Genomic DNA, 57,671 nt, shown 5'->3' on the forward strand with positions numbered 1-57,671 from the left:
TAAATCTGCTCATAAGCGTGACTTTCAGGGCGGGAAACTACGTCGTGAAAATAATGACGAGCAACAAAAGCAAGCTAAAAAAAGTAGTCGAAATACGCCTTATCAAAAACGCTCTACTACTTATGTGGGTAAATCAAATACTCACAAAGCAAATACTGCCACAGGAAACAAAACCCGCAGCAGTGGCACGTTAAGCTTAAAAAAGTAATTAAGCTTGTGTAAAAAAGCAAATAAAAACGCAGCCTTAGCTGCGTTTTTTGTTAGCCTACTGTTTAGGGTAATCAATCCTAAATACCACAGTGTATAAAACCGGCACTACAATTAGCGTCAGTATGGTGGCAAACCCTAAGCCAAACATAATGGTGACCGCCATCGACTGAAAAAATACATCGAATAGTAATGGGATCATGCCAAGTATTGTCGTGATAGCGGCCATGGCTACAGGGCGCACACGGCTTACGCCTGAGTCAAACACTGCTTGATATGGCGATTTACCTTCACTCAGTTCTAAGTTTATTTGATCAACCAGTACAATGCCGTTTTTAATTAGCATGCCGCTTAAGCTTAATAAGCCCAGTAGCGCCATAAAGCTAAACGGCGCATTCATCACTATTAAGCCTGCACTAACACCAATAATAGCCAGCGGTACAGTTGCCCAAATAACCAAAGGTTTTTTCACTGAGTTAAACAGTAATACTGTTACTGCAAACATTGCTAAATAGCCCAGTGGTAACGAGCCAAAAATAGCCTTTTTCGCTTTGCTTGATGATTCGAACTCGCCGCCCCATTGCATTTCATAGCCACGGGGTAAATCAATTGCTTCAACCTCAGCGCGAACCCGAGCAAATAATTTTGCAGGCGTTTCATCACCCAAAACATCATGATCTGCCATCACAGTAATGGTGCGTTTACGATCGCGACGCATAATTAAGCTGTCTTCCCACTCAACAATAAATTCATCAACCACTTGGGTAACCGGCACAAACACGCGTAAAACAGGGCTATAAATTTGTAAATCGTGAACACTGTCTACATTTAAACGCTCGCTTGCCGGTGAACGGGCAATAATAGGCAATAATTGCGTACCATCACGATATACACCTACTTGCTTACCCGACAGGCTCGTTAACAGAACTTGGTCAAGATCAAATTTGGTGATCCCTAAACGGCGCGCTTTTTGTTCATTAAATTGCGGACGAATCATTTTAGTGCGTGCACGCCAATCATCTCGAATGTTAAAGGCACCGTCGTCTTTAGCGATAATCTCTTTAGCCTGTGATGAAAGCTGTCTTAAAACAACCGGATCGGGGCCTGAGAACCGCGCTTCTATTTTGGCATCAGTTGAGGGGCCAATCTCCATTGGTTTTACTTTTAACTTTGCTGACAGTGGATGTTGCTTTGCGTAATCGCGCACTTTTTGCATGACTTTTGCGACGGCTTCACGATTGGTGACACGAATAATTAACTGTCCATAAGCAGGGTAGGATTTTTCAGGCGCGTAAGTCAGCATAAAACGCGGCGCACCTTGGCCAACCGTACTGGTGATTTCTGTGACCAGTTCATTCTTTTGTAAATAAGCTTCTAGCTGCTTAATGCCCTCAAGGGTTGCGCGAATATCAGCGCCTTGATCTTGCCAGTAATCGACATAAAACATCGGGGTATTCGAGGCTGGAAAAAATGATTGCTTCACAGCACCAAAACCCACTACAGCGCTGCATAAAAGAGCAACCATAAGGACTAAGGTTGTTTTTCTAAAGCGCATAGCTAAATTTAATATCGCTTTATAACCATTGAATATGATGCCTTGGTAAGGGTCTTCATGCTCTTGATTATGTTCGTGTTTAAATTCGGTTTCTTTAAACATCAAGTGGGCAAAAAACGGCGTGAGCGTAATTGCGGTGATCCAGCTCAAGAGCAAAGAAATAAACAGCACCCAAAATAAGCTACCAGCAAATTCACCACTGGCATCTGAGCTTAAACCAATCGGTGCGAAAGCGGTTATGGCAATAACTGTTGCGCCAAGTAGTGGCCACTTAGTTTGATCGACAATATTAACTGCCGCTTTAAGCTTTGTTTGTCCGCGCTTGAGGTTGATGAGAATACCTTCGGTCACAACAATGGCGTTATCGACCAGCATACCTAGTGCAATAATTAGCGCACCTAATGATATACGTTGTAAGTCAATCGCAAACAGCTTCATAAATATAAATGTGCCTAATACGGTCAGTAATAATATACCGCCGATTAAAACCCCACTTTTAAAGCCCATAAAAATAAGTAGTACTACAATAACTATTGCAATGGCCTCTATTAAACTAACAATAAAGCCATCTACCGACTGCTCTACTTCTTTAGGTTGGTTATACACTGAGCTAATATCAATACCATGCGGGCGTTGATACTCAAGAGATGCTAAGTGCTCATCTATGTGTTTACCCACATCAACAACATTGACCCCAGACATAAACGACACACCAATAAGCAGAGCCTGTTGTTGATTGTAATGAATCACATTGGTCGGTACTTCAGCATATTCACGGTAAACCTTTGCAACATCGCCTAGATAAATGAGTTCGCTGGCACCTGATTTTGAAATTAGTAAGGTTTCAAGTTCTTTTACATCTTTAAATTCACCAGTAGGGTGCAAGCGAATAGACTCATCACCCACGCGAATACGTCCAGCGTTAGATACGGTGTTTTGTGATTGCAGTAAATCATAAATATGACTAGGCGCAATACCGAGTTGGGCAAGCTTTTGCGTCGATACCTCAACCATTACTTGTGGCTGCTGTTGTCCCGCAATTGTAACTTTACTCACTCCTTTGACTAAAACAAGTTCTCGTTTTAAATAATCAACATAGTCTTTTAATTCATCATACGAGTAGCCATCGCCCGTGACGGCAAACATAACGCCGTAAACATCGGCAAAATCATCAATCACATTACTGGGGTAAACACCACTTGGCAGCGACGGGCTAAGGTCGTTAATTTTACGACGCATTTCATCCCATATTTGTCTAAGCTCTTGTTTACGATAGGTGCTTTTCATTTCTACGGTAATTTGTGATTTACCATTGGATGAAATAGAGGTGACATAATCAACATAAGGGAGCTGTTGAATGGCATTTTCAATCGGAAATGTGACTTCTTCTTCTACTTGCTGTGGAGAGGCGCCCGGGTATAAAGTGATCACCATGGCTTTTTTTAAAGTGAATTCAGGGTCTTCCAGCTGGCCTAAATCAAAATAAGACACACTGCCGCCAATTAACAGCAACAGCGTAAACATCCAGCTAATGACCTTTTTCTCAATAGATAGTTGCGCAAAGCCCATAATTATAAGCCTCGCTCTTTATTCCAAGGGCGAACAGACATGCCCTCTTGTAAAGAGTGAACACCAGCAGAGACAATTTGTTGGCCTTCTTTTACGCCGCTAAGAACTTCAATAGTGTCGTGATGCAATTGGCCCACTTGTACTGCTTGTTTATGCACAGTGCCAGTTTGCTGATTAAAAACCCACACATAGGCATTATCGCTTAGGCTTTTATTAGGATCTGAAAATACCGACTCAATAGGTAAAATAGTGTAGGGGGTTTGTGAGCGTGTAACTTTGCTCAAATCTATCATCACTTGTCCCGACATACCCGCAAGTAAGTTAAAATCTTCTGGCACCGGTAATGAAAACACCACTTTATAGGTGAGTGTTGCAGGATCGGCTTGGGTATCCCATTCTTTAAGCGTGAGTTTGTATTGCTTGTCGTGATAGCCATCAAATTCAACCATAGGTTGATATTGGGTATCTTTTTGAATACGTGCCACGATTTTTTCAGGAACCTGTATTGCTACATCCATAAAATCACGGGTTTCTAAGCGCAAAACATTTTGTTTTGCTTGAATACTTTCAAAGTTTTTTACAAACACTTTGGCTACTATGCCAGCAAAAGGAGCACGAAGTTCACTGTACTCTAAATTTGTTTCTGCAATTTTAAACGCTGACTCAGCGACTTGTTCATTGGCAACCGCTTGATCAAGCTCGGATTGACTGGTGATATTTTTATCAAATAGTTGTTTAATACGTTTTAGCTGCGACTTAGCCAGTTCATAGCGCGCTTTGCGCTCATTATATTGTAATTGAAAATCTTCAGGGTCTAATTTCGCCAATAGTTGCCCTTTTTTTACCTGCTCACCGGCTAATACAGGAAATTCAACCAACTCACCATTGACCCTAAAAGCCAGGTACGAGCCCTGGTTTGCAACGACTTCCGCAGGAAAACTGCGTATGTTTGTTTGCGAATCATGACCAATACTAAATAATTTAACAGGGCGAATCGGCTCTTCTTTAACTATTTTCTCTGGCTCCGAGCAGCCTATTAAACTTAGTAATGTCGCAGATAGTAAACATAAGCGAAACAGTGGCATGATATCTCCATGATAAAAAAAGGCTAAATAAGTCAGTGCAGCATACGCTGCAAACATATAAAATAAAATTCATTAAATTTTAGAAACTCAATAAGTTTTACTTATAATGTGCTGGGCTGACTATGAAACTTAATCAATTACAAATTTTAGATGCTATTGTGCAAAGTGCGAGCTTAAGTGGCGCTGCATTAAAGCTACATAAAACTCAGCCTGCATTGACACTGGCGATTAAAAACTTAGAAGCGAAATTAGGTTTTGATCTACTCGACCGTTCTAAATACCGATTACAACTTACCGAAAAAGGACGTATTTTTCATCGTGAAGCTAAACAGCTTTTAAACGCGAATGAGCAGCTTACACAGCTTGCAACCGAGCTGGCGCTGGGGAATGAAGCGCAATATAGAGTTTGCTATGAGCAAATTTGTCATGTGCAAAGTTATAACGAGATCATAAGTAATACTTTTAAGCATTTTTCTAGTACAGAATTTCGTTTAACCAGTGGTAAACGGTTTGTATCTTTAGAGCAAGTGAATACCGGCCAAGCCGAGCTTGGGATTGGCCCATGGTTTGATTTATTTCATGCCACCGGCGATTTAGAAAGCTTACCGATAGGCAAGCTAGATATAGGTATTGTTGGCGCAAAAGGGATTTTACCTAAGCAGCTTACCTACGATGAGTTACAACTTTACCCGTGTTTAGCGATGTTTGAAAGTGGCTTGAGCATAGACAGCGACAGGCTGTCTTATTCTAAAGGGGCTGCGGTGATGAAAATAGATGACATATCTACCCTAAAGTCGTTTTTATTGTCAGGTGCAGGATGGGCAATGATGAGCTTAGGCCACTGTAAAAAAGAAATTGCCGCGGGCTCATTACAGCAAATAATAGTAACAGACAGAGAGCATCAGTTTAGCGCGCAAATTCGTGCTTTTCGTCAACATGCTATGCACCATGGTCCTGTTGCCCGTAAAATTTGGCAGCAATTTGAATTACTCAGTCAGGAGTACTTAAACAATAATGGACGTTAATAAAGAAACGGTTATTTATACTATTATTGCGAGTATACCCTCAGGGTGTGTTGCCAGTTATGGCCAAGTAGCGGCGCTTGCAGGGTATCCTAATAATGCAAGGCTAGTTGGCCGATTATTAAAAGAGATGCCAAAAGATTCGACGATCCCTTGGCATAGAGTGGTTAACAGCCAAGGTAAAATAGCGTTTGCACAGGGCAGTGCGCTGTATCAAACGCAACGAGAAAAGCTACTTTCTGAGGGTGTTACTTTTAACAATCAACGAATCAATATGGCAAAACACCGCTGGCAATAAACTAATTATCCATTTTATGTAAGTCAGTTAAAGCCCAAATTTCATCTGCGGTCCATTCGTCTAGCCAAATAGGAATATCTTCGGCTTTCATTGGCTTAGCAATACCATAGCCCTGTGCTAAATAACAGCCAAGTAGCATTAGTGTTGCTGCATGTTCCGGGGTTTCTACGCCTTCAGCTATAACGCTTCGTTTAAACGATTTGGCCAGTGCAATAACGCCTTTTACAATTGCTAAATCGTTAGAGTCTTCAAGCATATCCCTAACAAAGCTTTGATCTATCTTTATTAGGCTTGCAGGTAAACGCCTCAAATAAGTGAGTGATGAGTAACCCGTACCAAAGTCATCTAATGAAAACTCAACGCCCAAAGCTTTACAATCTTGCATGGTTTTAGATACGTGGGCTACATCGTTAAGCGCACTGGTTTCCAGTACTTCTAGCTCTAGGTTTCTAGCATCGACCTGTGGATGTGCCAATAGTAATTCAGTTAGCCGCGCTGTAAATTCAGGCTGCTGTAATTGAACTGCGGCAACATTAACGCTCACTTTTATGTTTAAACTAGGTGTTAAAATTTGCCAGTGGTTAATTTGAGATAATGCAGCGTTAATAACCCATTCGCCAACGTCTATCATTAGCGCATTGTTTTCAATTACAGGTAAAAATTCAATAGGGCTAAGCAACCCGCGCTCTGGGTGTTGCAAGCGTATTAATGCCTCAACGCCAATCATACTACCCGTTCGCATATCTACTTTTGGTTGATAATAAAGTACAAACCAATCATTAGCTAAGGCTTCACGGATAAGTGTAATGCCGGTTTGCTGTGCTTTAACTGTATCTCCTTGACTTGTATCGAATAAATGATAACGATTTTTGCCCATTTGTTTGGCAATATACATGGCTTGATCGGCATGGCGCATCAGTTGTTCAGCATCTAAATTATCTTCTGGGTATATTGTTACCCCAATACTGGCAGAGACATTCAAAACAATATCGTTAACAGTGACAGGTTTTGCTGCTGCAGCCAGTAGCCTCTCAAGTACAGGTACGCAATCGGCAACTGATCCTAAATTAGTTAATACAGCAACGAATTCATCGCCACCAATACGGGCCAAGCTATCACCTTCACGAAGTGCATCTTTTAAACGGATTGAAAGTGCAATTAATAACTTATCGCCAATATCATGGCCATGAGAATCATTAACATGCTTAAATCCATCTAAATCAAGAAACACCACCGCCAGAGAATTGTTATGGCGACGGCATTGCAACATGGTTTGGCTGAGCCTATCGGCAAGCAATACGCGGTTTGGCAAGTTAGTTAATAAATCATAATGTGCAATACGGCTAAGTTGCTCTTGTTGGCGTTTAGCTTGGGTGATATCGGTAAATATTCCTAAGTAAAAAGTAACGTTGTTGTCGTCTTTTAAAACTGAAATATTAAGTAGCTCAGCATAAAGTTCACCGTCTTTTTTACAGTTCCACACTTCACCTTGCCAATGACCATATAGGCTGAGCTGTTTCCATATGTTTTTATAAAATGACTCTGTTTGTTTGCCCGAATTTAAAAATGATGGATTGCGGCCTATAACTTCATCGTGGCTATAACCGGTTATATGACAAAAGGCAGGATTGACATCAACAATAACTTTATCAGCATTTGTAATAATAATCCCTTCATGGGTATCTCTAAAAACCCGAGAGGATAAATGCAGTTTTTCTTCAATTAATTTACGTTCAGTAATATCAACCGAGACACCCAACATGGTAATTGCGCTGCCAGAGCTGTCTCTAACAAGAGTCCCTTTAGTATTAAACCAACGAACGTTACCCCGTTTAGTAATAATACGGTGATCAACATTATATTCTTTCGCCGCGTCAATACATTGATTTATATCGCTTACTATATTGGCGCGATCATCTGGGTGAATACTGGCTAGGTATTCATTTTTAGTCATTTCTAATTGTTTAACATTGCCAGTAATTAGTCTTATACCATGTTCAGAAAAGCGGATTATATTGGTTTTTATGTCCCATTCCCAAGTCGCAATTCCCCCCACTTTTTGGCTTAAAAGAAGTCGTCTTTCGGTATCAGTTAATGCTTTAATGTTATTTTGTAATGCATGAGTACGTTGCTCTACTTTTTTTTCTAATTTTAGGTGGCTCGCTCTTAATCGGGTTATCAGATAAGATGAAAGTGAAGTTAAGAAAGTAAACACAACCGCAATAGCAATACCAAGTAACAGCATACTATTGTCTTGCCAGCCCCTGATAGGGTAGGCTTTAAATACCCAAACGCCGTTTGGCACTTGTATGTTAAAGTCGACCGTGTTTTTTGTTATTTGGTTGTCTGAGGTAGCAATGATTTGCACATCATTTGTATCGGGCATGACTTTTGAAAGCTCATAACCAATGCCTGCCTGTGGCAGTTGAGCTAAATTAACGCTTTGAAGAATATCAGGAAAACGAATAAGCGCAGTGGCAAATCCCCAAAACTGGTTTCCCTGTGAGGTATCTAGATACACAGGCAGCCTAGCCGCTGCACCCATACCACCTTGAAATAATTCAAAAGGGCCTGCAAGGGTTAATTTACCTGTTTTTTTGGCTAAAAATGCCTCTTGCGTTCGCAGTGGGTTCTCTAAAACATTATTACCGATAGCACTTTCATTGCCCTTAAGTGGAACAACGTGTGTAAGAATACCGTTTTTATGAAGTTGTAAGGCGTCAAGACCAGGATAAAGACTTAACATTTCAGAAGCGAGTTCTTCAAAGCCTTTAGTCTCGCCATTTTGAGTACGAATTAATGCCGCAATAGGATAGGCTGCAGAAAGTGCTTGGTTAAGATTATTTCTAATATGGTTAACGTAGCTACCCGCCACCTTTCTGATAGAGTTTTGCTTTTGCTGATAAATGTATTGATCGAGTAGATAAATTGAATACACAGATGCAAGCGTTGAGATTAACAATGTGATCAACACCAGTCTTGCTTTTATAAACAAGCTCAGTATCTGTGGTCGAGTATTAGATGGTGACAATGTAAATAACACCTAGCGTTGTTTAAGCCGCGTCCATTTAGAACAATGGCGTTTTAAGTTCCTGAAACAGTATAGCAAACAGTCATCTAAAGCATTAGGGAGATTTAATTATACTTTAAAATAACCACCGTGATTTACTAAAGCTTGAGTAAAATAATAGGCTACATTGTGAGATTAGCTAGGAAGGCACTATGTGTATTTAGTTAATACACATAGTGAGTAATGGCAATATAATGACTTACACAACCGCCAATGACAAAAAGATGCCAAATAGCGTGGCTATATTGAGTGTTTTTAGCGCTGTAAAACAATGTACCCACGCTATAAAATAAACCGCCAGTAAGTAGCCAGTATAGTGCGTTGATAGGTAAGTTTGAGTAAAGTGGGTATATAATTGCCAGTGCAAACCAGCCCATTAATAAATAGGTAGCGAGTGACACTTTTTTATTGCCATTTTTAACAAGCAGTTTATAAGCAACACCGGCTAAAGCTACTGTCCAAATAAATACCAAGGTAGCCCAAGACCAAATCCCAGATAAAGAGAGTAATAAAAAAGGGGTATATGTGCCAGCAATAAGCATGTAAATAGCACAGTGGTCACATTTTTTATAAAACGCTCTTAATTTAGGACGAACACTGGCGTGATAAAGTGTAGAGGACAAAAATAAAATAAATAAGCTGCTGCCATAAACGACTGTGCTGGCGTAACCTTTTACAGAGTTAGCTTGTTTAAATAAATCCCAAATTACAAATGCAGCAAATAAAATACCTAAAGCATGGCTAACAACATTTAATAGCTCTTCTTTTTTAGAATAGGGCGCTTCAAAAGACATAACAGATCCTACCACTTACAATTTAACGTTTAGTGTACAAGTGTACGCTGAAATTATCAATTGAGAATTGATTGACATGGTGCTGCCAGTTTATGGATTACGGCATGTTAAAAAATACACTACTATTTGGTTATATTTTTTAAATTGTTAGTTAAATTAACTAACACATATTTTGCAAATCTTAACATTTTTATTTTATATCTTTATAAAACAAAGGTTTATTGATTTTTTTCTTTATGGCACAGCCCTTGATTGTATCTAGGTGTATTAACCAATAAACAAACAAGGAATAACATTATGAAAACTTCAATTAACATGACACTGGCTAGTTTACTTTTATTAGGTTCATCTCAAGTACATGCAACAGAGGTCGATTTAGATATTACAGATATGTTGACTAAAACGGTGACAACTTATGTATCACAAGCAACCCATGAACTTGAACAGTCAGTAAAAGAAGCCGTTTCTTTTGATGCCCAAGCTATTTTAGATGGTTTACTACAAACCAACCCAGTTGTTGATAATAGTGGCATTGATGAAAAGCAACTTGTAGTAAAAACACAACAAAAGCAATAAAAATAGGGAATAAGTGATGAACAGCGAGTTCGAATTGTTAGCCCTGATGTTGGCGCCAGTGGCAAGTGTACTGAGTGTATATTACATCGCTTACATGATAAAAAATGTGGGAACGAGGTTTAATTAGCGAATGCACTTACACGGTAAAACAATCGATGTAACTAAAGCTGATCGACTTCAATAGAGCGCACGTAAATAAAGGCAGAGTGTTTGAAAGAAGTAGACTTTATGAAACGTGCGATTTTCCCATTACCGATTTTTATATTACCTGAAGGCTATACGCGATTACGTATATTTGAGCCTCGTTATTTGACGATGGTTAAAAACGCATTAAAAACAAACAGCGGTTTTGTACTTTGCACCTTCGAACACGACACACCATTTAATATAAGCGCCCAAGGGTGTTTAATGGATATTATTGATTTCGACCAAGACGAAAGCGGTATGCTGTTGATTGATGTTTTTGCATCAAAAAGTGTGCAACTAGATAACGTGTACCAAGACGAACAGGAGTTACGCCATGGCGAGGTCTCTGCGTGCAATACACCTTATTGGTACAACAGCAGTAACCATGACATTGGTGAACATCAACTACTTCAAGTGGCACTAGAAGAAGTATTCTCTAATAACCCACAGCTACAGTCTCTTTACAAACATACCCAGTTTAATCAACTTACTTGGGTTGTTGCCAGATGGCTTGAGATTCTCCCTATTTCTATTGAGAAAAAACAACAACTTGCATTTGAAACTAATTTTGATAACTTGCTGAATTTCCTCCATACTGTGATTAATAACGAATTTGCCTAAAATAATTTTGATCCGCTTACATTCTTAGCTCGTAATGGTACTTACAAAAGCTATAACGGGACATTTTACTATGGTAAGTCAACAACAAACATTACGTTGTGAACCTAACACAGGTAAGTATACTGCCATGCCAGAAACGCCAAGTACGGAACTCAGGGAAGCATTAGTTAATGTAGCCCAATCTCGCGATAAAAAATCTTTCGCGTACTTGTTTGAATATTTTGCACCAAAGATCAAACGCTTTGGCATTAAGCAGTTTGGTGTAGAGGCCCAAGCAATGGAGTTGGTGCAAGAAACGCTCACTTCAGTGTGGCGAAAAGCGCATTTGTACAACAGCGACAAAGGCGCAGCCACTACGTGGGTTTACACGGTAATGCGTAATGCGTCCTTTGATATGCTTCGAAAAATGAAAAGCAACAAAGAAGAAAATATCAGTGAAGACATCTGGCCGTTATTGAATGAATCAGAAGATACACATCACGAATACAGTGACCACCTTGAAGATAAACAAATTAAGCGCTACCTAGATAAACTGCCACAAGCACAAAGAGAAGTGGTACGCGGTGTTTACTTTCAAGATATGTCGCAAGAGCAGCTTGCTCAACAATTAAACATTCCAGTAGGCACGGTAAAATCACGATTACGTTTAGCCTTGCAGAAATTACGTAATGAAATGGGAGATCAGCATGATTAAACATCACCCGAGTGAAACACTACTGACACAATACTGTGCAGCAACACTTCCCGCATCACTAAGCTTAGCCGTATCTATTCATGTAGATATGTGCCCAATATGCCAAGCTGAGGTTGAAAAACTCGAGGCAAGTAATGCAAAAGCAGTGTTTAGTGACAACATGAATGTTAATAACGATGAGCAAAGCGACGATATAGCGGACTCAGGGTTGCTTGAATTAATCACGTCAGACGATTCGATTGATGAAGTTTATGCCGTTGAACCTGTCACTATTGAAGTGAATGACTATAATTACAGCTTACCAAGAGCATTAACACGTATTTCTCATAGCAAATTTACACAAGTAGGTAAGCTTGCTCGTTCACGTATAGCGCTTGACGATGGGCATTTGCGCTCGAGTTTATTGCACATAGACGCAGGCGGTGAAATTCCTGAGCATACACATACAGGTTTTGAAGTTACGCTACTTCTTGATGGCGAATTTACAGATGAAGAAGGCAGTTATGTACCAGGTGATTTTATTTGGCAAGATGGCCGTCATCAACATACTCCTTTAACAAAAGAGGGATGTTTGTGCTTTACTGTAGTCAGTAGTGCGCTACATTTCAATAAAGGACTTAGCAAGTTGCTTAATCCAATTGGCAGCTTGATTTATTAAGAGAATCTATGCAAACAGATACAATAAAAATAGGTATTAGCGCCTGCTTAGCAGGCGAAAAGGTAAGATTTGACAGCGGCCACAAAAAATCTAACTTTTGTATGGAAGAGCTGGCAAAACATGTTGAATATAAAATGTATTGTCCTGAGGTTGCGGTTGGCTTACCTATACCGCGCCCGACAATTCGTCAAGTAAGAACTGCTGATACTATTAAAGTGTGTCGTCCAGATGGTACAGGTGATGTTGGCCCTCAGCTAACAGAATACGGCAAAAAAATAGCCACAGAGCAAGCTGGTCATTTAAGTGGGTTTGTTTTTTGTGCTAAAAGCCCGAGTTGCGGCATGGAGCGCGTTAAAATTTACAATGAAGCAGGAACCGGTAACACCTCTGAAGGGATTGGTTTTTTTGCAGAACAAATCATGAAACACAACCCATTACTGCCCTGTGAAGAAAACGGTCGCTTGAACGACGTTCATTTACGCGAAAATTTTGTTATGCGTGTTTATACATTATATAACTGGCAGCAGTTGGTGAAAGATCCCATTACAGTTCATCGGTTAACTCAGTTTCACGCGCAATACAAATACTTGTTGATGGCTCATAACTATCAAGCTTACCGTGACTTAGGCCACTTGCTTGGTACTTATTTAGGTGATGATATAAACGCATTAGCCGATGAGTATATTCTCGGTTTAATGACCGCGTTGAAACGTCCTGCGTCAAGAAAAAACAATTCAAATACTTTAATGCACTTGCAAGGTTACTTCAAAAGAGATTTATCGAAAATCGAAAAAGAAGAAATGCGAGATGCAATAGACGAATATCGCCAAGGGTTGGTACCGCTTTATGTACCACTAACCTTACTTAAGCATCATTTAAAGGTTCATCCTAATGAATATTTAAGCAAGCAAATATACTTTAACCCTTATCCTAATGAATTAAAGTTACGTTACGGTTTGTAATGAATACACTATTTTGGTTTAGGCGTGATTTGCGCCTTTTTTCAAACGAAGCGCTTATTGAAGCGTTAAATAATGGTGCTAAACACACCATTTTTTTTGTGTGCGAAAAACAATGGGCACAGCATAACACTGCCCCAATTCAAATTGATTTACTAAAACGCAGAGTCAGTTACATACGTGAAAAATTAGCTGAGTATGGCATTAATTTACACGTGATAGAGGCTCCTTATTTCACAGACTGCCAAACTAAGCTTCTCGATTTTTGTCAGCAGTATGAGATTAAACACATAATAGCCAATAAAGAATATGAGCTTAATGAGTTTAATAGAGATAAAGCGATTCAAGCGCAATGCGATCAACAGCAAATAACATTTACTTTATACGAAGGTGACATCATTGCACCTGTTGGCAGTGTACGCACTCAAAACAATGAAATGTATAAAGTGTTTACGCCTTTTAAGCGGGCGTGGTTAAAACAGTATCAAGATACTCACTTTAGCTTGGTGTCGTGGCCATTATCTTCAAACCCTATTGATATTGAATCGTGTGAATTACTCAGCAGTGATGACAGTTCAAAGAAATGGCCGGTTGATGACGACACCTTAGCGAGTGTGGTCGATAATTTTATCCATGATAAATTAGCAAGTTATGATGATGTACGCGATATACCTAGTGTAAAAGGAACATCGGGTTTAAGCCCATATTTAGCATTAGGGGTTGTTAGCAGTAAGCAGTTAATGGTCAACATACAACAGCAGTATCCAGATATTTTGACTACCTCAAAAAGTAAAACCTTTACGTGGGTGAACGAGCTGATTTGGCGTGAATTTTATAAACACCTCATTGCCGAATTTCCTAAATTATCGCGCGGTGCTAATTTCAACGAAAAGTACGATAGTGTTGTTTGGCGTGATAATGAGGCTGAGTTTAAGCTTTGGTGTGAAGGCCGCACTGGCTATCCACTTGTTGATGCTGCCATGCAACAGCTATTGCAAACTGGTTGGATGCACAACCGTTTGCGAATGGTAGTGGCAAGTTTCTTAACTAAACATCTTTTAATCGACTGGCGTAAGGGCGAGCAGTTTTTTATGCAGCACCTTATTGATGGTGATTTAGCCTCGAATAATGGCGGCTGGCAATGGGCGGCAAGTACAGGCTGTGATGCACAGCCTTATTTTAGAGTGTTTAACCCTATTACTCAAAGTGAACGCTTTGATCCAAGTGGTCAATTTATTCGTAAATATCTGCCTGAATTAGAAAAAGTCCCAGATAAACACATTCATTTTCCTCATACCTATTTAGCAGCAACGGGGCAAAGTGAACACTGTTACTGGCCGGCAATTGTTGATCATAAAGCAGCACGAGCTAGGGCTTTAGATGCATTTAAGGTGTGATATGGATAACCAATTATCAGTCGATAAATTTGTAGAAATATATCAAAAGCTTGATAAAAATAACCTTGAGTTATTAACCGAAATTTATGCAAAAAATATACAATTTATAGATCCGCTGCACGAAATTAATGGTCTAGAAGATTTAAGGCGTTATTTTTGTGGTTTATACAGTAATGTTAAGGATTGTCGATTTGACATAACCGATTCATTTACCAACGATAATAACGCATTTGTGTATTGGACAATGTATTACTCTCACCCAAAACTGAATGCCGGTAAAACCATCACAGTGCAAGGGCACAGCAAGTTGGTATTTGAAGGCGACAAGATTGTAAAACATCGAGATTACTTTAATGCTGGTGAGCTGTTATACAAGCATATCCCATTACTAGGTAATATCATTAATTTTATTGATAAAAGGGCTGGTTAACTATGATTACCCTTATTACAGGTGCAACGTCGGGTATTGGTGAACAACTTGCTATTAAGTATGCCGAGCAGGGTGAAACAGTGATTGCCTGCGGGCGTAATACGCAAAAACTTGCTGAACTAGGTAAACACAACAACATAGAAACCTGCCAATTTGACGCCACTAATTTACAAGATATAAAAGCTGCCACTCTCGGCTACCCACAATTTGACCGCGTAATTCTTAATGCTGGCAACTGCGAGTATGTTGACGATGCACGTAATTTTGATAGCGCCTTATTTGAGCGCGTTATTAACGTTAACTTGTTATCAATGGGTTACTGCTTAGAGGCGCTTTTACCAAAAATAGTCTCTGGCGGGCAATTAGTAATGGTTAGTTCAAGTGTTACTTATTTACCATTACCACGTTCAGAAGCCTACGGTGCATCAAAGGCAGGCGTTAGTTATTTAGCTAAGAGCCTAGCGATAGATTTAACCGATGTTGATGTGACATTAGTACACCCTGGTTTTGTAAAAACCCCTTTAACTGATAAAAATGATTTCCCTATGCCGATGGCTGTTACAGCCGAAAAAGCGGCTGACTATATAATAAAAGGCGTCGCTAAACGCCGCAAAGAAGTTCATTTCCCCTATCGTTTTACACTTATACTTAAAGCATTGCGAATATTGCCACTTTCGCTTTGGCTTAAAATTGCAAAAGGATTAACCCGTTGAAAAAAATAGCAATAATTGGGACTGGCGTATCAGGTTTAACCTGCGGGCATTTACTGCACAAGCATTACGATGTCACATTATTTGAAAAAAATGATTATATTGGTGGTCACACCGCAACTGTAGATGTAGAGCACAGCGGTATTAATTACGCGGTAGATACGGGGTTTATTGTATTTAATGATAGAACGTACCCTTATTTTGAAAAGTTGCTTGAACGCATTGGTGTAAAACGTAAACCGACACAAATGAGTTTTAGTGTGCATAACGAAGCAACCGGCTTTGAATACAATGGGCATACATTTAGTAGTTTATTTGCTCAGCGCAGAAATATAGTTAGACCTAAATTTTGGCGTTTATTGTATGACATCGTGCGTTTTAATAAGTTATGTAAGGCTTTGCACGCAAAAGGTCACTACACAGAGCAATCACTAGGTCAATTATTACAACAACATCGTTTTAATGATTTCTTTAAATACCACTACATTTTACCTATGGGTGCTGCCATTTGGTCTACTAGCATTAAAGAAATGGAAAATGTAGGGGTTGAGTTTTTTGTAAAGTTTTTCTTCAACCATGGTTTGCTAGACATTGCCAATAGACCTCAATGGTACGTTATTCCCGGTGGCTCGCGAGAATACATTAAGCCTTTAATTGCCGGTTTTGCCGACAATATAAAACTTAACAGTCACATTAAGTCTGTCACTAGAAACGCAGAAGGCGTAACAATTACCTTTGCAGATGATCAGCAAGCACAGTTTGATAAAGTCATTTTTGCCTGTCACTCTGATCAAGCTTTAGCTTTGCTTGGCGATCCTTGTGAGCAAGAAACCACTGTTTTGGGTGCTATCCCGTACACAGAAAATTCAGTAGTACTTCACACTGATGAATCATTATTACCGGATAGAAAAGCCGCATGGGCAAGTTGGAATTATTTGCTTAATAATAATACCGATAAAGCGGCGGTGGTTACGTATCAAATGAATATACTTCAAGGGATCAAATCAGATACACAGTTCTGCGTTACCTTGAACCACTTAGAAGGTATTAATCAGAGTAAAATTTTACGTGAATTTACCTATCATCATCCTGTATTTAACCAAGAGTCTATTGCCGCCCAACAGCAAAAACATACCGTTGATGGACAAAATAACACGTACTTTTGCGGAGCGTATTGGTACAACGGTTTTCATGAGGATGGTGTGCGCAGCGCCGTTGATGTGGCCAAGCAACTTGGAGTAGAGTTTGACTAATGCAGTGTATTTAGGCGATGTTAAACATCGCCGTTTTGCTGTTAAACACCACGCGTTTAATTACCCGCTTTATATGATGTGGGTTGACTTAAATAACATCGAAGCACTTAACGGGGTACATAAACAACTTGGTACCACAGGATTTAAGGCTTTAAAATTTAAACAGTCTGATTATTTGAAAGGATTGCCGAATACTGACAATAACCCCATTGTAGAGCGTGCTCACGCTCAGTTAGCTGCGCTAGGGGTTACAGAAAAGTTCAGTCATGTTTATATGTTAGGGCAGTTACGCTGCTTGGGTATTTACTTTAGCCCCGTTAATTTTTATTTTTTTGGCCATGATGATAATCAATTTAGCTACATGGTCGCTGAGGTGAGTAATACCCCATGGAATGAACGACATTACTACTTGGTTCCACTACAAAAAAAAGTGAACTTTAAGAAAGTTTTTTCCGTATCACCTTTCATGAACTTAGATATGAACTACCATTGGACTGTTCGACAAAAGCAAGACAATATACTGATACGTATAGAAAATAAGCGCGATGACGAATTACTTTTTGACGCATCACTAAGGTTACAGCGTCAAACACTCTGCACAGCACAAATGAGTAAATTGCTTAAGCGTTTTCCAGCAATGACATGGTCTATTTTCAAAGGTATTTACTATCAGGCATTTAAACTGTTTGTAAAAAAAGTCCCATTTTTAGGTCATTCAGGTAGATCATAATTTTTTATTAATTTATGTTGTTTAACAAGTAATAACAATAATATAGGTAAGTGTATGGAAAAGGTATCGAGCTTACGCGTTCAAGAACGCACAAGTTGGTTTACTAACTTATACAAGAAGTTAGTATTCAAAGCGTTCTCGTCTATTGAAACAGGCCAAATAGTGCTTGTAGACAATAATCAGCAGTCTGTATTTGGCGATACGTCATCAGAGCTTAAAGTAACGGTAACCGTTAATGATACTGCTATGTATAAAGCATTTGCGCTCTCGGGAAGTATTGGCGCGGGAGAATCTTACATATTAGGGCAGTGGCAGTGTGATAACTTAACTCGGTTGATAGAAATTTTTGCAATTAACCAAGACCAACTAGACGCATTTGAAAAGAAATTCGCTTTTTTTAGTAACATTGCTCATCGTATAAACCACATTAAAAATAAAAACTCTCACTCGGGCTCTAAAAAGAATATTGTTGCACACTACGACTTAGGCAATGACTTATACGAGTCTTTTTTAAGCAAAGAAATGCTTTATTCAAGTGCCGTATACCCAAGTAAAGACGCCACCCTTGAGCAAGCACAGCAATACAAACTACAGCGTATTTGTGAACAAGTCGAGTTACAACAAGGCGACACCGTCATTGAAATTGGTACAGGTTGGGGAGCATTTGCGATTTATGCGGCTACTCACTACGACTGCCATGTAACAACCACTACCATCTCTGATGAACAGCACGATTATGTTGCAAATAAAATTAAAGAGCTTGGGCTTGAAAACAAAATAACTTTACTCAAACAAGATTACCGTTTACTAACCGGTAAATACGATAAGCTAGTATCAATTGAGATGATAGAAGCGGTTGGTCATGAGTACTTGCCTAGTTTTTTCACTCAGTGCGGTCAGCTATTAAAAGACGACGGTGCTATGCTTATTCAAGCAATTACAATTAGCGACCAGCGTTACCAGCATTATTTAAAAAATTCTGACTTTATTCAGCAATATATTTTCCCTGGTGGGTGTTTGCCTTCGCTCAACGAAATGAGTGAGCAAATAAAAAATCATACCGATATGAATATCCACACAGTTAGCGATATTGGTGCTCACTACGCAAGAACCCTTGCTGATTGGCGAGATCGTTTCATTGCAAGTTGGCCAAACCTCGATAGTAATAAATTTGATGAGCGATTTTATCGTTTATGGCTATTTTACTTTGCTTATTGCGAGGGCGCATTTAGAACTCGCGCAACAAGTACCGTGCATTTAATGGCACGCAAACCCCGTTTTACGAGTAGTAATGATGAGATTGCACTCGCTTATTAATTTTGTACTGTTTCAAGTAGTGTGGTTTTTATGCCTACTGCTTGAACAGCATTCAATTGTCTATTCAACAGTAGTCATTGCATTAATGTTTTATTTGTCAGCGCAAAAAAAACAGGATGCTTTTTTGCTTCTAAAGTGCTTACCACTAGCCTTACTAAGTGAATTTATCGCGGTTAAGTTCGGTCTGATTGAATTTAAAGTAGCGCCATTTCCGCTTTGGTTAGTGTTTTTATGGGCTGCTTTATTGCTATGTATTAACACCTCAATGTCGTTTTTAACAACCCTCAAACCTTGGCAAGCGTTTATTGTATGTTTAGCGTTTGCACCAGGAAGTTACTGGGCGGGGGCGCGATTCGACGTGTTAGAACTCGGCTTGCCGCTATGGCAATTTTGGCCTTTATACGGTGCTTTATGGGCTGCAACGTTTAGCGTTATTTTATTTATTAACGGTAAAATTGGCGCGTTTATTAAGCAATAAAACAATTGTATTTACTGCTTGGAGCTGATTATGAAAACGCTTTTAAATTTAGTACTAATTTATGCCCTGTTTAACCATGCTGCTTATGCTGATACCCAGTTTAACAAAGTGGGCGAGGCACGTATGGAATACCTTTTTTGGGATGTTTATGATGCAACGCTTTTTACTCCCTCTGGATCTTATAGTCCCAAGCAAACGCCGGTTAAATTTACTTTAACTTACCTGCGCGACTTTGATGCTAAAGACATTGTAAAAGCCACTAAAGAGCAATGGCAACATTTAGGTAAATCACAATTATCAGCTCGCTATGCAGATAAATTATTAGCCATATGGCCAGACATTAAAAAGGGTGAATCGTTAACCTTACTGACCGATCAGCAAGGACACAGTATTTTCTTTCACAATGACAATGAAATAGGCCGCATAGAAGACACCACTTTTGCAGATGACTTCTTAGCTATTTGGCTAAGTGAGAACACCTCAGAACCATCGATTAGAAATCAACTTTTAGGGATTTAATATGATTAATCTAAAACGTATCAAAGTAACTTTGCTACTGGTAGTAAGCTTCTTTATTGCAAGTTGTTCAGCGCCGAGTGTAGAGCATTACAAAGGCTCAGAACCTAATTTCGATTTTAAGACTTTTTTTAGCGGCGATTTAAAAGCCTACGGTGTTGTACAAGACTTTAAAGGCGAATTAACCCGAAAGCTTGTTGTAGACTTGAGCGCTACGTGGGATGGCAACCAAGGCGTTATTGAGGAAGACTTCGTTTATGATGACGGCGAAACCCAAAAACGTATTTGGAAAATAACCTTAAACGACGACAACACGTTAACCGGTACTGCTTCTGATGTTTTAGGCACGGCCACAGGCAAAAGTGAAGGCAGTGTTTTTCATTGGAACTACAATGTAGAAATTCCTTACGATGGCAGCACTTTTGAAGTTAACTTTGATGATTGGATGTATTTAGTCACCAACACGCGCTTGATAAACCGCACATCTATTGTTAAGTTTGGCGTTGAGGTCGGGGAAGTGACCTTAGTAATAGAAAAAATATAGCGACTCATCACAGTGCATAGCTGCACTATATTTGTGCTTAAATTAAGTTTTTGTTAACCCAACTCGCTGTATTTTACAGTGAATTATTATAATTTTACTAATTTTTTAGTATTTTAGATAAAAAACGTAATTTGCTGTTGCTAACTCTTCGAAAATGCATAAAGATAGGATTTGCGAAGGCAAAATAATAACGAATAGGAATCTAATAATGAACAAAGCTCAACTAGTTGAAAAAATCTCTACTGACGCAGAAATCTCTAAAGCAGCCGCTACACGTGCACTTGATGCATTCACAGGCGCTGTAACTTCTTCACTAAAAGAAGGCAACTCTGTTGCATTAGTTGGTTTTGGTACTTTTTCAGTTAAAGAACGTGCTGCTCGCACAGGTCGTAACCCACAAACAGGTGCAGAAATCCAAATTTCAGCAGCGACTATTCCAAGCTTTAAACCAGGTAAAGGTCTTAAAGACCAAGTAAACCTATAAGGTTTAGGTTTATAAAAATAATAAAAGGGCTATTAAGCCCTTTTTTTTTTGCCGTAAATTTAACGCTTATTTAGCTTTAAGCGCCTTATCTCCGCGACCAATGCCGACCGCGCCAGAGCGAACCACTTCTATAATGTCTGTTTCATGACGTAAGGTATCTAAAAACGACTCTATTTTATCGGTGCTGCTTACCAACTGTAGGCTGTAACTTTGACGCCCCATACCTAAAATAGCGCCCTGAAATACATCTACAACCCGCGTTACAGCAGCTCGCGTAGCTTCATCTTGAGCAAATACTTTTACTAGTAACAGTTCGCGCTCTATGTGGCTCATTTCGGTTAAATCAATCACCTTAAGTACATCGACCAGTTTATTTACCTGTTTGGTGATTTGCTCAACAATTCTATCATCGCCTTTAGTGGTGACAGTAATACGCGAGAGTGACTCATCATCAGTGGTTCCAACAGTTAAACTATCAATATTGTAAGCTCGTTGAGAAAAAAGCCCCACTATACGTGATAACGCACCGGGTTCATTTTCTAATAATATAGATAATATACGACGCATTATGCCTTTACTCCTTTTCTTAACCACATCTCATCTATGCCACCGTGCTTAATTTGCATCGGGTAAACATGTTCTTTTTCGTCTACTAAAATATCTAAAAACACTAATCTATCGGTTATCGACATGGCTTTGTCTATTGCCGGCTGTAATTCATCCAGTGTATTGACTCGTATTCCTACATGGCCGTAACTTTCTACAAGTTTTACAAAGTCAGGAAGTGATTCCATATAGGAAGAGGAGTGTCTGCCGCCATAAATCATATCTTGCCATTGTCTAACCATACCTAGTGAACGGTTATTTAACGAGATCACTTTTACCGCTAAGTTGTATTGTAAACAGGTAGAAAGCTCTTGAATGTTCATTTGAATAGAGCCGTCGCCAGTCACACATAAAGACTCTTTATCCGGAAAGGCGAGCTTAACCCCCATAGCTGCTGGTAAGCCAAAGCCCATGGTGCCTAAGCCACCTGAGTTGATCCACTGACGAGGGTGCTTAAATGGATAATACTGCGCTGCAAACATTTGGTGTTGGCCCACATCTGAACTGACATAAGCATCACCATTAGTCGCTTTATAAATAGCCTCTATAACTGCTTGAGGTTTAATTTTATCGCCATCGGTATTGTAGTTTAAGCATTTTTGTTCGCGCCAACTGATCACCTGTCGCCACCAATCTTCTTGTGCACTGCGGTCTATTTTTATTGGGCTTTTATCTATAGCAGTTTGTAACTGTTCAAGTACCGTGGCTAAACAGCCAACAACCGGAATATGTGCTTTTATGGTTTTGGAAATTGAAGTCGGATCGACATCTACATGCACGATAGTGGCATTAGGGCAAAACTTTTGTACGTTATTGGTAACTCGATCATCGAATCGTGCGCCAAGGGCTAAAATAACATCAGCATTGGCCATGGCTTTATTTGCTTCTAATGTACCGTGCATACCCAACATACCAATAAAGTTAGGGTGAATGCCTGATATACCACCTAGTCCCATTAGGGTATTGGTAATAGGGGCATTAAGCGATTCGACTAAATGGGTTAGTTGTTCTGATGTATTTGAAAGCACAATTCCGCCACCAGAATAAATAACCAGCTTTTTCGCTTCTAAAATAGCAGTAACGGCCTTACGAATTTGTTTAGAGTGACCCTTGGTATTAGGGTTGTAGGTTCTGAGTTCTGTTGCCGCTGGAAAGTTGTAAGCAAAGGTTAGCTCAGGGTTAAGCATGTCTTTAGGAAGTTCAACGACAACTGGGCCTGGGCGACCTGAGCTGGCAATATAAAAGGCTTTAGCAAGAATATTGGGAATTTCACTAGCGCTTCTACAATTAAAGCTATGCTTTACAATCGGACGAGAGCAGCCAACAATATCCGTTTCTTGAAACGCGTCATCGCCAATTAAGTTGGTTGGCACTTGACCTGATAACACCACCATCGGAATAGAATCCATATACGCAGTTGCTATGCCTGTTACACAGTTTGTTGCCCCTGGTCCAGAAGTGGCAAGTACAACACCGACTTCACCGGTTGCTCTTGCGTAACCATCGGCCATGTGTGTGGCGGCCTGTTCGTGACGGACTAAAATATGTTCAATATCATCTTGCTGAAATAGCGCATCATATAAGTCTAATACTGAGCCACCGGGGTAACCGAATATATACTTAACGTTTAACTCTTTTAATGACTTAACAACCAATTCAGAGCCATTATATTCTTGTTTACTCATCCTCATTCCTCTGTTGACTGATTTATGCAAAAAAAAACCCCCGCGTAGTGCGAGGGTTTTAAAAAGCATATTTCACCTTTTAATACATCCCCGCTGGGCTTATCACTAAGACCAGTACGAGTAAGACTAAAAGACGAAATTGTGTGTTCATGATGTTTTGCTCTTTAAAATAAAATGCTGTTTAAATTACAATTTTTGTATGTGGTTATTTTTAAGGCTTTTGCGCGCTCATGTCAACCCAAAACTAACGTTTTTGGATTAAAAATTCATTTTTATATCTTTTTTAATCTTAAATTCTAATTGATGTAAAGTATTCTCACATTAAAAGCAGAAATTATGCATTTTTAATTTTAAGGAGTAGGGAGCTTAAATACACATTAATTACATTAAAGTGATACAAGCGGTTTTGAGCAGGCATAAAAAAAGCCAACAGATGTTGGCTTTATAATTCAATTATACTGTTACAGACGGTCGATTACCGACTGAGTGAAGTCAGTTGTACCATGGCTGCCGCCTAAATCGCGAGTAGTACGGTCGCCTGATTTAATTACATCAGCCACTGCGCTACGAATGCGCTCTGCCGTATCGCCCATATTTAAATGCTCTAGCATTTGAATAGACGCTAAAATAACTGACGTAGGGTTTGCTAGGTTTTTACCTGCAATATCAGGTGCGCTACCGTGAACAGCTTCAAAGATAGCCGCATCTTCACCAATGTTAGCACCAGGCGCCATGCCTAAACCACCAACTAAACCAGCACATAAATCAGATAAAATATCGCCGAATAGGTTAGTCGTTACAATTACGTCAAACTCTTCCGGTGTCATTACTAGTTTCATACAGGTTGCATCAACAATCATTTCAGTTGATTCAATCTCAGGGTAACGTTCAGCCACTTCACGAGCAACTTTTAAGAACAAACCCGATGTTGATTTTAAAATATTTGCTTTATGAACAGCGGTTACTTTTTTACGGCCTTCGCGTACAGCTAGCTCGTATGCAAAAGTAACGATTTTTTCAGCGCCTTCACGGGTGATCACAGACATTGCCTCAGCTTCGTTGCCATCAGCACTCACTACTTGACCTGCACCTGAATACATACCTTGGGTATTTTCACGAACAGTAATAATATCAATGTCATCGTAACGTGCTTTAGTACCTGCGAACGACTTCACAGGACGAACATTAGCGTATAAACCAAACTGCTTACGAAGTGTTACATTGATTGATGTAAAGCCTTCGCCTACAGGGGTCGTTAATGGACCTTTTAAAGTGATTTTATTTTTAGCAATCGTGTCAATTGTTTCTTGTGGAAGCAATTCGCCCGTTTTTTCAAGCGCAGCGAGGCCAGCGTCAACAAATTCATAATCAAAATCGCATCCTGCGGCTTTTAGTATTTCAAGTGCTGAGTCGATAATGCTTGGGCCGATGCCGTCGCCTTTGATCACTGTTATGGTTTGTTTGGCCATGAACTTTTCCTTTAAAGATTTGGATACACACATAAATAAAAAATACTCACAGAGTTTAGACTACTTATATGACAGGGGTGCTAAATTTAAGCCGGCATTTATACCAATTTATTGAACATTTTGCCAGTTTATACTGCAAATACAGGGTATAACTTTAATTTATAGTGATAATAAGCCAGCTAAATACTATTATGCAGACCTAATTGCTGCAGGGATTGATAAAAAATGACCTCACTTTTCCAGCCATGGCGGGTGAGTTGTTGATTTAATATCTGCTGTTGCCATGCTGTTAATGGTTGGTCAGGTTTAAGTGCGCGCTGGGCTACAACTTTCAAAGCTGCCCACAACTTAGCGCTATCATCGAGCTGCTTTTTAGGCAATGTTTCAGCTTTTAATAACGCTATTGCCCAGGGGTCGCTACTAAGTAATTCATTAAGCTCATTAGTTAAATGAGGGGTATCAACATTGTTTATGCCAAAAAATGTGCATATTGGCGTATCTAAGGATTTATTCGGTGTTTGGTCTAAGGTGATTTTTCTAGAAACTTCTGGGCTGTAATTAATTAATAGATAATATAAATAGGCATATAGGCTCAAACTAATGCGTTCACTTTGCAAATTTTTATCGTGTTTTACTAACAGCTCTACAATGTTGACTAAACAACCCATGCGGGTACACAAAAATGTATGTAAAGGATGGGCAATACTATTTACCAACTGCTCAAAAACCATGCCTTGAATAATCGCAGGGGCCTTATCGTAACCTACCATAGACAAGCTATGCCTTAAATCTTTTGCCGGTTGCAGCTCTTTATTATACTGTTTTACTGCATGGCACACTGATTTTATAACATTAGGATAAGGGGTAAGTAATGTATTTAATGCTTTGTAATTGTACTCTTGTTGGTTTTTTATTTGTTTAACTAATTCGTACAAAGAGGACTGTGTGTCGTCACTCTTATGAACAATATGCAGGTATTCACTGTCCCAAACTTTTAAAAACAAGCGATCGTCATTACACGGCCATGCCTTTAAGCCATCCTCTAATGATGCTTTTATTCGATACCAGGCCATTTTTGTATTGGCATTATTAACGATAATATGACGGCCTGCCGAATCTGTAGCCAAATAAATCATTGTTTGGTCAGCATAAACCACTTGGCTACCTGGTACATATTGTCCAACGTGTGCTACTAAGTCTTTTAGTAGCTTCTGTGCGAATGAGTTGGGGGTTCTTATGTACAAATCAGCTATGGCTTTATAAAAACTAATATGCTGCTGTTTTGCGTTGCAGGTTACGTTAAGCGCCAAAATATTTGCCAAAGCAACCAATACACTGGCTCCGTCATAAAGCATGACTTTAGGCGTGTTTAATAATGCGTGTTTGTATTTGGCTAGTTTAGCTAAAATATGGGCAATTTGATGTGCTGGTTGTTGTGATGTCAATATCACTTTGGCAGCGAGTTTATGGCGTAACTGCCACATTTTAGTGTCGGTATTAGTAAATGTTTGCTGTTGGGCTAGTTTATTCAACTGATTAGCAACACAAAGGTGTTCCACCAATGAGGCACTGATATAAAGCTCTGTTAAGTGTTTATCGTAATTTTGGCTAGCACTTAATGCACAGGTTAAAACACATTGATTAACCACTAAATTGGTTGCAAAGCTATAGTGTGTTTTATACAAATTGAGCTGAGCTTGTAACGCCGCTGGGTTTTGTTTATATAACGCTGCGTATTGTTCTGCAAGTTTACAAACAATCGGGTAAAAAGTATGCCACTGGTTTTTATTATTATGTGAACCTAAAAGCAACTGTGTGCTTTCGAGTAGCTTTTTTAGGTTACCCGACAGTGGTGCTTCCATTAAATTGTTCCATCATTTTGCTCAAGGTATTTTTCATAAGCACTTGGGCCCCACATTATTAGTTGGCCGTTTTTAAATAATAACCCGGTACATTCATCCATGGTGGTAATGCCATCCGAGGTTTTATGTTGTGTACGATAAAATATAACTTGCCACACCTGTTCACCATCGCGCTTCGCGTAGGTTAAATCTGGGCTGCCTAAATATTCAAGCACAGCATTTAGCGTAAAAGCATCTTCTAAGCGCAGTTTTTCAATATAGCGTTTATTGAATGCTTCGCGGTCTTGCCAAATCATTGCTTGTGGATCGTCTTTATAAAACATAATAACCGACGTGGCTATCAGTGCATATAAACCTAATCCCAATATCAAATACCTAAAAAACTTTTTAAACATTGCCTACCCAGACCAATATAACTATTACTAGTATACGTATTGCGATCGTTCAGTGCCATTAACTTGCGACTAATTAAGCCTTAACTGCTTTAAACTAAAGCCTAAGTGGATATCAGTACGCAAACTCACCAGTTGTTTAGAAATAACAAACATATCCATATCATCAGCAAGCTTTTTTTGTAAGCGCGCACTTAATGATTCATCGCTTAATGCCTCTTCGAGAGTGTTGTACTGATTCACCAATTGTTGTGCCGATTTAACACCAATGCCTTTAACACCTGGAATGTCATTGGTTTTGTCTCCTGCCAGGGCCCAAAAGTCTATGAGTTTGTGTTGTGCCACGCCAAAACGTTCTTGGATATGCTGCTGTGTGAGCTGTTGTTTTTTAAAGTAATCATAAACTTCAATTTGCTCATTTAAATGCGGTAAAAACCCTTTATCGGTAGAGACAATAGTGTTATTTATCTGATTGTTGGCGGCTTTATGGGCTAATGTTGCAATAATATCATCGGCTTCATCGTTAGTCGGCTCAAATACCACAATGCCGGTTTCTTCAATGGCCGCTTTAAAATGTGGCAAGGCTTCTTTTAACGTTTGTGGCATCGGGGCGCGCGAATGTTTGTAATCTTTGTAAAAGTGATAGCGCCAACTTTTATCGCCATCAAATACAGCAATTGCATGGGTTGCATTAGTGGTTGTTATGAGTTTTTTGCAGGCATGTGCTACTCGAGCGCAGCATGCTTTTAACATATGTTCGTCGCTGTGATGCGTTTGGTTAGCATCAACAGCATAGATGCGCCTAATTAAATTAAGCGCATCAATAAGAAGTAAATGGGGATTCAATTATAAACTCACGCTTTTATTGTATAACAAGGAATATACTTACTGCCAGGGAGCTTCATTCTACCTTGTTCTACAAACGCTTGTAAAAGTGTGTCCATTGCTTTCATTAAATCAGGCTCGCCACTGAGGACATATGGGCCGTCTTTTTTAATCGCATTTAAACCTTCTTCTTTTACATTTCCCGCCACTATTCCCGAAAACGCACGGCGTAAATTAGCCGCTAACTGTTGTTTGGGTTGATCAAGGTGTAAATCAAGCGACGCCATGGCCTCATGAGAGGGGTAAAAAGGTTGCTGAAAATCACTGTCTATTTTCAAGGTCCAGTTAAAGTAATATGCATCCCCTTGGCTTTTACGGTATTCGCGTACACCATTCATTGCCGACTTTAACTTTTGGCTTACTAATTGAGGATCATCAATAATCACTTCAAATTTATCTAGGGCTGCATCGCCTAAAGTCATTTGAATGAATTGACACAGCTCCTCAAAGTAAGCTTCACTTTGTTTTGGACCGGTAAGAATAACAGGTAAACATTGCTTTTCGTTTTCAGGGTGCAACAAAATGCCTAATAGATACAATAGTTCTTCAGCTGTGCCTGCACCACCAGGAAAAATAATAATGGCATGAGCGGTGCGAACAAAGGCCTCAAGTCGCTTTTCAATATCGGGTAAAATAACCAGTTCATTCACAATCGGGTTAGGTGGCTCAGCTGCAATAATGCTGGGCTCAGTTAAACCTAAATAACGGTTGTTAGTTATACGTTGTTTGGCATGACCAATAGTGGCGCCTTTCATCGGGCCTTTCATTGCACCAGGCCCACAGCCAGTACAAATATTTAACCCGCGTAAGCCTAATTCGTAACCTACTTGTTTAGTGTATTTATATTCTATTTCGTTAATAGAGTGGCCGCCCCAACATACAATCATGTTAGGTTCACTATTTACTTTAAGAGCGTCGGCATTTCTAAGCATGTCAAAAACCATGTGGGTAATGGCTTTAGTTTCTTGGAGATTTTTTTCATACTTTTGGCAAATAAATAAGATATCGCGAATAACCGAAAATATGTGCTCATGTATGCCGGTGACTATGTGGCCGTCAACGAAGGCCGTTTGCGGCGGGTTCTCTAATTCAATTTTAATACCGCGTTCACGGCTTACTAAACGAATATCAAAGTCTTTATGTTTTTCGTATATATCGTTACTTACATCGGTATGGCTGCCTACATTAAGCACAGCTAAAACACAATTTCTGAATAACCTGTAGCGTTCGCTTGTTGATGACTGTTCTAGTAGGTCTACTTCTAGCTGCGATAATAAATCTAATACCCCTGTTGGGTTTAACTGTATTAGCATCGGCATTCTCCTTGATACTTCTTGGGTAAATTTACTGCGTAATTATGCCTTGTACTCAAAGGTAGAAATGCATAACACTATTTACTAATGCACAGACGATCCCGGCCTGAATTTTTAGCATCGTATAAAGCTTGATCGGCTCTATCAAATGCTTTTAGAGGGGTATCACCCTCTTTAAATTGGGTTGCGCCTAGCGAAACAGTAATTTCAATTTGTTTGTCTTTAAATTTAAACGGTATCTTTTTAATAGACTGTCTTAATTTATTGAGGTGCGCTGTCGCGTTTTCAAGTGAAGTGCGTGGCATTAATAGCACAAACTCTTCGCCGCCATAGCGTGCAATAAAGTCTGATTGCCTAATCGACTTTTGCAGCGCTTTAGCAATAACTTGTAAAGTAATATCACCCGCGGTATGGCCAAATCGATCGTTGATTGATTTAAAATGGTCGACGTCTATAACAACTAGCGTTATGTCTGACGGTTGTTCGTTAAATAAATTAATTTCGTGGTTGTAACGCTCATCAAATGCCGCGCGATTAGGCAGTTTTGTCAGGCTGTCGAGTAAGCTTTTAAATCGTTGCTCATTTAAACGTTTTTTATAGTTACTGACTTTGTTTTCTAAGCTATTAATTCTTTCATTTATTTGCGTAAAGCTGGCAACTAAAATTCTGCGATCTTTTTGTTCGAGTTGCTCTTTTTCTAAAATATCTGCACTGAGTGAGCGTAACTCGTTTTCAACTAGCTGCTTTAACGCTGTGATTGAGGTCGCATTTTTTGTTTGTGTATTTAAACTTTCTAGCTTTTCACCAATGCGTTGATTTATTGAGTCAAATTCAACATTCATTGATTCAGAGTGTTCACTGGTTGATACCAATGAGCGATGCAGCTCTTCAAGTGTTTGGTTTAATGAAGCTAAAAAGCTTTGCGCTGATTCACGTTCAACGTGAATACTTTTAACAATTAAAGTAATCACATCTATTGCGGCATCAAGTAACTGGTCAACGGCTTTATTTTTAGCAATGCGTTTTTTTATTAAATACAGTGATTCGTTGGCTTCTTCTTCTAGCACGAGCTCACTAACTAATTTAAACAGCTTTTCAGTGAGTACACTTAGATTGGGTGGTTCAAAGGTATTATTGCTTTTAGCAATTAAAGCTTGATGATAAAAGGTGATCAATTGGTTTAATATTGGGATAAACCCATGCACCGATTGTATATCGTCAAGTTGGTTATCTAATAAATGACGCAGCGTTCTGCGGGTTTCGTCAGGCAGGCCTTTCGTTTGTTGTAACTGTTTTCCTGCATTTTGTACGCTGGTTAACAGGTCGCGTTGATGCGCTAGTTGAATCGCTTCCTGATTTTTTAGCAAGGCCAAAATATCATCTACCAAAGGAGAGAAGTCTTCAAAATCCATTCCTTTGTTTAATGCGCTACGGAACTTTGCTAGGCGGTTATCAAGCTCAATATCAAGTCCTTTACAGCTTAAAGATAACTTAGCCGCAAAGTTAGAAAGGGTGTCAACTTGATGTTTACGAGCGCTTTCTATTACTCTTCTACTGTCAATTGCTTGTTTTAGTTTTTGTTCCACCGTATTGGAGCTCCTAGACACCTACACACCATTATTTTAATACCTTTATTGGTTTAGTTTACAACAAAAACATATTAATAGTAGGTATGAGATCAAAAACTTAATGTTTTTAGCAACAAAATACGAACGATCTTAAATATAAGTGTATTTATCGCTTTTAATTCACTTTTAAAATGGGTCTTGTTAATCTTGGTACAACAATACGTTATATAAAAAAGAGCCTTTATGAAAAAGCTACTTGCCTTATCAATTTTAGCTGCCTGTTCAGCACCGGTATTTGCCGACGTTAATTACGCTTTAAACATTTCTCAGCCAGAGCATCATTTAGGTGATGTGAACGTAGAATTTCCTAAAACGGCGCAGTCTTTCTTAGATGTGAAACTTCCAGCATGGCGCACTGGTCGTTATGAAATTTTAAATCTTGCCAATGGCGTTCGCTACTTTAAAGCCAGTGATGATGAAGGTAATGCATTAAAGTGGGAAAAGATTGACCACAGCACATGGCGCGTTCATTTAAATGAACCCACTGAAGTAAATATAGATTACCAAGTGTATGCCAATGAGCTAGGTAAGCGCGCCCGCCATATTGACGACAGCCATGCCTTTATTGATGCATCAGGCTTTTTTATGTTTAGCGAATCATTTCGCCAAGAGCCAGTAACGGTTGAATTAAACGTCCCTAAAGCATGGCGCTCTGTGTCAGGCATGGAAAATTATAAAAATAAGCACAGCTTTAAAGCCAGTGACTATGATGTATTAGTTGATTCGCCAATCGAAACCGGTATTAACGAGCTACGCACTTTTGAAGTTGATGGCCGTGAGTACGAACTGGTGGTATGGGGTGAGGGCAATTATGATATTGAACTGATGCTAACCGATTTGAAAAAGCTAGTGGCTACCGGCAATGTGATTTGGGACAGCTACCCGTATGAACGTTATGTATTTATGGTACACGCTACATCAGGCGCAAGCGGGGCAACTGAGCACTTAAACTCAACGATTATTCAGCGCCCACGCGACCGCTTTGCTAAACGTGAAGACTATTTAGGTTTTATAAGTACTGCAGCTCATGAGTTTATTCATACTTGGAATGTAAAAGCGTACCGTCCTAAAGGGCTTGCGCCATATGACTACACTAATATTAATTATTCAAAATTGCTATGGATAGCAGAGGGCTCTACCAGCTATTTTGAAGATCATTTATTAGTGCGTTCGGGTATTCAAACTAACGATGAGTTTTTTAAAGTATTAAGCAAAACCATTAACCGCCACCTCACAACACCGGGGCGTGAAGTACAAAGTGCCAGCGAAACCAGTTTTGATAAATGGATAAACCAAGGCGGCGATCACGCACGTAACTACAGCACTAATATTTATCTTGAAGGTTCATTATTGTCGATGGCGTTAGATATCGACCTACTTGAAAATAGCCAAGGTAAAATTAGCTACAGAGATGTACATAAAGCGCTTTATAAACAGCATAAATTACCGGCAGGGTTTACTGAGCAAGACGTACTGGCTATTTTAAAACAACTATCAGGGCGTGATTACAGCGCGTGGTGGCAGGCAAATGTTAGCTCACCAGCCAACCTTGATTTTGATGCACTGCTAGCAAAAGTAGGTTTAAGCTTTGAATTACCAGAAAAAGCCAAGGCCACACCAAGCTTAGATGCATTTACTAAAAATACTGGCGAGTTACTTACGCTTACCCATGTACGCCGCGATGGTGCAGCATGGCAAGGCGGCTTAACCACCGACGATAAACTCGTCGCTATTAATAAAAAGCATGTAGGTAAAGACTTAACAGCCAGCCTAGAAACCTTTAAAGCAGGCGATAAAGTCACTGTTGATTTTATTCGTCGTGATGCATTAATGTCGACTGAGCTTGTGTTGTCTGAAGACTTCGACAAACCTAAAAAAGTGGTTGCGAATAAAAATGCCACTGATGAGCAAAAAGCATTATTTAAAGCATGGATGGGTGTAGCGCATCCAAATGATGTGAAAAAAGACGACTAACATCGTATATCATATTGTTTAAAAAGGAGCTTAGGGTACAAACCCTGAGCTCCTTTTTTGTTTATTGGGCGCTATATTGTAACAATTTATCTCAGCGCAGTTGACCTTACTCATACTTAATGAGTAATCTGCAGGTTCAATAATAAAAGGGATTCTATAATGCGTTTAAAACCTCTTGTTGCCACTTTGGTAGCAACCTGTTCACTGGCACTTTCTTCTGCGGCCAATGCCGATGAAGGTATGTGGCAACCTCATCAGCTACCAGAGCTGGAATCAATTTTAAAAGCCAAAGGCCTTGAAATCAGTGTTGATTCAATTTCAAAATTAACCGAATTTCCAATGAATGCGGTTATTAGCTTAGGCGGATGTACAGCCTCGTTTGTTTCGCCAAAGGGCTTAGTTGTTACTAACCATCACTGTATTTATGGCTCAGTGCAATATAATTCAACGCCTGAAAACAACATACTTGAAAACGGCTTTTTAGCAAAAACACCGGCTGAAGATTTACCTGCTGCGCCAGGTTCACGTGTGTACGTTACAGAAACAGTGACCAACGTGACTGATAAAGTAATTAGCGGCACTAACGAGCTAAGTGCAAAAGCACGCTACGATGCGTTAGAAAAAAATCAAAAAGCCCTCGTTGCAGAGTGTGAAGCTGATGCTAGCTACCGTTGTAATGTATATTCGTTTCATGGTGGTTTAGAGTTTTACCTTATTAAATCGCTGGAAATTAAAGATGTACGTTTAGCGTATGCACCTGCTATGGGCGTAGGTAAATACGGTGGCGATATCGATAACTGGATGTGGCCGCGTCACACAGGCGATTTTGGTTTTTACCGCGCCTATGTAGGTAAAGACGGCAAACCAGCAGAATACAGCGAAGACAACGTACCGTACGTGCCTGAGTCTTACTTAAGTGTAAGTGCTAAAGGCGTGCAAGAGGGTGATTTTGTCATGGTTACTGGCTATCCAGGACGAACCAATCGTTACCGTATTGCGGCAGAGGTCGATTATGTATTTAACGACAGCTACCCTAAAGCGCGCATGCACAATACTAAATACGTGTCATTAATTGAAGAAAACTCAGAAGATGGCAGTAAAGCGCGTATTGCTTACGAAAGCACCATAGCTGGTTATAACAACTACATTAAAAACTATGGCTCGATGATCGAAAGCTTTAAAAAAGGCACCATGTTTGAGCGTAAAAAGCAGTTTGAACAAGAACTTACAAGCTGGATAAACAGCGATAGCGAACGTAAACAGCGCTACGGTAACGTACTTAATGAGTTATCAGCACTTGTTGCACAATCGCAAGAGCACAGTGAGCGCGACCGTATGATAGGCTATGTTCACCGTTCACAAATGATCAGCACGGCACGTCGTTTATACCGTTTAGCTTATGAAAAACAAAAGCTAAATAGCGAGCGTGAATCGGGTTATCAAGAACGTGATTTACCGCGTATTAAATCGGGTTTAGAGCGTATGTCACGTCGCTTTGACGCAAACGTAGATAAAGCCATATTACTGCACTTTTTAGAGCAATATGCAGCATTACCTAAAGCAGAGCGTTTCAGTGAAATTGATAAAGCCTTTGCTTTAGAAAATGGGTTTGATAAAGCAAAACAAAGTGCATTACTTGATGAAATGTACGCTAAATCAACGCTTGATAACGAAATTGTACGTAATTCATTATTTGAGCAAACGCTTAGCCAATTAAACCAAAGCCAAGACCCATTCATGCAATATGCAAAAGCCATATTCACGGTAATGAAAGCTGAGGAAGATAAGTCAAAAGCCCTTGCAGGTAAGTTACAAGCCGCTCGCCCAGAGTTAATGAGTGCGATTATTGCCTTTAATAAAGCGCAAAACAAACCGGTTTACGCCGATGCAAATAGCACATTACGTGTAACTTACGGCACGGTAGGCGGGTATTCTCCGCAAGATGGTTTAGTGGCCACGCCGTTTACCTCACTTGAAGGGTTGCTTGCTAAAAACACCGATGTTGACCCATTTAATGCGCCTAAAAAGCTGCAAGAGCAAATTAAAGCGAAGCTTTATGGTGATTACACAGGTGGCATGAATACCGTACCGGTTAACTTTTTATCAAACGTAGACACAACTGGCGGTAACTCAGGTTCACCAACACTAAATGGTAAAGCTGAGCTGGTGGGTTTACTGTTTGACGGTGTGTACGAAAGCATTATTGGTGATTGGGATTACAACCCAGAGCTAAATCGCTCAATCCATGTAGATTCACGCTACATGCTGTGGGTAATGGATAAAGTAGATAACGCCCAAAACTTATTAGACGAAATGAAAATCGTAAAATAAGAAGCAGTTAAAATAACAAAAAGGCGCTTACCTTAATCGGAAGCGCCTTTTTTTGTTTAAACATTTTCGGCGATTAATTTAACTTAGGGTACGGGCTACGGGCTACGGGCTACGGGCTACGAGGTTCGGGCTGCGGGCTGCGGGCTACGAGCTGCGAGGTTCGGGTTGCGGGGGGAGTTAATTTGTTTTTAGCAGTAAGTATCTTTAGTAGCAGCGATTTTATATCGCTTCAGAGTTAAGCCTAAATAAGTATTTACCACCGAGAACACAGAGTTAACAGAGAAATACTTAAAAGATATGAATCCATCTCTGTGCAGCGCAAAGCGCCTCGGGATTCTCTGTGGTGAAAAAACTGTTTTTAGCAGTAAATGTCTTTCGTAGCAGCGACTTTATATCGCGTCAGAGTTAAGCCTAAATAAGCATTTACCACCGAGGACACAGAGTTCACAGAGAAATGCTTAAAAGATATCAATCCATCTCTGTGCAGCGCAAAGCGCCTCGGGATTCTCTGTGGTGAAAAAACTGTTTTTAGCAGTAAATGTCTTTCGTAGCAGCGACTTTATATCGCGTCAGAGTTAAGCCTAAATAAGCATTTACCACCGAGGACACAGAGTTCACAGAGAAATGCTTAAAAGATATCAATCCACCTCTGTGTAGCGCAAAGCGCCTCGGAATTCTCTGTGGTGCAAAAATTGTTTTTATCAGTAAATGTATTTCGTAGCAGCGATTTCATATCGCGTATTTATGGACATTAGCATTTTACTCGCGCCTCGTAGCTCTCACTTCTCTTTGTTAAATAAGGTCTTTAAGTGATTTATGCACAAAGAGGGCGAAGAGACGCTGCGCTTTCAGAGGAAGGTATAAAACAAGGTTGTTTGGTGGTTTAGGTTACTAATTTGCTGCTCATTCACTTCTCTTTGTAGAATAAGGTTTTTAAGTGATTGATTTACAATGAGGGTGCAGAGACGCTGCGCTTTTTTAGGAGCAAGGTGTTTTTAAATATAAACTTTTTAATAATGGTAAATACGTGCGTTTAATTTACTAAATGCCAACCAACATAATTTTACCTTGTGCCATGCCCTCAAGCTGGCAGCTAAAATCAATGCGCTTTTCAGCAGGTGTTTTATACAGCAAAGTGAGTTTACGAAAAGGCGTGGTAATCACTTTGACCGTTTTGATTTGTAAACTAACGCGTGTTCGTTTGTCTAAAAAGGCAAAAGCCGTTTCCGTTAACGCTTTTTTACATGCGCTTAATGCTGTATTCGTTACAACGCCTGACAATATAGAGTTACTGATATCTTCAGCCGACAAGCTGCTATAGCCACTTGCCATTACGCAGGCAGCATAAATATCAAGTATGGCAATGGCACGTACTTTTTGACTTTTTGGATCCTCATAAACAGCCATGACGCAGGGTACTTTAGACTCATCAAATACCTGAGGTTGAATTGTGTTTACGATTAAGGACTGACTTATATGTTTATGAAACAATCGTTCTAATTGCGACAGTTTTGGTAACGCTAAATCACTGTTTAATTCAATTTCATCAGGGATGATTTCGTTATTTTCAACAAGCTGTACTAAAGGCAATAATTTATCGTGTAGTTGCGCGTCTGTGAAAGGCTTTGATAATACAAAGGATGCACCAAAGCTAATAGCTTCTTCAATTTGAGATTTTTCATCAACGGTGGTCAGCATTGCCACTATTATATTAAGTTGCCTTTGCTTTATTGCACGTAATAACGTAACTCCACACATATCAGGCATATGCCAGTCTGTAAGGACAATATCGGGGTGCCAACTACCAATCAGCGTTAACGCAGATTTAGCATTGTTGGCTTTTTCTATTAATAATTTTCGATAGCCAAACTTTTCCAACCCTCGGCGTACAATTTCAAGTGTTGCATGGCTGTCATCCACGATAAGTATTTTCACACAGGTAACTTTTTTTTAATGTTGTTGTTATTATGGCAGATTTTTTTCACAGCGCTAAACTCTAGTAAATAAACACTTAATTTAAGATAACTAAATAATGCCATATGCCGTTTTTCCGCCAGAGGTTTATCATTATATTGCTATAAATTTTGGGCTACTTATTTTAGCCGCGTGGTTTTATATTCTTTTACTGATACTCAGAGAGTTTAGGGCTTTTGCGTTGAGTATGGTTAAAAGTAACGGCACAATGGATGATGCGACGTTAGCTATGTGCAGAGAGTCTGTTGACAATGCCATGAGCTATGTTAACGATAATCGAAAAACTATCGCTGAGTTAATCAGTGTACAAATGCTGTTACAACAACAATTAACAGAGGTTACTTCATCAACCAAAGATCATGTTACCGAAAAAGAACAACAGCTAATTGATGATCTCAATAAAAAATTAAAACGCTCGCATCAGTTAATTCGCAAACTAAAAGGGGATCTCGATAAAAGTGTTGAAAAATTAAAAGTTACCCGTCAAAAGCTCTATGCACAATATGATGCAGTGACTGTGCTTCAAGAAGAAAAAGACCAGCTACAAGCAGATTATGAAGCGCTTAAAACCGCAAGCGAAAATAGTGATAAAACATCAAGCACAGATACATCCTCAACGCCCGATCAAACAAGACTACTTAACACTTTAAACGAATATAAAAGGCAAATTGCAGAGCAAGACCAACTACTACAGCAATTGCAGTTACAAACAGACGGGCCAGAAAGTAGTGAGGAGTTAGACACACTCAAGCAAGAGCTAGAAAAAACACAGTACGCACTTAAACACCTTACAAAAGAAAAAAAATTCATTGAAGGGCGCTATTTGGAAATGATGAAAAATAGCCAAAAACCAAGCTAGCCAACAATTTTTTTTCAGTCTGAGCCAGTAAACGTTATTACTGTGTTTTGTGCTTATTCACTTCTCTTTGTAGAATAAGACCTTTTAGTGAACGTAAAAAAGCCATATATTGCCCTGTAGCAGCGATCTCACATTGCGCCAGAGTTAAGCTTAAATAAGTATTTACCACCGAGGACACAGAGTTCACAGAGAAATGCTTAAAAGATATCAATCCATCTCTGTGTAGCGCAAAGCGCCTCGGGATTCTCTGTGGTGCAAAAACTGTTTTTATCAGTAAATGTCTTTTGTAGCAGCGATTTCATATCGCGTATTTATGGGCATTAGCATTTTACTCGCGCCTCGTAGCCCGAAGCCTCCCATCCACTTCTCTTTGTAGAATAAGGTCTTTTAGTGATTTATTAACAAAGAGGGCGAAGAGACGCATCGCTTTTAGAGGAAGAGATAAAACAAAGCTGTTTTTAGCTAGTCACTACCATATAGTGCAACGTTATCTTTGCTGAGTATGTAAGGTGACGATTTATAGTAAACAAAGAACCAGCCTAATATGGCTAATATTACGCCTAAACCGTACTCACTGAGAATCTGAATATACATTATCAATCTAAACACGACTGCTGAATACAATAAAAATATAGCCCAGAATAATTTTGAGCTGATAAGTTTCAATCTCAACTGACAATTGGCACATTTAAAGTAAAACGGGAATGCAGATAAAGAAAAGCTGAAAACATCTATTTTATGTTCACAGCGAGGGCATAGACTCATAAATTTCCTTGTACTTTTAACGCCTCGTTAAGAGGCAAAAATTGTTGGCTAAAGTTAGCGACGAAGGAGCAAAAGCCAACTGTTTTTTGTCCTTTTAAACGACTTATTAGCCTTTTTTATACAGCTTACCACCAATTACAGAATTACTCTTTTTATGTGCAATATAGCGTTTTGCTCCTTGGTTTATACCGTGACTATCCGCCCAGTCGTCGTTCCAATCATTTACTTTCTTTAATGGATCATCGTAACTTAAAGGAAACTCTAAAAAATCAAAAATGGCAATGACAGATTTGTTAGCTAAACCACCAGATGAAGGGCTAGGTATGTTTTCATGAATATTTACAGATACACATACAGTTTTACTGCCACCTTTGATAGCAGCCTCATCAAGATTTTTTTCTGTTTCCCAATCATCGATTCCATAAAAGAATTGAGGAGGCAATGCTTGTTTATTTTTATCACCGTCTACGGTTATAGAAAAGGTACGATAAAGCTCCGTTCTAAGTCGCTCTTCTGAGACCTCGAAAGCTTGAATGATGTCATTAGTCTCAATTTTATTTTTTAAAGCTATTGCTTGTAACAATAATCGCGAAGCTCTAACCCAAATAATTCGATCATTATTTTTATCTTTTAATAAGTCGTAGACTTCATTGAAAGATTCTCTAGCGATATTAAGATAAATTTCATCGCTCTTTCTTAGACGATCATTTTTTTGATGGTGCCTATCTCTTACGAAAGCTAAAATAGCAATCATTCCTCCACAACCAATAGATATTCCAGGTAATAAAGTTAGATTATTTTGATCAATGAAAGGTAGACAACTAATAAGCCCTAGTACCGCCATAAAAGACAAAGATAATGAAATAAATACAATAATCGCTAATAAGACTAATGATATTGAGATTACTTTTTGGTTCAATTGAACTCCTAAAAGGCTAACAATTTAATAGTGCGCTCACCGCGCATATTTATACCAGCGCTGCGCTCACTTTTCTATTTTATATAGTTTTAACAAATTACCTAACATATTACTATCACTAAGTTTTCTATTGTATTTAAGCAACGCTTAGAGGAGTAATATGCGCGCTTGGCTCATTTTCTTGAATATATGAGCGACAGTAGTTTGAACACTTAGCTAGATATAGTATTAAATCTATTTCCTTCAATATTCTTTAGTATATTTCATGTGCATTTTGTAACCATTAAATGCTACGTTAGATGTAACTATATTGAAGGAATAAATTATGAAACTTGAGTCTTTAGCGTTGCACCATGGTTATGAATCTGAAGCCACCACAAAGTCGGCGGCGGTGCCGATTTATAACACCTCTTCGTACACCTTTGATAATACGCAGCATGGCGCTGATTTATTTGATTTAAAAGTGCCTGGTAATATTTATACCCGCATAATGAACCCAACCAATGCGGTGCTTGAGCAGCGTATTGCCGCGATGGAAGGCGGTATTGGTGCGCTGGCTGTGGCCTCGGGTATGGCGGCGATTACCTATGCGATTCAATGTTTATGTGAAGTGGGTACTAATATTGTAAGCACCAGCCAAGTGTATGGTGGTACTTATAACTTATTTGCCCACAGCTTGCCGCGCCAAGGTATAGAGGCGCGAATGATTAAAGCCGATGATTTTGACGGTTTTGAAAACGCCATTGATGAAAACACTCGTGCAGTTTTTTGCGAATCAATTGGTAACCCTGCTGGGAATATAGTTGATATCGCTCGCCTTGCGAAAATTGCCCACAGCAAAGGGGTGCCTTTAATTGTAGATAACACCGTGGCTACGCCGTATCTGTGTCGTCCATTTGAGTTAGGTGCCGATATTGTGGTGCACTCACTCACTAAATACATTAACGGCCATGGAACCGCGATTGGCGGCATGATTGTTGATTCGGGCAAGTTTGACTGGAAAGCCAATGCAACCCGTTTTACGATGATGAATGAGCCTGATCCGTCGTACCATAATGTAGTGTATACCGATGCGTTTGCTGAAGCGGCATTTATTGGGCGTTGCCGCGTTGTACCACTTAGAAATACCGGTGCGGCGCTTGCGCCTAAAAACGCATCAGACATTTTAATTGGCCTTGAAACATTAGGGCTTAGAATGGATCGTCACTGTGAAAACGCGCAAAAAATTGCTGAATATTTAGAGAGCCATCCTAAGGTGCTTTGGGTTAATTATGCGGGATTAAAATCAAGCCCGTATAACGAAATAAGCCAAAAAATTACCAATGGTAAAGCGTCAGGTATTTTAAGTTTTGGTATTGCGGGTGGCCTTGAAGCCGGTACGCGGTTTATTGATGCTCTAAACATGATTTTACGTTTGGTTAATATTGGCGATGCTAAATCGCTGGCTTGCCACCCAGCATCTACCACGCATCGACAATTAAATGATGAAGAGCTGGCCAATGCTGGCGTTAGCCGCGATTTAATTCGTTTATCGGTGGGTATTGAAAACATTGACGATATTATTGCCGATGTAAGCCAAGCGCTCGATAAGGCCTAAATCGTACAGTAAATACCTCAAACTTTTTTGAGGTATTTATTTTCGCAATTAAAAAGGAGTGCCGATACATGAAATTTTTAATTTTTCTCGGTTCGGTTAGAAAAAGTACCCCACCTAAGCCTGCGCGTTTAGGGGAAAGGGTAGCGAAAGCATGTGAGCGTTGTTTGCTTGAGCATTACTCTGAGCATGAAATAGAGCTTATTGATCCGCTCGATTACGATTTAGACCCTGTGTTTAAACCGCACTTTGCCTATACGCAGGCTGAGGTACCTAAACAACTTGATGATTTAGCAGCAAAAATTAAAGCCAGCGATGGCTTTGTTATGGTGAGCCCTGAATATAATCATTCGATGAGTCCGGCACTTGCTAATTTGCTAAACCATTTTGGTAGTTCTTTATTTGGCTATAAACCCAGCGCAATTGTGACCTATTCTGCAGGGCAGTGGGGCGGCGTGCGCGCTGCTGTTGGTATGCGCAGCTTTTTAAGTGAACTGAGCTGTTTGCCGGTATCAGCAATGATCCATGTACCAAAAGCACAGGATGTGTTTATTGAAAGTGGTGACGCAAATAATGCGGCAGAGCAAACATCATGGGATAGCTATTTTTCGCGCACGTTTAATCAATTAATTTGGTGGGCAGAAGGTGCTAGCAAACAACGTGAAGCGTTAGACCCAAAGCGATTAAGTAAAGACTTTAAACGTGACCCATCACAACGTAATGCGCCTTAATGGTTATAAATTTAAGCTAGTCTTTTTTGGCATCTTCACGAGGGGAGGCCAATATAGCTTGCTTTTGCTCATCGGTTAAAATAATCCAGTCGAATATTTCGTCACTTGTGCGCCCGCACCCAGTACAGTAGCCATTCATTCTATAACATTCACCGATACAGTCTGTTTTTAAATGAGTGGATTGTTTACTGGGTGTTAGGCGCATACATTCTCTCGTAATTATTTAGTGGCGACGGGCTTTCCTACTTCTAACGAGGTAGACCAGGTTTTAATTTTTGATAAGGTTTTGCTGGTATAAACAGAAATAACCGGCGATTTATCATCAAGTACAAAGGTGGTGCGCAGAGAGGTTTCCGACTCTTTTTGTGTTTCTAACCAGTTGCTATTTTTTGTTAAACATTGGCGAGTGAGCTCAACGGCTTGTTTATGCATGGCAACGGCTTGTTGCTGGTCTTTGTAGTTTTCTTGACAGCGATAGGTCACGGTTTGATTGTTAAAGCTGGTTACTTGGCAGTTATTGCCAAATACGTTGTACTTTGCGCTCCACACATCTAAATAAGGTGTTTTTACTTTGGTGTCTTTTAACGCTGCAAAGCGATTGTCATAGGCGGCAATCAGCCCATCCATTTTTTCGCAGGGAGTTAGGTTATCTAGTTTAGCTTTTTGTTCAGTGGTTAAACTGCTACAGCCAGATAAAATTAGGCCAGTTAATACCAGCGATATATAGTTTTTCATAATGCGCTATCCTTTTGTAATAGCTATTCCTTGAACATTAGGGTCTATTGACCTTTCAAGGTTGAATTTGCAGCAGTCTGTTTGGTATTTAGGCAAGGCAGAGCCTATGTAGTGTGGTTATTCCCCATAAATAGGTGATAACGCAGCATCAATGCCAAACAGGCGCTGCCCTTCGGGTTCTGCCTAGGGGCGATTTACTCTTTGTTGCTCGGTTTTGACTTAGCCCACTAGGTTGCAAACCTCGCGCCGCGATTAAACCGCCCCTAGTTTGAACAAATTTTAATCCGTAAAGGTCAACAGACCCTAGTTAAAGAATACCTAAGGGAGGGAGTAAATGCTATTCGCAAGGTGTAATTTAAAGTGAATTTATGGTTTTAACATACTGAGTGCGCCACAAAATGGCGCACACAGTAACAGGCGGTTTTACTTATGACGCCCTTGTAGGCAAGCAACTGCATCGGTGAGCTCTAAGCCTTGACGCTGTAGTAACACAATTAAGTGATACAACAAGTCAGCCGATTCGTTAGTAAGCTCATTGTTGTCGTGTTTCATTGCCGCAAGCGCCACTTCAACGCCTTCTTCACCTACTTTTTGGCAGCTGCGGCTTAAGTCTTCAGCAAATAAGGACGCGGTGTAGCTTTTAGCTGGATCGTCGTTTTTACGTGCAACAATCACATCTTCAAGTTGCGCTAAAAAGCTTAAGCTTGGTTTTGCAGCATCGCCAAAACAGCTTTGCGTGCCTAAATGGCACGTTGGCCCTTCTGGGTTTGCCAATACTAAAATTGAATCGTAGTCGCAATCTGTATGCACAGAGACCACGTTTAAGTAGTTTTCTGATGACTCGCCTTTGGTCCATAAACGCGATTTAGAACGCGAATAAAAAGTAACCTTATTACTTTCAAGCGTGACAGCAAGCGCTTCGCTATTCATAAAACCTTGCATTAAAATAACGCCAGAGCGTGCATCTTGAACAATCGCAGGGATCATCTCGCTTTTTGCGAAATCAACTTGAGTTAGGTTTTCTTGCGTTACTAGCATAATCTGGCTGCCACTTGGTTATCTATTAAAAATTGTTTTAGTTCGCCAATGTTAATCACGTTTTTATGAAAAACACTGGCTGCGAGTGCACCATCTACTTTGCTTTGTTTAAATACATCAACAAAATCTTGCATTGTGCCTGCGCCCCCTGAGGCGATTAAAGGAATGTCGCATAGCTCGCGTATTTTGCTTAGTTGCTCGTTGTCGTAACCATTACGAACGCCATCTTGGTTCATACAGTTTAAAACAATTTCGCCAGCGCCTAAGTCTTGTACCCGCTGAACCCACTCTTGGGTTTTATAACGAGTACGGCTTGAGGCATTAGGATCGCCTGTAAGCTGATACACTAAGTATTCACCGGTTGTTTCATCGTAAAAGCTATCAATACCGACAACCACACACTGCTTGCCAAACTCATCGTGTAACTCTTTTATAAGCTCAGGACGAGCAATGGCAGGGCTATTAATGCTGATTTTGTCAGCGCCGCGTTCAAGTACGCGCGCTGCATCGGCTACAGATTTAATGCCACCCGCTACACAAAATGGAATATCGATATGGCGGGCAATATTTTCTACCCAATTTACATCGAGTAATCGTTTTTCAACGCTTGCACTGATCTCGTAAAATACCAGTTCGTCGGCACCGGCTTCACTGTAGGCTTTAGCAAGTGTTAAAACATCGCCGACTACCTCATGGCCCTTAAATTTAACGCCTTTAACGACTTGGCCGTCTTTTACGTCTAAACAAGGAATTATGCGTTTTGATAACATGCGCTTACCTCGTTTTTAAAATTCTGGATTGTAATATGGTTATTATTACGTTTGTTATTGGTATAACTCATTAGAAAACACATAGACTGCACTTGATATGTTATATTTTTAATAAAAATGAATAGTTAATTTAATGAATGAATCTAAATGCATTACTATGCAATGAATTCTTGGCTCCACTATATAATAAAACTTGCGCTATGTTAATGGTAAAAGCTAGAACTAAAAGTGATAATTCATTCCGGAAAAACGCGCAATCTTGAAACCGTATACTAAATTCATAAAATACTAAAAATTAGCGTGTTTCTTTAGAAAACCGATAGCAGTTTCGACCGGAATTTTTAGCCTCGTAAAGTGCTTGGTCTGCGTGTGTTTTTACTTCTAAGCTAGTATGAGCTTGTCCGTTTGTGATGGTAATTCCTATACTTATTCCGAGCGTGCGTTTTTGGTCAAATAAAATAAATGGTTTGCTAATATTTGTAATGATTCTTTGTGCTATCTCAGAGATCACGTCTTTATCATTTAACTGTGGCAAAATTGCTGCAAATTCATCTCCACCTATTCGAGCAATAATATCGTGCTTACGTAAACAGCTTTTTATGCGCGTTGCAACTTCTTTAAGTGCTTCATCGCCTGCACCATGGCCTAACTCATCATTTATTGGCTTGAAGTAATCTAAATCTAAATACATGAGGACTAATGGTGACTCATTGAACTGGGCTTTATTTAGTTCTTTATCAAGCTTATCTAAAAATATCCTACGGTTATAAAGTCCTGTTAAGCTATCTACAAACGCATAACTTTCTACTTTGGCCTCGTATTCTCGTCTGGCGATAGTGTGATTAGCAAAGGTGTAAATAACAAATATCATTAATAACATTACACCTAGATAGAGCAAAACAATCAATTTTTTTAAACTACTAAATTCGTTTTCAATCAGTGATAGAGGGACCTTATTTACTAACTTCCATTTGGGCCATTTCCCGTTGCTATTTCTCTGATTATCAAGTGTTGGTACTTGATCTAGTAAGGTCATGTGTTCAAAAATATAAATGTTGTTATCCTTTTCAATGATCCCATTTGTTTTAGTTTCCATCGCTTGCCATATATCTGGATGGATATCTTGAAAACGTTGCTGGGGTTTATTGGCAAACATAAAAGCCCATTGTTTTTGTACATCACCAAATAACCAGTAACTTTCTTCATTAAAGAGCATAATGTCACCTAGTGAGCTTTTAGAAATATTTTCTAATTGACTAAGTAAATGCACACCTCCGAGATTTATTATAAGTAAGCCAATCTTTTCATTGTTTTTGTCAACTAGCACTGAGCCTAAACGGATCATTGGTTTTAATGGCCTTTCAATTTGACCATTTTCAATATTTAAATCTAATGGAGATATAAAAATATCATCAGGGCTGAGCTTTATCCCGCGTTTATAGTAGTATCGATCGCTTTTATCTTGAAGCTTGTCTGGAGGTACGATAACGGTACTGTTATTTTCTCTTTGCACCCTTATTAACTCTTGGCCTTTTAAGCTAAGAATTCTTATTTGGGTGTAATAATTTTTTATGGTGATAAAATTAAAATAGTCCTGTTCTAATAGTGTTTTGTTTTCATTACTAAAAAAACGCTGTTCCTTAAAGTGGTGATTATTTTTAAGAATTAACAGATCACGAGATGCATGATTAAGTTGTTGTAAAAACGAATATTTAGCTTGTTTTAACTCATTTTTCTCTTTTTGAATAACAGAACCTATACGCGTTTGTATTTGGTTTTCGTAAAACATATACAAGGCAATATATAAAATAATTGCAGAGCAAAAATAGGTCAGTAGGCTAGTAAATATGGTTGTGTTTAGCTTTTGCGAATTTTGCTCTTGTAAGGGCAAGAAGGCAGGTTTAATAATGGAAAAGTAAATTATTGGCACACTGAGACTACTGAGTATTAAGCTATCAATTGCTATGACTTGCCATTGCTGTAAAACAAATTCGTCAAAATTAAAGGCAAACATAACTAAAGCCTCAATCGTAAAAACGATCATAGCTATTTTAAATGTTAGGAATTCGGTTCTCGATTGTTGGTTTTTTACAAAGTCACTATCATTAAATAAGTAGTGAATAGTAATAATAGCAATGAATGAGATAAGGCTGGCATCTAATATTACAGAAAACCAGATGCCTGTATATTTCGTAACAAATGATGCCAATAACATCATAATAGTGGCTTCACTTAACGCCAGTGATATAAAAAGAATAAGTAAGCGTTGTAATGGCATATAAAGTTTCCGAGCCAATTATTATTGAATAACAAAAGCGACTAAATTTAATATAGGGCGGACAGTAGAATTGTTATCGTTAATTTAAAAATACTGCTGTTTGATATTAATATAATAATTAGAAAGTGCGTTTATTGCCATTATGGTTGTGCGTTTATTCTGTAATTTTTGACTAAAGTAGGGTGAATCTTGATCAAAGTGTTCATAACATTTGACCAAGATTCAGTGTGATCAACAATTAACTATGTATATGTTCATCTGTTTTTACGTTCATAAATATCGCGTAGAGTACGGGGATCACAATTAAAGTCAGTAGGGTGGCAAACAGTAACCCAAACACCAGTACCACTGACATCGATTGGAAAAACGCATCAAAATACAGTGGAATAACCCCTAGTACAGTGGTGAGTGTGCCCATCATTACTGGTCTTACCCGACTATTTGCCGAATCGATAATGGCATTATAAGCAGGTTTTCCTTGGCGAATTTCCATATCCATCTGATCCACTAATACAATGGCATTTTTAATCAATAAACCAGAGAGCGACAGTAATCCTAATATACCCATAAACTCTAATGGGATTTGTGTAGTAACCAGCCCAAAAACAACACCAATTAAGGCTAATGGCACCACAAGCCAAATAATAATAGGTTGTTTTAATGCGTTAAATAACACAATAACAATGAGTACCATGGCTAAAAAACCCAGTGGAATAGTTGAGGCCAGCATTTCGTTAGACTCTTTCGATTGACCATATTCGCCATCCCATTCTAGGCGGTAGCCTTGTGGTAGTTCAATGGCTTCTATTTTTGGTTTTACTCTATTAAATAACTCAGAAGCAAGCTCCCCTGGCAGTGGATCGGCTTGGGCTTTTATGGTCCATTCACGGTCTTCACGTTTTAATATGCCGTCGCGCCATACGGTTTTAAAGCCATTGGTGACTTGAGCAAGAGGCAGTGTTTCACCGGTGATATTGCTTTGCACTTGAATGTTACCAATGTCGTTTATGTCTACGCGTTCTTTTTGTGGCGCTCTGACGATAATAGGAATGAGCTCTTCGCCTTCACGATACTGCCCAACCACTTGCCCTGAAAAGTTTTGTTGCAGTGCTTCAGCAACAGCTTTGCGCGTTACACCTGCGCGCTGTGCATTAATGGCTGAGTACTGTGGCTCAATAACACTAATGCGTTGTCGCCAGGTGTCTTTAATTGATAACGCACCGCCATCATCAATTAATATGGCTTTTGCTTTTGCTGCCAGCTCTCTTAATACACTCGGATCGGGGCCTTTAAATGTGGCTTCTATTTTAGAGCCACCACCTGGGCCCATTACAAAGCGCCATACTTTGCCTTGCGCATCCACAAAGTTATTATCGATGTAGTTTTGTACCCTAGGTAAGAGTTGATCTAGTTTTTTATAGTCATCGACTTTAGCTAAAATTTGCCCGTAAGAACTGTTGGGTGATTCGCTGCCATAAATAAGCATGTAACGTAATCCGCCACCGCCAATAAGAGTTTGTATGCCTTCAACGCCGTTTTGTTGTTTTACAAACGCTTCAAGTTTGAGCATGTCTTTTTTGGTTTTTTCAATATCGGTGCCTTGTGGTAACCAAAAATCAACCACCATTTGCGGCGTGGTGGAAGCTGGGAAAAACCCTGATTTTACAAATTGAAAACCCCACATAGACACACTAAACATGGCAACCACTACAGTAACCGTTAACCAGCGATGATGAAGTGCCGACACCACAACCGATTGATACAGTGCCATGAGTTTATTAGGTTTTGCTGAACCAGAGGTATCGGTATCTTGTTCTTTAAATAAGCAATAACAAAACAGGGGAGTTAGGGTAATGGCAAATAACCAGCTGTATAACAAAGAGATTAAAATAACCCAAAATAAATGGCCGGTAAATTCAGCGGTATCGCCCGGTGCGAGGCCAATAGGTGCAAAGGCAACAATGCCGACTAATGTGCCGCCAAGTAGTGGCCATTTAGTTTGTTTTACAACTTCACTGGCAATGTCTAACTTTTTACGCCCTTGTTGTGTGCCTACTAAAATTCCTTCTGTCACCACAATCGCATTATCAACCATCATACCGAGGGCAATAATAAGCGCACCTAAGGAAATACGGTGCATGGGTATACCGCTAAAGTCCATGGTAGCAAGGGTCGCAAAAATAGTTAGCAGTAACACGGCGCCAATAATAATCCCAGAGCGCAACCCCATAAATAGCAGTAGCGTGACCATGACAATCACCAGCGCGACTAATACATTAACCACAAAGTTATCGACTGAGTCTTGTACCACTTTTCCTTGGTGGTAAAACTCAAGCACGCTGATGCCAAGCGGTCTGAGGTTTTCAGTTTGCTTTACTTTATCATCAACGCGGTCAAACACTTTTACCACATTAGCGCCTAATACACTGGCAACCCCCAGGGATATGGCAGGCTTAGAGTTGTAGCGCACTAACTTGGTTGCTGGGCTTTGAAAACCGCGGTATACATTGGCAATATCTTTTAGGTAAATTGTTTTACCTTTAGCGCTGGCACTTACCAGTAGGTTTTTAATGGTATCAACGGAGTTTAATTCGCCGGTGGGGTCAATAAAAATACGTTGATCGCCAATTTGGGTATTACCTGCACTCAATACGGCGTTTTGTTCATCCAAAATACCGTAAATGTTATTGATAGATACACCTAAAGAGGCTAACTCTTCTCGAGCAATTTCTACAAATATCCCCTCTTGTTGTACGCCCGTCATGGCAACTTTCGCTACACCGTCTACTTGTAAAATGTCACTTTGTAGCGTTTTAGCATAGGCATGCAGTTCATCGGGGGAGTAACCTTCGGCAGTAATTAAATAACTCAAACCATATACATCGCCATAATCATCAAACACTTTTGGGGTCCCTGTACCAGGAGGAAGTGTTGGGCGAGTATCGTTAATTTTGTTTCTGAGTTTAGTCCAAATAACTTGTAGCTCAGATTTGGTTGGCGAAAATTCTGATTTAATTTCTACTTTAATTTCAGATAAGCCCGTTGATGAGGTCGACGATATAGTATCGACTTCTTGTAACTCTTGAATGGCACGCTCAAGCGGCTCGGTCACTTCTTTAGCAACTTCAAGCGGGCTGGCGCCTGAATAAGAAACAAATACTTGCGCGGTGCGAATTATAAATTCGGGGTCTTCAAACCGAGCCATGTTTTTGTATGACGAAAAACCAAAGCCAAGCGTTAAAATGATGAGTATAGTGCTAATTAATTTATTATTTATTGTCCACTTTGCTAAATCCATGATTGCACTCCTATGCTTTAGTCCAAGGACGTACTTTCATACCCTCAGTCACATAGTTTGCACCTGCACCTACAATCACATCACCTGCTTTTAAGCCCTCAGTAATAATTAGTTGTTCGCCAATACCTTGCTCAATAGCAACGAGTGTTTTTGATACTTGCATTGTTTGTTGGTCAACAGTCCATACGAAATGCTGGCCGTTTTCTTCAAAAATAGCAAAGGTAGGGACAGCCAGTCGTGTTGCGTTTGAACTTGTTTGACGCTCTATTTTTAGGCTGGCATTCATGCCAGGTAATATATTAAGGTTATTGGGTACAGCAAACGAAAAGCGTACTTCATAGGTTTGACTGGCTGAGTCGGCTTCTAAATTGGCACGTCTAAATGTCGCAGGGATAGGCGCAGCCGATACATCTTGTAAAATAACAGTCGCTACATTGTTTTGTTTAGAATCTACCGTGGCCACAATAGACGCGGGAATATTTACAACCGCTTCCATTTCACCTTTACCAAATAGGGTAACTACATGTTGCCCAGCACTGATGTTTTCAAGCTGCTTTACTGGAACTTCTGCAACAATGGCATCGTAAGGCGCTATGATTTTACTGTCAGATAATGCCTTTTGCGCTGAGTCATACTGTGATTCGGCCACTTCTTTTTTAGATTTTAGTTGCTCTATATCTCGCTGTGAAATAACACCGTCTTTTGCAAGCTTTAAACCACGTTGATAATCATTGTTGGCCGTTTCAAACTGTATTTTGCTCGACTTAACCTCATTAACAAAGTTTCGTTGCTCTAATGCGGCTATTACGTCTCCTTTTTTTACATTTTGCGCAGCAATAACGTTGAGCTTTTCAAGTTTACCACTGACCTGAAAGGCCAGTTTTGAACTGTTTATTGTATCTATAGTGGCAGGATAGGTGAGTGTTTTTGATTGAGAGCCATCATCAATGGTTATTAACTTAACAGGGCGTGGCTTGTTTTGCTTTTGAGTGCTGACTTCGCTATCTGAACAACCGGCTAACAACAACAGTAGCGCAATACTAATAAAATTAAATTTAGTAAAACATGGTTTATTGATCATCTTGCTTACCTTAAATAAAAAGTGCGGTGTTAATCGTTGGCATTTTTGTGTGGTTCAAAATTATAAAATGCGTAAATGTGTTTATTTTCGAATTTACCTGTAATGCTGTTTATTAAGCTATAACTACTTACTACTTGAAAAAAGCAGTAGATAACGAGTGAGTAATAAATAATATTTTAATTTCAACAGTTTATTATTGCTGTACGGTTTTGTTTTAATTTGTGTGATTTTGTAGAACGTAATAAATCAGCACCCCAATGCTTGCTTTGTATCAACATTAGTATAATTAACAATCGGCTTTTTTAAAGCGCAGCTCATAAAGATTATATTTTTGGAATTTAAAATACTTAAAGTGCGGTTTTTATTAATTGAATTGAAATATTAATTGCTTGGGGTCGGTCTTGTGAGTGTCGTGTCGGTATAACTAAATAAAAGCTATCCGATCTAAAGCATATCTCAGTAATGGTTAGCCATTAATTTAAAGACGTAATTAAAACTATGAAAAATTCCAAACATAATCATCATGAAAATAATCATACGAGGTCTAATCCTACCATGAGTAAAAAAATCACCTTAATTGCAATAATCACTTTATTTGCACTGACGATTTTATATTTTACCGGCGCTTTTAACAGCGATGCGGTTACTGCGCAGCGTTTTGTTAATTTACAACAAGGTGAGCAAGCCCATGCGGGTTTTCGTCGAGCCCATGCAAAAGGTATTTGTTTAGCGGGGTCGTTTGAGTCTACCGGTGAGCTTGCTAAATATTCGCAAGCCAAGGTATTTGATTTAGGCGCCACTCCTTTTGTTGGCCGTTTTTCTATTGCGGGCAATAACCCAACCGCGCCTGATTTAAAAGCACCGGTGCGCAGTTTAGCGTTTTCTATAACTACCAGTGATAACCAAGAATGGCGCGTAGCAATGAACACGCCTCCAGTTATGGCTGTAGCGACGCCAGAAGCGTTTTTTAAACAGTTACAAGCGCTATCCCCTGATCCGGTAACTAAAAAACGCAGCCCTGAAAAAATTAAAGCTTTTTTTGCCGCACACCCTGAAAGTGCCGCATTTAATAACTGGAAAGCCAGCTACAAACCAACTAGCAGTTTTGCCACTGAGCAATACCATAGTATTAATGCCTTTTATTTGGTTGATGAAAATAATGAAAAGCACGCCGTACGTTGGATAGCTAAACCACAATTAAGCGATGAAAACATTCAACCACTTAATAATGATTCAGCCGATGCATTGCAGCTACAACTTAAAGATCAAGTTGCTCAAGCCCCTGTTAAATTCGACATGCTGTTTAGCTTTGCAACCGCTGAAGATGATGAAAACAACCCAACTGTTTTATGGCCACAATCACGCAAAACAATTAACGCAGGCACATTAGTTATCTCAAGCCTTCAGGCGCAAGAAGGAGGCGTGTGTGCTGATATGAACTTTGATCCCTTGGTACTTCCTACAGGGATAGAGCCAAGCGCCGATCCTATATTACGTGCCCGTGGCGCGGCTTATGCTGAGTCATTTCGTCGTCGTGCTAAAGAAGTACTTTTAAATAATTAATAACAGGAAATATCGAATGAAAACAATTAATAAATACTCGGCGTCGAGTATGCTTATTCACTGGGCGATGGCGTTAATCATACTTTCTATGTTATTTCTTGGTTTGTCGATGGTGCAAAGTTTAGCGGTTTGGCAAGTAGAGGCCATTGCGCTGCATAAGTCATTTGGTATTTTAGCGTTGGTGTTAGTTGCTATTAGATTAATCAATAAAGTCGTTACCGCCAGTCCTGCATTACCACCGAGTGTGCCTAAGGCTCAAGCATTAGCCGCGCATTTAACCCAAGTTGGTTTATATGCATCTATGATTTTAATGCCGGTTTCTGGTTGGTTAATGCAAAGCGCTGATGGCCGTCATGTGAGCTTTTTTGGTTTACTTACTTTGCCTAGCCTAGTAAGTAAAGATATTGAAACGTATGCTTTTTTCCGTGAAGCACATGGTTTAATTGCTTATGCATTTTTATTGTTTATCTTTATGCATGTAAGCGCTGCGCTTTATCATGGTTTAATAAAGCAAGATGGCGTATTAGGCTCTATGTTACCTGGTAAGCATAAATAAACTAATAGTTTTATACAAAAAAGGCACAGATGCGCTCGCACCTGTGCCTTTTTTAGAGCTATATTTTTAGCTTAATTTAAGCGCGTCTTCTACGCTAAAAGCACCATCTAATAAAGACTTGCCCAAAATCACGCCGCCAACACCAAGTTCATTTAGCTTTTTAATATCATCTAACGAACTTACCCCACCCGACGCTTGTACTTTAATATCTGCATTATGATTAATTAAATCTTCATAAAGCGCAAAAGAGGGGCCGGTCATGGTGCCGTCTTTACTGATGTCCGTACATAAAAAATCAATAATGCCCAGCTCTACATAAAAATCAATAAGTTCAAATAGCCCAAACTCAGATTCATTTAACCAACCATGGGTTGCTGGCGCCCAGCCGGACTCTGTTTTATTAACATCAAGGGCAATCACAAAGTGCTCAGCGCCAAATTGTTCAATCCAAGCTTTAACCTGTTCACGCTTTTCAACTGCCATAGAACCAATAACCACTTGGTTTGCACCGGCTTTTAACCAATCGCTCACATCTTGCTCTGAACGAATACCGCCACCCACTTGGTAGGGCACATCCAGTGCTTTTGTGGCTGCTTGAATATGTTGCCACTGCTTTTTACTTGGATCGCGTGCGCCTTCTAAATCAACTAGGTGCAGTTTACCCGCGCCGCTGTCAGCGTATTCTTTTAGGCGAGCGCCAAGTTCAAAGGGGTAAAACTGTGCGGTATCATATTTACCTTGATACAAACGTACAATTTGATTTTGTAATACGTCTAATGCTGGAATAATCACTGTGTATCTCTTTTATTATTTATGAACAGTCGCTTATAACTGCCAATCTAGAAAGTTTTGTAATAAACGGGTGCCTACTTTAGCACTTCGCTCTGGGTGAAATTGCATACCGGCATAATTATCTTTAGCGACAATGGCTGAAAAAGTTTGCCCGTATTCACTACTGACTAAAGTGGCATCGTTAACGGTGTGCGCGAAGCTGTGCACATAATAAACCTGATCGTCTTTATGTAGCCCTTTGGTTAGTGGGTGCGCTTGTTGGATAGATAAATTATTCCACCCCATATGCGGTGACGTTAAACTACCTACATCCAGTGCTTTTACTTGGCCGGGTATTTTACCTAAGCATTGCACGTTACCTTCTTCGGTGCTTTCACACAGCAGTTGCATCCCCAAGCAAATTCCCATTAGCGGGCGCTGATATTCGTTAATCGCTTGCTGCCAACCATTATCGACTAGGCGCTTCATAGCCACAGATGCATGGCCAACACCAGGTAAAATAGCGCGCTCATAGCCTGCTAATTGTTCAGGTGAGGTAATAACGGTAGGCGTTTTACCTAAACGCTCAAATGCAAAGCGTACCGAGTTAATATTGGCACAACCGGTATTAATTACCGCTATCATAAACACCCCTTAGAGCTGGCTGTTTGTTGACTTGTATCTTGTGCAATTGCCATACGCAGTGCCCGTGAAAACGCTTTAAATAAGCCCTCTACTTGGTGATGACAGTTACCGTCACTTACCGACAAAATAAGGCTAATTGCAGCGTTATCACTTAAGCTTTTGAAAAAATGCTCTACCATTTGTACGTCTAAATCACCGGCTTTTTCGCGGCTAAAGTTTGCGTTTAACACAAACGAAGCACGTCCAGATAAGTCAATTTGCGCTTCGGCTTTACATTCATCCATAGGCAAAGCAAAACCATAACGGGCGATTTGTGATTTTGTGCCCAGCGCTTGTTTAAGGGCAACCCCTAAGGCAATACCAATGTCTTCAACAAGGTGATGCTCGTCTATGTGTAAATCGCCTTTGGCTTTAATGTTTAAGCCAATGTTTGCGTGGGTGCGTATTTGATCAAGCATGTGATCAAAAAAGCCAAGGCCGGTGTCTATGCTACCGTTTTTAGTCTGATCAAGATTAACCGCTACATCAATTTGTGTTTCTTTGGTGTTGCGTGTAACACGACCTTCACGGTTGGCTGTGGTCAGCTTAGTGACAATGGCAGGCCAGCTACCATCATATAAAATACCTTCACAACATAAGTTTTGCGCAAGGCCAATATCTGTTTGGCGGTCGCCAATTACAAAAGAGCGCGCTAAATCTACGTTGCCAGAGCGCATAAGCTCGGTCAGTAAGCCTGTTTTTGGCTTACGGCAATCGCAGTTTTGTTCATCAAAGTGTGGGCAAATGAGTACATCTTCAAAGTTAATCCCTTGGCTGTTGAGTATGTCCATCATTTTGTCTTGGGCTATGTCAAAATCCGCAGTAGGGAAACTGTCAGTGCCTAAACCATCTTGATTAGATACCATCACTAAGCGATAGCCTGCTGCTTGCAGTTGCAATAATGCCGGAATAACACCAGGTAAAAAAGCCAACTTTTCAAGGCTATCTACCTGTTTGTCGGTGATTGGCTCTTCAATAATGGTGCCGTCACGGTCTATAAATAAATAGGGATTACTCATGATACTTCCTGTTGTGATAGGGCTGTTGGGGTGGTTAAACCATCGAGCCAAATTTTTACTTGTTCTAATTCTTGTTCGCTACCAATTGAAATGCGTAGCCAGTCGTCTTCACCGTATAAGGTAAATGCTCGCATGACTAAGCCTTGTTCAAGGGCAACTTTAAAGCTGTTTTTATCGGCCAATTTTAAGGTAACAAAGTTGCCTTCACCAGTGAGAATTTTTAATACAGCAGGGGAGGCGTTTAACCACTCTATTAGCTTTAATTTTAAGCTGTTTAAAATGCTCACTTGGCGACGCATAGAGGTAATGGCATCAGGGGCAATGGCTTGCGCTGCAATACTCGCTACCACGCTCGATACCGGATACGGTGCAATGACTTTACGAATGGGCGCAAGTACACTGGCTTGAGCGAGGGTAAACCCGGTTCGCAGGCCTGCCAACGCAAACGCTTTTGACAGTGTACGTAGCACTACAATATTACTAAACTCGTTTATAAGTTGTGTTGCACTTTGCTCTGGGCAAAACTCAATATAGGCTTCATCAACAATCACCAATGCTTTACCTGCAAGCGCAGTGGCAATGGCTTTTACTTTATCTAGCGGCGTTAAACTACCTGTTGGGTTATTTGGATTACAAATAAACACCAGTTTTGAGCTACCGACCGCAGTGACAATATCATCAACATTGGCTGTTAATAATAACTCTTGAGTAAGCGCGTTAATAGCCACATTGTGCGTATCAGCAGTGACTTTATACATACCGTAGGTAGGCAAAAACAGCGCAATACTGTCCTTAGCTGGCTGGCAATACGTGCGTACTAAAAGCTCAATGCCTTCATCTGCACCTCGCGTCATAAGGACATTGTCGCTTTTAAGCTCGGTATAAGCTGCATAGCGATCAATAACCAATTGTGGCTGAGGGTCGGGGTAGCGATTTAAATCTTCAATACTCAACTCAAGGTTTTTAGCATATGGGCTTTCGTTGGCATTGAGCCACGTTATGCCTGTTAACTTTTCACTTTTAGCCGAGCTGTAAGCAGCAAGCGCTTTAATATTCTCGGGTAATAAGCTGGTTGCTTGGGCGCTCTCATTGCTCATTGTTTATTGCCTCTAAACGAATTGAAACCGCATTAGCGTGGGCATCAAGGCCTTCTGCGTCTGCCAGTGGTAAAATAGCTTTTGAAAGCTCTGTTAAGCCACTTTTACTAATAGTTTGTACTGTGTATGTGCGGAAAAAATCAAGCAAGTTTAAGCTTGAGTATGTCGCGCTATAACCGTAAGTAGGTAATACGTGGTTAGTACCCGATGCATAATCGCCAGCCGATTCTGGTGTGTAGTCGCCAACAAATACTGAACCTGCATTTTTAACCGCATCAAGGTACGGGCTTGCATCTGCCAGCTGTAAAATTAAGTGCTCTGGCCCATATTGCGCTGATACATCAAATGCTTGCGCTATTGAATCCACTAAAATAAGTGACGAATTGGCCAACGCTTGTTCAGCGGTGTCTTTTCGGCTTAAGTTAGCTAATTGACGAGTAAGCGCGTCTTGTGTTTGTTTAATAATAGTTTCGCTGTTACACAATAAAATAACTTGCGAGTCGGCGCCATGCTCTGCTTGTGAGAGTAAATCGGCCGCAATAAACTCTGGATTTGCTCGTTCATCTGCTATCACTAATACTTCAGATGGACCTGCTGGCATATCAATCGCCATTCCTGGAATTGTTTGTGCAACTAACTGC

At 39.7% G+C, this 57,671-nt stretch carries 51 protein-coding genes (2 of these 51 running past the window's edge); 25 read left to right on the forward strand and 26 right to left on the reverse strand.

Features of this window, described 5'->3' with window-relative positions:
* On the forward strand, positions 1-208 hold the 3' portion of the coding sequence (rluF, locus tag KK487_RS16030; RefSeq protein ID WP_024600878.1) for a 23S rRNA pseudouridine(2604) synthase RluF. 782 nt of this gene lie to the left of the window's left edge; 208 of the gene's 990 nt are visible here — the last part of the coding sequence; its start codon lies beyond the left edge, outside the window; it ends in the stop codon at positions 206-208.
* 57 nt (positions 209-265) lie between these two features.
* Here the strand turns inward: rluF and KK487_RS16035 are convergent, their stop codons facing one another.
* Complete coding sequence (locus KK487_RS16035) at positions 266-3,331, reverse strand: efflux RND transporter permease subunit (RefSeq protein ID WP_036954831.1); 3,066 nt, start codon at positions 3,329-3,331, stop codon at positions 266-268.
* Between the two features lie 2 nt (positions 3,332-3,333).
* Entirely contained in the window at positions 3,334-4,416 is a 1,083-nt protein-coding gene (locus tag KK487_RS16040) for an efflux RND transporter periplasmic adaptor subunit (RefSeq protein WP_013463246.1), read from the reverse strand.
* 122 nt (positions 4,417-4,538) lie between these two features.
* On the opposite strand from KK487_RS16040, the gene KK487_RS16045 reads away from it, so the two are divergent.
* Positions 4,539-5,441, forward strand: coding sequence for a LysR family transcriptional regulator (locus tag KK487_RS16045; RefSeq protein ID WP_024600876.1), 903 nt, complete (start codon positions 4,539-4,541; stop codon positions 5,439-5,441).
* Complete coding sequence (locus KK487_RS16050; protein WP_013463248.1) at positions 5,431-5,736, forward strand: MGMT family protein; 306 nt, start codon at positions 5,431-5,433, stop codon at positions 5,734-5,736. The genes KK487_RS16045 and KK487_RS16050 overlap by 11 nt, the downstream gene beginning before the upstream one ends.
* Position 5,737: 1 nt before the next feature.
* Here KK487_RS16050 and KK487_RS16055 read toward each other — a convergent pair whose 3' ends face one another.
* Both KK487_RS16055 and trhA read right to left on the reverse strand, forming a co-directional pair.
* On the reverse strand, positions 5,738-8,767 hold the full coding sequence (locus tag KK487_RS16055) for a bifunctional diguanylate cyclase/phosphodiesterase (RefSeq protein ID WP_235190263.1): 3,030 nt from the start codon (positions 8,765-8,767) through the stop codon (positions 5,738-5,740).
* A gap of 203 nt (positions 8,768-8,970) precedes the next feature.
* On the reverse strand, positions 8,971-9,600 hold the full coding sequence (trhA, locus tag KK487_RS16060) for a PAQR family membrane homeostasis protein TrhA (RefSeq protein ID WP_036954828.1): 630 nt from the start codon (positions 9,598-9,600) through the stop codon (positions 8,971-8,973).
* Between the two features lie 297 nt (positions 9,601-9,897).
* Here trhA and KK487_RS16065 point away from each other — a divergent pair, with 297 nt between their 5' ends.
* The 15 genes from KK487_RS16065 to KK487_RS16135 all read left to right on the forward strand — a co-directional run bounded on the left by KK487_RS16065 (position 9,898) and on the right by KK487_RS16135 (position 21,153).
* A complete protein-coding gene (locus tag KK487_RS16065) occupies positions 9,898-10,176 on the forward strand; it encodes a hypothetical protein (RefSeq protein ID WP_013463251.1) in 279 nt (92 codons plus the stop codon).
* A gap of 228 nt (positions 10,177-10,404) precedes the next feature.
* Entirely contained in the window at positions 10,405-10,983 is a 579-nt protein-coding gene (locus tag KK487_RS16070) for an LON peptidase substrate-binding domain-containing protein (RefSeq protein WP_036954857.1), read from the forward strand.
* 70 nt (positions 10,984-11,053) lie between these two features.
* Positions 11,054-11,677 (forward strand): sigma-70 family RNA polymerase sigma factor, encoded by a 624-nt coding sequence (locus KK487_RS16075; protein ID WP_013463253.1) that lies wholly within the window; start codon positions 11,054-11,056, stop codon positions 11,675-11,677.
* Positions 11,670-12,335 (forward strand): ChrR family anti-sigma-E factor, encoded by a 666-nt coding sequence (locus KK487_RS16080; protein ID WP_013463254.1) that lies wholly within the window; start codon positions 11,670-11,672, stop codon positions 12,333-12,335. The genes KK487_RS16075 and KK487_RS16080 overlap by 8 nt, the downstream gene beginning before the upstream one ends.
* A gap of 8 nt (positions 12,336-12,343) precedes the next feature.
* Positions 12,344-13,297, forward strand: a complete 954-nt coding sequence (locus tag KK487_RS16085) for a YbgA family protein (RefSeq protein WP_036954824.1) — start codon at positions 12,344-12,346, stop codon at positions 13,295-13,297.
* Positions 13,297-14,691, forward strand: a complete 1,395-nt coding sequence (gene phrB / locus KK487_RS16090; RefSeq protein ID WP_036954823.1) for a deoxyribodipyrimidine photo-lyase — start codon at positions 13,297-13,299, stop codon at positions 14,689-14,691. Before KK487_RS16085 ends, phrB begins: the two co-directional genes overlap by 1 nt.
* Position 14,692: 1 nt before the next feature.
* Positions 14,693-15,121 (forward strand): nuclear transport factor 2 family protein, encoded by a 429-nt coding sequence (locus KK487_RS16095; protein WP_013463257.1) that lies wholly within the window; start codon positions 14,693-14,695, stop codon positions 15,119-15,121.
* A gap of 2 nt (positions 15,122-15,123) precedes the next feature.
* Positions 15,124-15,834, forward strand: a complete 711-nt coding sequence (locus tag KK487_RS16100) for an SDR family NAD(P)-dependent oxidoreductase (protein ID WP_036954819.1) — start codon at positions 15,124-15,126, stop codon at positions 15,832-15,834.
* On the forward strand, positions 15,831-17,084 hold the full coding sequence (locus KK487_RS16105) for an NAD(P)/FAD-dependent oxidoreductase (protein ID WP_036954817.1): 1,254 nt from the start codon (positions 15,831-15,833) through the stop codon (positions 17,082-17,084). Before KK487_RS16100 ends, KK487_RS16105 begins: the two co-directional genes overlap by 4 nt.
* A complete protein-coding gene (locus tag KK487_RS16110) occupies positions 17,077-17,814 on the forward strand; it encodes a DUF1365 domain-containing protein (RefSeq protein WP_036954815.1) in 738 nt (245 codons plus the stop codon). The genes KK487_RS16105 and KK487_RS16110 overlap by 8 nt, the downstream gene beginning before the upstream one ends.
* A 54-nt stretch (positions 17,815-17,868) precedes the next feature.
* Complete coding sequence (locus KK487_RS16115; RefSeq protein ID WP_033104221.1) at positions 17,869-19,131, forward strand: SAM-dependent methyltransferase; 1,263 nt, start codon at positions 17,869-17,871, stop codon at positions 19,129-19,131.
* Positions 19,109-19,609 carry a DUF2878 domain-containing protein gene (locus tag KK487_RS16120; protein WP_028834799.1) on the forward strand — a complete coding sequence of 167 codons (501 nt, stop codon included), beginning with the start codon at positions 19,109-19,111 and terminating at the stop codon, positions 19,607-19,609. The genes KK487_RS16115 and KK487_RS16120 overlap by 23 nt, the downstream gene beginning before the upstream one ends.
* 30 nt (positions 19,610-19,639) lie before the next feature.
* A complete protein-coding gene (locus KK487_RS16125; protein ID WP_013463263.1) occupies positions 19,640-20,128 on the forward strand; it encodes a chalcone isomerase family protein in 489 nt (162 codons plus the stop codon).
* 1 nt (position 20,129) lies between these two features.
* Positions 20,130-20,669, forward strand: coding sequence for a DUF3833 domain-containing protein (locus tag KK487_RS16130; protein ID WP_013463264.1), 540 nt, complete (start codon positions 20,130-20,132; stop codon positions 20,667-20,669).
* A 208-nt stretch (positions 20,670-20,877) separates the two neighbouring features.
* On the forward strand, positions 20,878-21,153 hold the full coding sequence (locus KK487_RS16135) for an HU family DNA-binding protein (RefSeq protein WP_008112559.1): 276 nt from the start codon (positions 20,878-20,880) through the stop codon (positions 21,151-21,153).
* Between the two features lie 66 nt (positions 21,154-21,219).
* On the opposite strand, the gene ilvN is transcribed toward KK487_RS16135, so the two are convergent.
* From ilvN to KK487_RS16175, 8 genes are all read right to left on the reverse strand, one after another.
* Positions 21,220-21,720 carry an acetolactate synthase small subunit gene (gene ilvN, locus KK487_RS16140; protein ID WP_128583281.1) on the reverse strand — a complete coding sequence of 167 codons (501 nt, stop codon included), beginning with the start codon at positions 21,718-21,720 and terminating at the stop codon, positions 21,220-21,222.
* Positions 21,720-23,444 (reverse strand): acetolactate synthase 3 large subunit, encoded by a 1,725-nt coding sequence (locus tag KK487_RS16145; protein ID WP_013463266.1) that lies wholly within the window; start codon positions 23,442-23,444, stop codon positions 21,720-21,722. Before KK487_RS16145 ends, ilvN begins: the two co-directional genes overlap by 1 nt.
* Before the next feature lie 461 nt (positions 23,445-23,905).
* On the reverse strand, positions 23,906-24,913 hold the full coding sequence (locus tag KK487_RS16150; RefSeq protein WP_013463267.1) for an isocitrate dehydrogenase: 1,008 nt from the start codon (positions 24,911-24,913) through the stop codon (positions 23,906-23,908).
* Between the two features lie 179 nt (positions 24,914-25,092).
* The gene (locus KK487_RS16155) at positions 25,093-26,775 is read right to left on the reverse strand and encodes a hypothetical protein (RefSeq protein WP_215522192.1); all 1,683 of its coding nucleotides are present in this window, start codon (positions 26,773-26,775) and stop codon (positions 25,093-25,095) included.
* Positions 26,775-27,170 (reverse strand): DUF3192 domain-containing protein, encoded by a 396-nt coding sequence (locus KK487_RS16160; RefSeq protein ID WP_024600863.1) that lies wholly within the window; start codon positions 27,168-27,170, stop codon positions 26,775-26,777. The genes KK487_RS16155 and KK487_RS16160 overlap by 1 nt, the downstream gene beginning before the upstream one ends.
* A gap of 69 nt (positions 27,171-27,239) precedes the next feature.
* A complete protein-coding gene (xni, locus tag KK487_RS16165) occupies positions 27,240-28,013 on the reverse strand; it encodes a flap endonuclease Xni (protein WP_013463270.1) in 774 nt (257 codons plus the stop codon).
* A gap of 8 nt (positions 28,014-28,021) precedes the next feature.
* Complete coding sequence (ppnN, locus tag KK487_RS16170; RefSeq protein WP_013463271.1) at positions 28,022-29,365, reverse strand: nucleotide 5'-monophosphate nucleosidase PpnN; 1,344 nt, start codon at positions 29,363-29,365, stop codon at positions 28,022-28,024.
* 77 nt (positions 29,366-29,442) lie between these two features.
* Complete coding sequence (locus KK487_RS16175; RefSeq protein ID WP_215522193.1) at positions 29,443-30,951, reverse strand: GGDEF domain-containing protein; 1,509 nt, start codon at positions 30,949-30,951, stop codon at positions 29,443-29,445.
* 225 nt (positions 30,952-31,176) lie between these two features.
* Here KK487_RS16175 and KK487_RS16180 point away from each other — a divergent pair, with 225 nt between their 5' ends.
* Both KK487_RS16180 and KK487_RS16185 read left to right on the forward strand, forming a co-directional pair.
* Positions 31,177-32,967, forward strand: coding sequence for a M61 family metallopeptidase (locus tag KK487_RS16180; protein ID WP_215522194.1), 1,791 nt, complete (start codon positions 31,177-31,179; stop codon positions 32,965-32,967).
* A 159-nt stretch (positions 32,968-33,126) separates the two neighbouring features.
* A complete protein-coding gene (locus tag KK487_RS16185) occupies positions 33,127-35,298 on the forward strand; it encodes a S46 family peptidase (RefSeq protein WP_215522195.1) in 2,172 nt (723 codons plus the stop codon).
* 1,041 nt (positions 35,299-36,339) lie between these two features.
* Here KK487_RS16185 and KK487_RS16190 read toward each other — a convergent pair.
* Entirely contained in the window at positions 36,340-37,233 is an 894-nt protein-coding gene (locus KK487_RS16190) for a response regulator (protein WP_024601604.1), read from the reverse strand.
* A 97-nt stretch (positions 37,234-37,330) separates the two neighbouring features.
* Between KK487_RS16190 and KK487_RS16195 the strand changes: the two genes are divergently transcribed.
* Entirely contained in the window at positions 37,331-38,131 is an 801-nt protein-coding gene (locus KK487_RS16195) for a hypothetical protein (RefSeq protein WP_036954800.1), read from the forward strand.
* 871 nt (positions 38,132-39,002) lie between these two features.
* Here KK487_RS16195 and KK487_RS16200 read toward each other — a convergent pair.
* On the reverse strand, positions 39,003-39,815 hold the full coding sequence (locus tag KK487_RS16200) for a hypothetical protein (RefSeq protein ID WP_152554833.1): 813 nt from the start codon (positions 39,813-39,815) through the stop codon (positions 39,003-39,005).
* Between the two features lie 325 nt (positions 39,816-40,140).
* Between KK487_RS16200 and KK487_RS16205 the strand changes: the two genes are divergently transcribed.
* Both KK487_RS16205 and KK487_RS16210 read left to right on the forward strand, forming a co-directional pair.
* The gene (locus tag KK487_RS16205; RefSeq protein WP_215522196.1) at positions 40,141-41,412 is read left to right on the forward strand and encodes an O-acetylhomoserine aminocarboxypropyltransferase/cysteine synthase family protein; all 1,272 of its coding nucleotides are present in this window, start codon (positions 40,141-40,143) and stop codon (positions 41,410-41,412) included.
* 68 nt (positions 41,413-41,480) lie between these two features.
* Complete coding sequence (locus tag KK487_RS16210; protein WP_215522197.1) at positions 41,481-42,140, forward strand: NADPH-dependent FMN reductase; 660 nt, start codon at positions 41,481-41,483, stop codon at positions 42,138-42,140.
* Between the two features lie 16 nt (positions 42,141-42,156).
* Here the strand turns inward: KK487_RS16210 and KK487_RS16215 are convergent, their stop codons facing one another.
* From KK487_RS16215 to KK487_RS16245, 7 genes are all read right to left on the reverse strand, one after another.
* Positions 42,157-42,345 carry a DUF1289 domain-containing protein gene (locus tag KK487_RS16215; RefSeq protein ID WP_016900157.1) on the reverse strand — a complete coding sequence of 63 codons (189 nt, stop codon included), beginning with the start codon at positions 42,343-42,345 and terminating at the stop codon, positions 42,157-42,159.
* A 14-nt stretch (positions 42,346-42,359) separates the two neighbouring features.
* The gene (locus tag KK487_RS16220; protein WP_215522198.1) at positions 42,360-42,875 is read right to left on the reverse strand and encodes a hypothetical protein; all 516 of its coding nucleotides are present in this window, start codon (positions 42,873-42,875) and stop codon (positions 42,360-42,362) included.
* A 423-nt stretch (positions 42,876-43,298) separates the two neighbouring features.
* Positions 43,299-43,913 (reverse strand): bifunctional phosphoribosyl-AMP cyclohydrolase/phosphoribosyl-ATP diphosphatase HisIE, encoded by a 615-nt coding sequence (gene hisIE, locus KK487_RS16225; RefSeq protein ID WP_013463284.1) that lies wholly within the window; start codon positions 43,911-43,913, stop codon positions 43,299-43,301.
* A complete protein-coding gene (gene hisF, locus KK487_RS16230) occupies positions 43,907-44,683 on the reverse strand; it encodes an imidazole glycerol phosphate synthase subunit HisF (RefSeq protein WP_033103129.1) in 777 nt (258 codons plus the stop codon). The genes hisIE and hisF overlap by 7 nt, the downstream gene beginning before the upstream one ends.
* A gap of 295 nt (positions 44,684-44,978) precedes the next feature.
* Positions 44,979-46,961, reverse strand: a complete 1,983-nt coding sequence (locus KK487_RS16235; protein ID WP_215522199.1) for a GGDEF domain-containing protein — start codon at positions 46,959-46,961, stop codon at positions 44,979-44,981.
* A gap of 238 nt (positions 46,962-47,199) precedes the next feature.
* The gene (locus KK487_RS16240; protein WP_215522200.1) at positions 47,200-50,259 is read right to left on the reverse strand and encodes an efflux RND transporter permease subunit; all 3,060 of its coding nucleotides are present in this window, start codon (positions 50,257-50,259) and stop codon (positions 47,200-47,202) included.
* A 10-nt stretch (positions 50,260-50,269) separates the two neighbouring features.
* Positions 50,270-51,340 carry an efflux RND transporter periplasmic adaptor subunit gene (locus KK487_RS16245; RefSeq protein WP_028834567.1) on the reverse strand — a complete coding sequence of 357 codons (1,071 nt, stop codon included), beginning with the start codon at positions 51,338-51,340 and terminating at the stop codon, positions 50,270-50,272.
* Positions 51,341-51,895: 555 nt separating this feature from the next.
* On the opposite strand from KK487_RS16245, the gene KK487_RS16250 reads away from it, so the two are divergent.
* Positions 51,896-52,903, forward strand: coding sequence for a catalase family peroxidase (locus KK487_RS16250; protein ID WP_215522201.1), 1,008 nt, complete (start codon positions 51,896-51,898; stop codon positions 52,901-52,903).
* A 16-nt stretch (positions 52,904-52,919) separates the two neighbouring features.
* Entirely contained in the window at positions 52,920-53,459 is a 540-nt protein-coding gene (locus KK487_RS16255; RefSeq protein ID WP_215522202.1) for a cytochrome b, read from the forward strand.
* A gap of 66 nt (positions 53,460-53,525) precedes the next feature.
* On the opposite strand, the gene KK487_RS16260 is transcribed toward KK487_RS16255, so the two are convergent.
* The 5 genes in view from KK487_RS16260 to hisD are tightly spaced (at most 33 nt apart) and all read right to left on the reverse strand, a layout consistent with a single transcriptional unit that may run on beyond the window.
* A complete protein-coding gene (locus tag KK487_RS16260; RefSeq protein WP_028834570.1) occupies positions 53,526-54,251 on the reverse strand; it encodes a 1-(5-phosphoribosyl)-5-[(5-phosphoribosylamino)methylideneamino] imidazole-4-carboxamide isomerase in 726 nt (241 codons plus the stop codon).
* Between the two features lie 33 nt (positions 54,252-54,284).
* On the reverse strand, positions 54,285-54,875 hold the full coding sequence (hisH, locus tag KK487_RS16265) for an imidazole glycerol phosphate synthase subunit HisH (protein ID WP_215522203.1): 591 nt from the start codon (positions 54,873-54,875) through the stop codon (positions 54,285-54,287).
* A complete protein-coding gene (gene hisB / locus KK487_RS16270; protein WP_013463294.1) occupies positions 54,872-55,933 on the reverse strand; it encodes a bifunctional histidinol-phosphatase/imidazoleglycerol-phosphate dehydratase HisB in 1,062 nt (353 codons plus the stop codon). The genes hisH and hisB overlap by 4 nt, the downstream gene beginning before the upstream one ends.
* Positions 55,930-57,030, reverse strand: coding sequence for a histidinol-phosphate transaminase (hisC, locus tag KK487_RS16275; RefSeq protein WP_215522204.1), 1,101 nt, complete (start codon positions 57,028-57,030; stop codon positions 55,930-55,932). The genes hisB and hisC overlap by 4 nt, the downstream gene beginning before the upstream one ends.
* Positions 57,020-57,671, reverse strand: partial view of a histidinol dehydrogenase gene (hisD, locus tag KK487_RS16280; protein WP_013463296.1) — the 3' portion only. The gene runs 650 nt beyond the window's last position; 652 of the gene's 1,302 nt are visible here — the last part of the coding sequence; the start codon falls outside the window, past its right edge — the gene reads right to left on this strand; its stop codon occupies positions 57,020-57,022. The genes hisC and hisD overlap by 11 nt, the downstream gene beginning before the upstream one ends.

This window comes from Pseudoalteromonas sp. SiA1, assembly GCF_018732205.1.
In the GTDB taxonomy this organism is placed as follows: domain Bacteria; phylum Pseudomonadota; class Gammaproteobacteria; order Enterobacterales; family Alteromonadaceae; genus Pseudoalteromonas; species Pseudoalteromonas tetraodonis.

Coding starts and splice junctions, on each gene's coding strand:
- KK487_RS16245 (WP_028834567.1), bottom strand. CDS start 51,340: ATGATCAATAAACCATGTTTTACTAAATTTAATTTTATTAGTATTGCG.
- hisF (WP_033103129.1), bottom strand. CDS start 44,683: ATGTTATCAAAACGCATAATTCCTTGTTTAGACGTAAAAGACGGCCAA.
- KK487_RS16120 (WP_028834799.1), top strand. CDS start 19,109: ATGAGATTGCACTCGCTTATTAATTTTGTACTGTTTCAAGTAGTGTGG.
- hisB (WP_013463294.1), bottom strand. CDS start 55,933: ATGAGTAATCCCTATTTATTTATAGACCGTGACGGCACCATTATTGAA.
- KK487_RS16100 (WP_036954819.1), top strand. CDS start 15,124: ATGATTACCCTTATTACAGGTGCAACGTCGGGTATTGGTGAACAACTT.
- KK487_RS16125 (WP_013463263.1), top strand. CDS start 19,640: ATGAAAACGCTTTTAAATTTAGTACTAATTTATGCCCTGTTTAACCAT.
- KK487_RS16150 (WP_013463267.1), bottom strand. CDS start 24,913: ATGGCCAAACAAACCATAACAGTGATCAAAGGCGACGGCATCGGCCCA.
- KK487_RS16070 (WP_036954857.1), top strand. CDS start 10,405: ATGAAACGTGCGATTTTCCCATTACCGATTTTTATATTACCTGAAGGC.
- KK487_RS16095 (WP_013463257.1), top strand. CDS start 14,693: ATGGATAACCAATTATCAGTCGATAAATTTGTAGAAATATATCAAAAG.
- KK487_RS16220 (WP_215522198.1), bottom strand. CDS start 42,875: ATGAAAAACTATATATCGCTGGTATTAACTGGCCTAATTTTATCTGGC.
- KK487_RS16085 (WP_036954824.1), top strand. CDS start 12,344: ATGCAAACAGATACAATAAAAATAGGTATTAGCGCCTGCTTAGCAGGC.
- KK487_RS16235 (WP_215522199.1), bottom strand. CDS start 46,961: ATGCCATTACAACGCTTACTTATTCTTTTTATATCACTGGCGTTAAGT.
- KK487_RS16240 (WP_215522200.1), bottom strand. CDS start 50,259: ATGGATTTAGCAAAGTGGACAATAAATAATAAATTAATTAGCACTATA.
- KK487_RS16250 (WP_215522201.1), top strand. CDS start 51,896: ATGAGTAAAAAAATCACCTTAATTGCAATAATCACTTTATTTGCACTG.
- KK487_RS16135 (WP_008112559.1), top strand. CDS start 20,878: ATGAACAAAGCTCAACTAGTTGAAAAAATCTCTACTGACGCAGAAATC.
- phrB (WP_036954823.1), top strand. CDS start 13,297: ATGAATACACTATTTTGGTTTAGGCGTGATTTGCGCCTTTTTTCAAAC.
- KK487_RS16040 (WP_013463246.1), bottom strand. CDS start 4,416: ATGCCACTGTTTCGCTTATGTTTACTATCTGCGACATTACTAAGTTTA.
- trhA (WP_036954828.1), bottom strand. CDS start 9,600: ATGTCTTTTGAAGCGCCCTATTCTAAAAAAGAAGAGCTATTAAATGTT.
- KK487_RS16185 (WP_215522195.1), top strand. CDS start 33,127: ATGCGTTTAAAACCTCTTGTTGCCACTTTGGTAGCAACCTGTTCACTG.
- ppnN (WP_013463271.1), bottom strand. CDS start 29,365: ATGCTAATACAGTTAAACCCAACAGGGGTATTAGATTTATTATCGCAG.
- KK487_RS16195 (WP_036954800.1), top strand. CDS start 37,331: ATGCCATATGCCGTTTTTCCGCCAGAGGTTTATCATTATATTGCTATA.
- ilvN (WP_128583281.1), bottom strand. CDS start 21,720: ATGCGTCGTATATTATCTATATTATTAGAAAATGAACCCGGTGCGTTA.
- KK487_RS16215 (WP_016900157.1), bottom strand. CDS start 42,345: ATGCGCCTAACACCCAGTAAACAATCCACTCATTTAAAAACAGACTGT.
- KK487_RS16115 (WP_033104221.1), top strand. CDS start 17,869: ATGGAAAAGGTATCGAGCTTACGCGTTCAAGAACGCACAAGTTGGTTT.
- KK487_RS16130 (WP_013463264.1), top strand. CDS start 20,130: ATGATTAATCTAAAACGTATCAAAGTAACTTTGCTACTGGTAGTAAGC.
- hisC (WP_215522204.1), bottom strand. CDS start 57,030: ATGAGCAATGAGAGCGCCCAAGCAACCAGCTTATTACCCGAGAATATT.
- hisIE (WP_013463284.1), bottom strand. CDS start 43,913: ATGCTAGTAACGCAAGAAAACCTAACTCAAGTTGATTTCGCAAAAAGC.
- hisH (WP_215522203.1), bottom strand. CDS start 54,875: ATGATAGCGGTAATTAATACCGGTTGTGCCAATATTAACTCGGTACGC.
- KK487_RS16080 (WP_013463254.1), top strand. CDS start 11,670: ATGATTAAACATCACCCGAGTGAAACACTACTGACACAATACTGTGCA.
- KK487_RS16145 (WP_013463266.1), bottom strand. CDS start 23,444: ATGAGTAAACAAGAATATAATGGCTCTGAATTGGTTGTTAAGTCATTA.
- KK487_RS16255 (WP_215522202.1), top strand. CDS start 52,920: ATGAAAACAATTAATAAATACTCGGCGTCGAGTATGCTTATTCACTGG.
- KK487_RS16180 (WP_215522194.1), top strand. CDS start 31,177: ATGAAAAAGCTACTTGCCTTATCAATTTTAGCTGCCTGTTCAGCACCG.
- KK487_RS16210 (WP_215522197.1), top strand. CDS start 41,481: ATGAAATTTTTAATTTTTCTCGGTTCGGTTAGAAAAAGTACCCCACCT.
- KK487_RS16205 (WP_215522196.1), top strand. CDS start 40,141: ATGAAACTTGAGTCTTTAGCGTTGCACCATGGTTATGAATCTGAAGCC.
- KK487_RS16075 (WP_013463253.1), top strand. CDS start 11,054: ATGGTAAGTCAACAACAAACATTACGTTGTGAACCTAACACAGGTAAG.
- KK487_RS16155 (WP_215522192.1), bottom strand. CDS start 26,775: ATGGAAGCACCACTGTCGGGTAACCTAAAAAAGCTACTCGAAAGCACA.
- KK487_RS16035 (WP_036954831.1), bottom strand. CDS start 3,331: ATGGGCTTTGCGCAACTATCTATTGAGAAAAAGGTCATTAGCTGGATG.
- KK487_RS16065 (WP_013463251.1), top strand. CDS start 9,898: ATGAAAACTTCAATTAACATGACACTGGCTAGTTTACTTTTATTAGGT.
- KK487_RS16045 (WP_024600876.1), top strand. CDS start 4,539: ATGAAACTTAATCAATTACAAATTTTAGATGCTATTGTGCAAAGTGCG.
- KK487_RS16050 (WP_013463248.1), top strand. CDS start 5,431: ATGGACGTTAATAAAGAAACGGTTATTTATACTATTATTGCGAGTATA.
- KK487_RS16160 (WP_024600863.1), bottom strand. CDS start 27,170: ATGTTTAAAAAGTTTTTTAGGTATTTGATATTGGGATTAGGTTTATAT.